General features: G+C 63.9%; 61 protein-coding genes and 1 pseudogene (2 of these 62 running past the window's edge). 50 read left to right on the top strand and 12 right to left on the bottom strand.

The annotated features are described in order from the left end of the window. Both ZAL01S_RS04820 and ZAL01S_RS04815 read right to left on the bottom strand, forming a co-directional pair. Positions 1-61 carry the 5' portion of an Lhr family ATP-dependent helicase gene (locus ZAL01S_RS04820; protein ID WP_066080538.1) on the bottom strand. It extends 4,883 nt beyond the left edge of the window, so 61 of the gene's 4,944 nt are visible here — the first part of the coding sequence; its start codon is at positions 59-61; its stop codon lies off the left edge, out of view. 54 nt (positions 62-115) lie between these two features. Beyond that, positions 116-823, bottom strand: a complete 708-nt coding sequence (locus ZAL01S_RS04815; RefSeq protein ID WP_159421588.1) for an alpha/beta hydrolase — start codon at positions 821-823, stop codon at positions 116-118. A 90-nt stretch (positions 824-913) separates the two neighbouring features. Here ZAL01S_RS04815 and ZAL01S_RS04810 point away from each other — a divergent pair, with 90 nt between their 5' ends. The 3 genes from ZAL01S_RS04810 (at position 914) to ZAL01S_RS04800 (ending at position 3,100) form a co-directional block, all read left to right on the top strand. Continuing rightward, a complete protein-coding gene (locus tag ZAL01S_RS04810) occupies positions 914-1,456 on the top strand; it encodes a DUF4916 domain-containing protein (RefSeq protein WP_066080532.1) in 543 nt (180 codons plus the stop codon). Positions 1,457-1,591: 135 nt separating this feature from the next. Then, positions 1,592-2,530, top strand: a complete 939-nt coding sequence (locus tag ZAL01S_RS04805) for a hypothetical protein (protein ID WP_066080527.1) — start codon at positions 1,592-1,594, stop codon at positions 2,528-2,530. An 18-nt stretch (positions 2,531-2,548) separates the two neighbouring features. Further along, positions 2,549-3,100 (top strand): EVE domain-containing protein, encoded by a 552-nt coding sequence (locus ZAL01S_RS04800; RefSeq protein ID WP_066080524.1) that lies wholly within the window; start codon positions 2,549-2,551, stop codon positions 3,098-3,100. Positions 3,101-3,107: 7 nt separating this feature from the next. Here ZAL01S_RS04800 and ZAL01S_RS04795 read toward each other — a convergent pair whose 3' ends face one another. Continuing rightward, positions 3,108-4,094 (bottom strand): ornithine cyclodeaminase family protein, encoded by a 987-nt coding sequence (locus ZAL01S_RS04795; RefSeq protein ID WP_066080521.1) that lies wholly within the window; start codon positions 4,092-4,094, stop codon positions 3,108-3,110. A gap of 273 nt (positions 4,095-4,367) precedes the next feature. Here ZAL01S_RS04795 and ZAL01S_RS04790 point away from each other — a divergent pair, with 273 nt between their 5' ends. Next, on the top strand, positions 4,368-5,747 hold the full coding sequence (locus tag ZAL01S_RS04790; protein WP_066080518.1) for an L-serine ammonia-lyase: 1,380 nt from the start codon (positions 4,368-4,370) through the stop codon (positions 5,745-5,747). 85 nt (positions 5,748-5,832) lie between these two features. Here the strand turns inward: ZAL01S_RS04790 and ZAL01S_RS04785 are convergent, their stop codons facing one another. From ZAL01S_RS04785 to ZAL01S_RS04775, 3 genes are all read right to left on the bottom strand, one after another. After that, positions 5,833-6,321 carry a SprT-like domain-containing protein gene (locus ZAL01S_RS04785; RefSeq protein WP_066080515.1) on the bottom strand — a complete coding sequence of 163 codons (489 nt, stop codon included), beginning with the start codon at positions 6,319-6,321 and terminating at the stop codon, positions 5,833-5,835. A 2-nt stretch (positions 6,322-6,323) separates the two neighbouring features. Then, a complete protein-coding gene (locus ZAL01S_RS04780) occupies positions 6,324-6,899 on the bottom strand; it encodes a YfgM family protein (RefSeq protein ID WP_083523069.1) in 576 nt (191 codons plus the stop codon). 64 nt (positions 6,900-6,963) lie between these two features. Further along, positions 6,964-7,890 carry a spermidine synthase gene (locus tag ZAL01S_RS04775; RefSeq protein ID WP_066080513.1) on the bottom strand — a complete coding sequence of 309 codons (927 nt, stop codon included), beginning with the start codon at positions 7,888-7,890 and terminating at the stop codon, positions 6,964-6,966. Positions 7,891-7,978: 88 nt separating this feature from the next. Between ZAL01S_RS04775 and ZAL01S_RS10415 the strand changes: the two genes are divergently transcribed. Then, positions 7,979-8,176, top strand: coding sequence for a hypothetical protein (locus ZAL01S_RS10415; RefSeq protein ID WP_169793681.1), 198 nt, complete (start codon positions 7,979-7,981; stop codon positions 8,174-8,176). Beyond that, entirely contained in the window at positions 8,115-9,785 is a 1,671-nt protein-coding gene (locus tag ZAL01S_RS04765) for a catalase (protein ID WP_083523068.1), read from the top strand. Before ZAL01S_RS10415 ends, ZAL01S_RS04765 begins: the two co-directional genes overlap by 62 nt. Before the next feature lie 92 nt (positions 9,786-9,877). On the opposite strand, the gene ZAL01S_RS04760 is transcribed toward ZAL01S_RS04765, so the two are convergent. Together ZAL01S_RS04760 and ZAL01S_RS04755 are read right to left on the bottom strand one after the other, a co-directional pair. Then, on the bottom strand, positions 9,878-11,149 hold the full coding sequence (locus ZAL01S_RS04760; RefSeq protein WP_066080503.1) for a hypothetical protein: 1,272 nt from the start codon (positions 11,147-11,149) through the stop codon (positions 9,878-9,880). A 501-nt stretch (positions 11,150-11,650) separates the two neighbouring features. After that, positions 11,651-12,367: an MBL fold metallo-hydrolase gene (locus tag ZAL01S_RS04755; RefSeq protein WP_066080500.1), complete on the bottom strand. Its 717-nt coding sequence runs from the start codon at positions 12,365-12,367 to the stop codon at positions 11,651-11,653. 603 nt (positions 12,368-12,970) lie between these two features. Here ZAL01S_RS04755 and rpoB point away from each other — a divergent pair. The 43 genes and pseudogenes from rpoB to ZAL01S_RS04540 all read left to right on the top strand — a co-directional run bounded on the left by rpoB (position 12,971) and on the right by ZAL01S_RS04540 (position 49,649). Then, a complete protein-coding gene (gene rpoB / locus ZAL01S_RS04750; RefSeq protein ID WP_066080497.1) occupies positions 12,971-16,459 on the top strand; it encodes a DNA-directed RNA polymerase subunit beta in 3,489 nt (1,162 codons plus the stop codon). A gap of 47 nt (positions 16,460-16,506) precedes the next feature. Continuing rightward, positions 16,507-20,400 (top strand): DNA-directed RNA polymerase subunit beta', encoded by a 3,894-nt coding sequence (gene rpoC / locus ZAL01S_RS04745; protein WP_066080494.1) that lies wholly within the window; start codon positions 16,507-16,509, stop codon positions 20,398-20,400. Positions 20,401-20,544: 144 nt separating this feature from the next. After that, complete coding sequence (locus tag ZAL01S_RS04740; protein WP_066080491.1) at positions 20,545-21,570, top strand: hypothetical protein; 1,026 nt, start codon at positions 20,545-20,547, stop codon at positions 21,568-21,570. A 45-nt stretch (positions 21,571-21,615) separates the two neighbouring features. Next, positions 21,616-22,362, top strand: coding sequence for a hypothetical protein (locus ZAL01S_RS04735; protein WP_066080488.1), 747 nt, complete (start codon positions 21,616-21,618; stop codon positions 22,360-22,362). Between the two features lie 86 nt (positions 22,363-22,448). Next, positions 22,449-23,024, top strand: coding sequence for a hypothetical protein (locus ZAL01S_RS04730; protein WP_066080486.1), 576 nt, complete (start codon positions 22,449-22,451; stop codon positions 23,022-23,024). A gap of 122 nt (positions 23,025-23,146) precedes the next feature. Beyond that, a complete protein-coding gene (locus ZAL01S_RS04725; RefSeq protein ID WP_159421587.1) occupies positions 23,147-24,232 on the top strand; it encodes a hypothetical protein in 1,086 nt (361 codons plus the stop codon). A gap of 59 nt (positions 24,233-24,291) precedes the next feature. Beyond that, a complete protein-coding gene (locus ZAL01S_RS04720; protein ID WP_066080480.1) occupies positions 24,292-25,029 on the top strand; it encodes a hypothetical protein in 738 nt (245 codons plus the stop codon). Next, entirely contained in the window at positions 25,026-25,739 is a 714-nt protein-coding gene (locus tag ZAL01S_RS04715; protein WP_159421586.1) for a hypothetical protein, read from the top strand. Before ZAL01S_RS04720 ends, ZAL01S_RS04715 begins: the two co-directional genes overlap by 4 nt. Positions 25,740-26,044: 305 nt before the next feature. Next, positions 26,045-27,277 (top strand): hypothetical protein, encoded by a 1,233-nt coding sequence (locus tag ZAL01S_RS04710; protein ID WP_159421585.1) that lies wholly within the window; start codon positions 26,045-26,047, stop codon positions 27,275-27,277. Positions 27,278-27,379: 102 nt separating this feature from the next. Beyond that, complete coding sequence (locus ZAL01S_RS04705; protein WP_159421584.1) at positions 27,380-28,069, top strand: hypothetical protein; 690 nt, start codon at positions 27,380-27,382, stop codon at positions 28,067-28,069. After that, positions 28,066-28,809 (top strand): hypothetical protein, encoded by a 744-nt coding sequence (locus ZAL01S_RS04700; RefSeq protein WP_066080467.1) that lies wholly within the window; start codon positions 28,066-28,068, stop codon positions 28,807-28,809. Before ZAL01S_RS04705 ends, ZAL01S_RS04700 begins: the two co-directional genes overlap by 4 nt. A 105-nt stretch (positions 28,810-28,914) precedes the next feature. Beyond that, complete coding sequence (locus ZAL01S_RS04695) at positions 28,915-29,112, top strand: hypothetical protein (RefSeq protein WP_066080465.1); 198 nt, start codon at positions 28,915-28,917, stop codon at positions 29,110-29,112. A gap of 51 nt (positions 29,113-29,163) precedes the next feature. After that, the gene (locus ZAL01S_RS04690; protein WP_066080462.1) at positions 29,164-29,463 is read left to right on the top strand and encodes a hypothetical protein; all 300 of its coding nucleotides are present in this window, start codon (positions 29,164-29,166) and stop codon (positions 29,461-29,463) included. A 498-nt stretch (positions 29,464-29,961) separates the two neighbouring features. Further along, positions 29,962-31,536 (top strand): DUF4199 domain-containing protein, encoded by a 1,575-nt coding sequence (locus tag ZAL01S_RS04685; RefSeq protein ID WP_066080459.1) that lies wholly within the window; start codon positions 29,962-29,964, stop codon positions 31,534-31,536. Beyond that, positions 31,533-32,009 carry a hypothetical protein gene (locus ZAL01S_RS04680; protein WP_159421583.1) on the top strand — a complete coding sequence of 159 codons (477 nt, stop codon included), beginning with the start codon at positions 31,533-31,535 and terminating at the stop codon, positions 32,007-32,009. The genes ZAL01S_RS04685 and ZAL01S_RS04680 overlap by 4 nt, the downstream gene beginning before the upstream one ends. Continuing rightward, entirely contained in the window at positions 32,006-32,515 is a 510-nt protein-coding gene (locus ZAL01S_RS04675; protein ID WP_066080454.1) for a hypothetical protein, read from the top strand. Before ZAL01S_RS04680 ends, ZAL01S_RS04675 begins: the two co-directional genes overlap by 4 nt. A 255-nt stretch (positions 32,516-32,770) precedes the next feature. Further along, the gene (gene rpsL / locus ZAL01S_RS04670) at positions 32,771-33,145 is read left to right on the top strand and encodes a 30S ribosomal protein S12 (protein WP_066080451.1); all 375 of its coding nucleotides are present in this window, start codon (positions 32,771-32,773) and stop codon (positions 33,143-33,145) included. Next, positions 33,145-33,615: a 30S ribosomal protein S7 gene (gene rpsG / locus ZAL01S_RS04665; RefSeq protein WP_066080448.1), complete on the top strand. Its 471-nt coding sequence runs from the start codon at positions 33,145-33,147 to the stop codon at positions 33,613-33,615. The genes rpsL and rpsG overlap by 1 nt, the downstream gene beginning before the upstream one ends. A gap of 86 nt (positions 33,616-33,701) precedes the next feature. Further along, positions 33,702-35,816, top strand: a complete 2,115-nt coding sequence (fusA, locus tag ZAL01S_RS04660; protein WP_066080445.1) for an elongation factor G — start codon at positions 33,702-33,704, stop codon at positions 35,814-35,816. A gap of 144 nt (positions 35,817-35,960) precedes the next feature. Further along, positions 35,961-37,154 (top strand): elongation factor Tu, encoded by a 1,194-nt coding sequence (gene tuf, locus ZAL01S_RS04655; protein WP_066080442.1) that lies wholly within the window; start codon positions 35,961-35,963, stop codon positions 37,152-37,154. A 239-nt stretch (positions 37,155-37,393) separates the two neighbouring features. Then, positions 37,394-37,588 (top strand): antitoxin, encoded by a 195-nt coding sequence (locus ZAL01S_RS04650; protein ID WP_066080440.1) that lies wholly within the window; start codon positions 37,394-37,396, stop codon positions 37,586-37,588. Positions 37,589-38,067: 479 nt separating this feature from the next. Beyond that, entirely contained in the window at positions 38,068-38,376 is a 309-nt protein-coding gene (rpsJ, locus tag ZAL01S_RS04645; protein WP_066080437.1) for a 30S ribosomal protein S10, read from the top strand. An 8-nt stretch (positions 38,377-38,384) separates the two neighbouring features. Then, entirely contained in the window at positions 38,385-39,038 is a 654-nt protein-coding gene (rplC, locus tag ZAL01S_RS04640) for a 50S ribosomal protein L3 (protein ID WP_066080433.1), read from the top strand. 4 nt (positions 39,039-39,042) lie between these two features. Beyond that, complete coding sequence (gene rplD, locus ZAL01S_RS04635) at positions 39,043-39,693, top strand: 50S ribosomal protein L4 (RefSeq protein ID WP_066080431.1); 651 nt, start codon at positions 39,043-39,045, stop codon at positions 39,691-39,693. After that, a complete protein-coding gene (gene rplW / locus ZAL01S_RS04630; protein WP_066080428.1) occupies positions 39,690-39,989 on the top strand; it encodes a 50S ribosomal protein L23 in 300 nt (99 codons plus the stop codon). The genes rplD and rplW overlap by 4 nt, the downstream gene beginning before the upstream one ends. A gap of 23 nt (positions 39,990-40,012) precedes the next feature. Then, complete coding sequence (gene rplB / locus ZAL01S_RS04625; protein WP_066080425.1) at positions 40,013-40,852, top strand: 50S ribosomal protein L2; 840 nt, start codon at positions 40,013-40,015, stop codon at positions 40,850-40,852. A 12-nt stretch (positions 40,853-40,864) separates the two neighbouring features. After that, complete coding sequence (gene rpsS, locus ZAL01S_RS04620; RefSeq protein ID WP_066080422.1) at positions 40,865-41,146, top strand: 30S ribosomal protein S19; 282 nt, start codon at positions 40,865-40,867, stop codon at positions 41,144-41,146. A 25-nt stretch (positions 41,147-41,171) separates the two neighbouring features. After that, entirely contained in the window at positions 41,172-41,549 is a 378-nt protein-coding gene (gene rplV, locus ZAL01S_RS04615; protein WP_066080418.1) for a 50S ribosomal protein L22, read from the top strand. Then, positions 41,549-42,307, top strand: a complete 759-nt coding sequence (gene rpsC, locus ZAL01S_RS04610) for a 30S ribosomal protein S3 (RefSeq protein WP_066080414.1) — start codon at positions 41,549-41,551, stop codon at positions 42,305-42,307. The genes rplV and rpsC overlap by 1 nt, the downstream gene beginning before the upstream one ends. A 2-nt stretch (positions 42,308-42,309) precedes the next feature. Continuing rightward, on the top strand, positions 42,310-42,726 hold the full coding sequence (gene rplP / locus ZAL01S_RS04605; protein WP_066080411.1) for a 50S ribosomal protein L16: 417 nt from the start codon (positions 42,310-42,312) through the stop codon (positions 42,724-42,726). A 2-nt stretch (positions 42,727-42,728) separates the two neighbouring features. Further along, positions 42,729-43,013: a 50S ribosomal protein L29 gene (gene rpmC / locus ZAL01S_RS04600; RefSeq protein ID WP_066080406.1), complete on the top strand. Its 285-nt coding sequence runs from the start codon at positions 42,729-42,731 to the stop codon at positions 43,011-43,013. Then, complete coding sequence (gene rpsQ, locus ZAL01S_RS04595) at positions 43,013-43,321, top strand: 30S ribosomal protein S17 (RefSeq protein WP_066080403.1); 309 nt, start codon at positions 43,013-43,015, stop codon at positions 43,319-43,321. Before rpmC ends, rpsQ begins: the two co-directional genes overlap by 1 nt. 41 nt (positions 43,322-43,362) lie before the next feature. Continuing rightward, entirely contained in the window at positions 43,363-43,731 is a 369-nt protein-coding gene (gene rplN / locus ZAL01S_RS04590) for a 50S ribosomal protein L14 (protein ID WP_066080402.1), read from the top strand. Between the two features lie 3 nt (positions 43,732-43,734). Further along, positions 43,735-44,082, top strand: a pseudogene (gene rplX, locus ZAL01S_RS04585) (50S ribosomal protein L24); the annotation flags it as partial. Positions 44,083-44,169: 87 nt separating this feature from the next. After that, on the top strand, positions 44,170-44,754 hold the full coding sequence (rplE, locus tag ZAL01S_RS04580) for a 50S ribosomal protein L5 (protein ID WP_066080395.1): 585 nt from the start codon (positions 44,170-44,172) through the stop codon (positions 44,752-44,754). Positions 44,755-44,914: 160 nt separating this feature from the next. Continuing rightward, the gene (gene rpsH / locus ZAL01S_RS04575; RefSeq protein ID WP_066080392.1) at positions 44,915-45,313 is read left to right on the top strand and encodes a 30S ribosomal protein S8; all 399 of its coding nucleotides are present in this window, start codon (positions 44,915-44,917) and stop codon (positions 45,311-45,313) included. 6 nt (positions 45,314-45,319) lie between these two features. Further along, positions 45,320-45,856 carry a 50S ribosomal protein L6 gene (rplF, locus tag ZAL01S_RS04570; RefSeq protein ID WP_066080390.1) on the top strand — a complete coding sequence of 179 codons (537 nt, stop codon included), beginning with the start codon at positions 45,320-45,322 and terminating at the stop codon, positions 45,854-45,856. A 2-nt stretch (positions 45,857-45,858) separates the two neighbouring features. Further along, on the top strand, positions 45,859-46,230 hold the full coding sequence (gene rplR / locus ZAL01S_RS04565) for a 50S ribosomal protein L18 (protein WP_066080387.1): 372 nt from the start codon (positions 45,859-45,861) through the stop codon (positions 46,228-46,230). Then, complete coding sequence (gene rpsE, locus ZAL01S_RS04560; RefSeq protein WP_066080384.1) at positions 46,227-46,943, top strand: 30S ribosomal protein S5; 717 nt, start codon at positions 46,227-46,229, stop codon at positions 46,941-46,943. The genes rplR and rpsE overlap by 4 nt, the downstream gene beginning before the upstream one ends. Then, the gene (gene rpmD, locus ZAL01S_RS04555) at positions 46,943-47,131 is read left to right on the top strand and encodes a 50S ribosomal protein L30 (protein WP_066080381.1); all 189 of its coding nucleotides are present in this window, start codon (positions 46,943-46,945) and stop codon (positions 47,129-47,131) included. Before rpsE ends, rpmD begins: the two co-directional genes overlap by 1 nt. After that, complete coding sequence (gene rplO / locus ZAL01S_RS04550; protein WP_066080378.1) at positions 47,128-47,607, top strand: 50S ribosomal protein L15; 480 nt, start codon at positions 47,128-47,130, stop codon at positions 47,605-47,607. The genes rpmD and rplO overlap by 4 nt, the downstream gene beginning before the upstream one ends. Before the next feature lie 75 nt (positions 47,608-47,682). Then, on the top strand, positions 47,683-49,050 hold the full coding sequence (gene secY, locus ZAL01S_RS04545) for a preprotein translocase subunit SecY (RefSeq protein ID WP_066080375.1): 1,368 nt from the start codon (positions 47,683-47,685) through the stop codon (positions 49,048-49,050). Continuing rightward, positions 49,047-49,649 carry an adenylate kinase gene (locus ZAL01S_RS04540; RefSeq protein WP_066080372.1) on the top strand — a complete coding sequence of 201 codons (603 nt, stop codon included), beginning with the start codon at positions 49,047-49,049 and terminating at the stop codon, positions 49,647-49,649. The genes secY and ZAL01S_RS04540 overlap by 4 nt, the downstream gene beginning before the upstream one ends. Before the next feature lie 135 nt (positions 49,650-49,784). Here ZAL01S_RS04540 and ZAL01S_RS04535 read toward each other — a convergent pair whose 3' ends face one another. The 4 genes from ZAL01S_RS04535 to ZAL01S_RS04520 form a co-directional block, all read right to left on the bottom strand. Continuing rightward, positions 49,785-50,282 carry an endonuclease domain-containing protein gene (locus ZAL01S_RS04535; protein ID WP_159421582.1) on the bottom strand — a complete coding sequence of 166 codons (498 nt, stop codon included), beginning with the start codon at positions 50,280-50,282 and terminating at the stop codon, positions 49,785-49,787. 717 nt (positions 50,283-50,999) lie between these two features. After that, a complete protein-coding gene (locus tag ZAL01S_RS04530; RefSeq protein ID WP_244875333.1) occupies positions 51,000-52,160 on the bottom strand; it encodes an acyl-CoA dehydrogenase family protein in 1,161 nt (386 codons plus the stop codon). A gap of 52 nt (positions 52,161-52,212) precedes the next feature. Next, positions 52,213-53,421, bottom strand: a complete 1,209-nt coding sequence (locus ZAL01S_RS04525; RefSeq protein ID WP_066080367.1) for a CaiB/BaiF CoA transferase family protein — start codon at positions 53,419-53,421, stop codon at positions 52,213-52,215. Next, the gene (locus ZAL01S_RS04520) at positions 53,418-54,935 is read right to left on the bottom strand and encodes an APC family permease (RefSeq protein ID WP_083523065.1); all 1,518 of its coding nucleotides are present in this window, start codon (positions 54,933-54,935) and stop codon (positions 53,418-53,420) included. The genes ZAL01S_RS04525 and ZAL01S_RS04520 overlap by 4 nt, the downstream gene beginning before the upstream one ends. 224 nt (positions 54,936-55,159) lie before the next feature. On the opposite strand from ZAL01S_RS04520, the gene ZAL01S_RS04515 reads away from it, so the two are divergent. Beyond that, positions 55,160-55,578 carry the start of an APC family permease gene (locus ZAL01S_RS04515; protein WP_066080364.1) on the top strand. 1,108 nt of this gene lie beyond the right edge of the window, so the window shows 419 of its 1,527 coding nt (coding positions 1-419); it begins with the start codon at positions 55,160-55,162; the stop codon falls past the right edge of the window.

The raw sequence follows: 55,578 nt of genomic DNA, 5'->3' as shown, positions 1-55,578 counted from the left end.
CAAAGGCACCCTCAAACCAGGCCTTGGTGGCCGGTGAGAAGTACTGCAGCGCGTCACTCATGCGTCGAGCCTGTCACCCACCACCGACATTCCGGGAGAATCCCCGGTCAGTGGTCTATTCCTCGCCAAGGTTGAGGTGCTCGCGCAGGTAGGCGGAGAGGGCGCGAAGCCCCTCCACCGAAAACACGTGCCCGACGCCCTCGTCGACGTAGATCTCTGCGTTCGCGCAGGCCTGCATCCATGCTTCCGTCACCGGAATCGCCTCGGCGGGGATGACGGTGTCCGCCGTGCCGCGCCCCCACCACGCGGAGGGTTTCACGCGCGCCACCTCGGCATCCAGGCCGTGCACATCCGGCGCAACGAGCGTCGACTGCACCGCGACCGTGCGGAAGCGCTCCGGCGCACGGCGAACCGCCGCGAGCGACACGATGCCGCCCTGTGAGAAGCCAAGCAGCGAGACGCTCTTCGGGGCCGCGGGCAGTGCGTCAATCCATTCGAGCACGCCCTGCGCTGCGGCATCCGCAGCCTTCGCGAAGGCTGCGAGTCGTTCGGGGGAGCTGGCGTCCAGAAGGGCTCCCTGCGCATCGAAGTGCAGCGGGAACCACTCGTAGCCAAGCGGCGATGCCCCACAGGGCGCGGGCGCCAAGAGTGAGGCGTAGATCGGTTCATTCGGTAGCTGCGGCACGATATTCATGAGGTCGCGCGCATCCGAGCCGTAGCCGTGGAGCAGCACGACGAGGTGGCGTTCCGGCAGCTCCTCAATCGGCGCGCTCCACACGACGCGATGGGGATCCACTACCGAAGAACGATCACTCGAAGCCATGCCCATATTCTCCCTTGACGTTGCGCTCGCCACCCGAGTTTTTCCCGTGCACCCATGTCGGCCAGGGCCTCCACACGCAAGAATGGAGACATGCGAGTGAGTACGCCAGATCCCGAGTCGAACGGTGGATGGCTCAGCGGCGAAGACCTTGAGTACGTGCGCCGCCGGGTGCCGATCCTCTACGTGGAAGCGATTCCCGTGCGCCTCGCGCCGAGCGGCGAACTCGAGCACATCGGCCTGCTTCTGCAGGCGAACGAAGATGGCGTCATGACCCGTGCCTTCGTCTCGGGCCGTGTGAACTATGGCGAATCGCTCCGGGATACCCTGAACCGCCACCTCGAAAAAGACCTTGGCCCGATGGCGCTGCCGCAGCTGCCGGCCTGCTTGACGCCGGTCACCGTCGCCGAATACTCACCAATCCCCGGCGCGCGGCTCGTGGATGAGCGCCAGCATGCGGTCTCACTCGTTTACGTGGTCCCCGTCTCGGGGGAGTGTGACCCGTGCGAAAACGCCCTCGAAGTGTCGTGGTTAACGCCCGGCGAGGCGCTCGACCCGGATCTCTTGGAGGAGCTCGAGGGTGGTCGTGCCCGCATCCTCAAGACGGTCATCGGCCAGCTGAGCGCGTGGCCGTAAGTCGCGCGGTGAACATCCATTTCCTTCGGTGGATGTATCTTTCCGGCGATCGTTCAACTCTGAATTAGAATCGCCGATGAGGCGCTTTGCATGCGCCAGTAGACGCCGACGAGCAGTGCGGCGAGAAGGCAGGACATGACCGAGCACGACGACGCCGCGACATATCCCACGCGCCGGGCAGCCCGCGAAGCCCGAGAAGCTGCAGTGCGTGCGCGCGCAACGGAGCAGGCGACGACGTCCTCGACTGACGCGATTGCGCAGCACGGAGCTCCGCGCATGGAGGCGCCGCAGCCTGCAACACACGGTGCGGAAGCTCCGCAGTCCGTTGACGACAAGCCGGTGGCTGAGCCTGCGCCCGTAGCAGACGCTACGCCCGCCGAGGAGCCTGCAACGGCCGACGCCAAGCCGCGCCGAGCGGGTCTCAGCGCCACGCGACGCGGACTCCTGCGGTGGTTCATGGTTGGCGGTGCCGTTCTGCTCGCTGCGGTGGTCGTCATCGCACTCGCGGTGAGCTTCCTTGGACGTGGCAGCTACGCGCTCGGATCCCGCACGAGCATCGGCTCGCTATCGGCCGTGCCGCCCAAGATGGACGGCTGGAGCACGCCGGCACCGACGCTTGCCGCGATCTCGTCCTCGGACGGCGCCTGCCAGTTCAGCGCAGGTGTGGCCACCGCCCCGGCTGGCCTCAGCGAGCGTCCCGTCGTCATCGAGGTTGGCGACGAACCTCGCGTGCCGCAGAACGATGGTGACGCGACCCGCGCGTACCTGCGCATGACGATCGAAGGCTTCACTGCTGGCTCGCCCGAATGGACGATCGAAGAGCTCGACAGCCAGTGGGTCGAGATGCGCCAGGGGCCGGAAGAGACCGCGAAGACCGACCGCGTTGAGCTCAGCGTCTTCCGCGCGAAGTCCGCGAACTCGGTGCTTTACTACGCTGGCCACACCTTCCTCGGTTCCGGTTCGAGCCTCGCGATGACCACTCGCTGCAATGGCGTTGACCGCATGACTGAAGAAGAAGCCCGCAAGCTCTTCGCTGGCACCACGATCACCTACGCCGAAGCCCCCAAGGCCTAAGGGCCTACCCTCCGAGTCATGGCAATCCGCTACTGGCTCGTCGTGCAGCCCCTCGACCGGGCGCAGCTGATGATGGCGCACGGCTTTGTGCAAGTGCCGTGGGGCCCGCGTGAGCCGCTCGAGCAGCTCAACGAGTCGGATGGCGTCATCCTCTACAGTCCGCGCGAAACAAACCCCGACGGCGAAACCCTTCGCGCTGTCGTCGGTGCGGGCCGTGTGCTGCCGGGGGAGCCGTACCAGGCGGGAGGACGCGGCGTGTCACCGTGGCGGCGCGAGGTGGAGTGGCTCCCGGAGCCGCGTATTGCGCCCATCCGTCCCCTGAAAGACATGCTCGACCTCACCCGCGATAACCGCTACTGGGGCGAACAGTTGCGCGACGGCATCCTCGAAATTACGCCCCGCGATTTCACTGTCTTTGAGGATTCGGTGCGCCGACGTGCGCCAGAACCTGGGACGCTTGGAGCGGTGCTGCGAGGACGCCACACCGCGACCGAACCCGGCGGGCTCCTGCGCGAAACCGGTTGGCCGCTCGGCACATCCAGCGACGCGAAGCTGCTCGACGAGTTCTAGCGGACGCCTAGCGGCGGGCGAGCGCCGTGTCGCCGACCGGGTAGCGCTTCACCGCTTGCGGAACGCGGCGAGCGATCTCGGCAGCGACGATGAGATCCTGCCACCCCTGGCCGACGGACTTGAACACACGCGGACCCGTGCTCTCGAGGCTCACCTCGCCGCGGACGAGTTCATCGAGCGTGACGAGGGAGCCGGCCGTGATCGCGCTCTCCTCGACGGCGAGGGCGATGTCGCCAGCCTCCCGAAGCGCCAGCTCGTGCGTCTCAACGACTACAACACCGGCACGTGCCAGGAGCGCCCCGGGGAGCTCGCGACGGTCCGCGTGGTGCGAGCCGACGGCGATGACGCATGCATCATCTCGGACCCAGGATGCGTCGAAGAGTGGCTCGTCCGCACTCGTCGCGCACACGACGACATCCGCGTGCTGCAGGGCCGCCTTCGCCGCCACCGCGTGACCGGTGCGGGCACGAAGACCCTGCTCGATCGCCCAAGCGGCGAGCGCTTCCTCGCGGGGGCCACTGCGGCCAATGATGATGACCTCACGCATCGTGGGCAGTACGGCGCGAAGCGCAGCGATGTGCGCCTTCGCCTGCGGCCCCGAACCAAAGACGACAAGCTGCTCGCTGCGGGCCGGGGCAAGCTTCGAGGCGGCGAGGGCAGAGACCGCACTCGTGCGCAGCTTGGTGAGCTCAACACCATCCACGAGGCAGCGGGGCGTCAGCGTCTCAGCATCCATGAGCACGAAGAAGCCCTGGATACGCTCGCGACCAAGCTTCGTATTGCCGGGCGCAACCGACAGGAACTTCATGCCCGCGTGACTGCCAGCCTCCGCCGGCATGTACAGGAGTTCGCCGTGTGCGGTGGACGTGCTCGTGCGCAGATGTGAGGCAGCAGGGTCAAGCCCCTCCCTGAGCGCGGTCGAGAGTGCCTTCACCGCATCCATCGGCGTCACATGCTTCGTGATCTGTGCGGCGGTAATCGTGGGCAGCGTCATCGCAATATCCCCGGACTTCTGTGTTCTGCGCGCGCAGTCGGCGGCGGGAAATGGAATCGTGCACGCGAAACGAGATCCGCGAGCGGTTCCCACCAGCATGCACCCCGCTTGGACCCTCCCGCAATGCGTCTCATCTGGTGCCCAGGGGAATTGGTGGATCTCCACAGTGGGTGCTGGGTCAGTGTTCACGCGGGTCGCTCGAGACGGTACCGTGAACGATCTGAGGCTCCGATCACGGAGCATCCCGACTTCGACTCAACGGCGGTTCACTACATGTCACTGAGCGTGCTCGACCTCTTCTCCATCGGAATTGGTCCCTCCTCCTCACACACGGTTGGCCCGATGCGCGCCGCTGCCACCTTCCTGGAGGTGCTCCGCGAGGAGGGACACTTCGACAACGTCGCCCACGTCAAGGTGGCGCTCTTTGGCTCACTCGGACTCACCGGCCGCGGCCACGGCTCGGACCACGCCGCCGTGCTTGGGCTCAGCGGTGAACTTCCCGAGGAGATTGATCCGGATCGTGCGCCCGTCATCGTGGATGAGGTGCGCGAGTGTGGTCGCCTGATTCTTGGCGGTGAACGTGAGATTCCGTTCCGCATGGACCGAGACGTCATCCTCCACATGCGTCGTTCGCTCCCCGGCCACCCGAACGGGATGACCTTCTGTGCGAAGGATGCCGCCGGTGAGCTGCTCCTCGAACGCAGCTACTACTCGGTCGGTGGCGGCTTCGTCGTCGATGCTGAGGCGGGCGCGAAGGCGCCGCTCGTACAGGATGATCGACCGCTCGCGTACCCGTTCAGCACCGGAGCGGAGCTGCTCGAGCGCTGCCAGGAAAGCGGCCTCTCGATCGCGGAGGTCGTGCTCGCGAACGAAGAATCATGGCGTCCCGCGGAGGAGACCCGCGCGCGCCTGCTCGAAATCTGGCACGTGATGGCTGAGTGCATCGAGCGCGGCTGCACGCGCGAAGAGCCGATGCTGCCCGGACGACTCAACGTGCCGCGCCGCGCGCCGGGCCTTCGTAAGGTGCTCCGGGAACAGGCCGAGCTTGAGGCCGGCGACCCGCTGCGCGCCATGGACTGGGTGAACCTGTACGCGCTCGCGGTGAACGAGGAAAACGCCTCCGGCGGCCGCATCGTGACGGCGCCCACAAATGGCGCGGCCGGCATCATCCCTGCGGTCCTCAGCTACGCGGTGGAGTTCCGTGGCGCGGATGACGACCAGATCGTGAACTTCCTGCTTTCGGCGGGAGCCATCGGCATCCTCTTCAAGGAGAACGCCTCGATCTCGGGTGCGGAAGTGGGCTGCCAGGGTGAAGTGGGCTCGGCTTGCTCCATGGCAGCGGCAGGGCTCTGTGCACTGCTTGGCGGCTCGCCCCGACAGGTCGAGAACGCGGCCGAGATCGGCATCGAGCACAACCTCGGTCTCACCTGCGACCCGGTTGCGGGTCTCGTGCAGATTCCCTGCATTGAGCGCAACGCGATCGCATCCGTGAAGGCTGTGAACGCTGCGCGGCTCGCAATGCGGACGGATGGCACGCACAAGGTGACGCTTGACCAGGCCATTCGCACGATGCGCGAAACCGGCAAGGACATGAAGAGCAAGTACAAGGAGACCTCGCGTGGCGGCCTCGCCGTGAACGTCGTTGAGTGCTAGTTCACTCAACTGAGCTGATCGAGATCTCGACACACGCGCCTGCGGCGGGCACTCGACCACCTCAGGAGGCGTGCGATCGAGCACCTCAGTGGAGGCGGGCACGCTCCTCGGCAAGCTCCTCCGGCGAACGCTCGCGCCAGGTGATGAGGAATCGCCGATCAAAACCCCGCGAACACTTCGCACACGAGACCGGCTTCTTGCCCGGCCGACGAAAGCGCGGCACCTCGTGTCCGTTCGGGCACACCCCGATCCAGCGGGCAAACTCCGTTGCGACCGGGTTCGAGTGCGTGCGGCCGCCGACATAGCCGATCTCTCGCGCAATCGCCTGCCACGTCGGTCCGTGCCCGGCCTCATGACCCGCCATCGCGTGCGCGACCTCGTGCAGCAGTGTCTGGTGTACCTCGTCGTCCTCGTGGCGCGCAGCGAGATACCGGGAGACAGTGATCCGCTTCGTCGTGTAGTGGCACGCGCCAGCACGCTGCTTCGCGTGGTCAAACTCGAAGCTCCACGAGGGATCCAGGTACATCCGGATGAGCGCTTCCGCCCACACGCGCACCCGTGCGAGATCAGCCACTCTTAGAGATCGTGGCTCGTGATCGGCTCGTTGAATTCCTCTTCGCCGCGCGAGCCATCAAGCTTTGCGCGCACAGCACGAATCGCGAACTTCGAGGACTCGACCTGGTCGATCGGCGCCTCAATGTCGGTGCGGTACTTGAGCGCGAGTTCGAAGTCCGCAAGAGCCGCGTCGAGTTCACCGCGATCGAAGTGCGTCTTGCCTCGGTGTTGGAGCGCGAAGGCGGCAAGGCTCATCCACTCGTGCGTGCGGGCCTCATCCACGCAGCCGTCGAGCTCGCGCAGCGCCTGGTCGGTCTTGCCCTGGTACTGCTGGACAACGGCGCGGCGGATGCGTGCAGCGAGGGCGTCTTCGCGGGCGCCCGTGAAGCGGGATTGGCGGTACGCAGCCTGAGCTTCGTCGAACGCCGCGTCGAGGTGGCCGAGCATCCGCAGCAGCGCAACTCGCTCATTGAGTGCGGCGAGCGAGCGCAAGTGGCTGATCTGCTCAAGGCGCGCCTCCGCGGCCGCGACATCGATGTGCTCGCGGAGCGTGTCGGGGTCGTAACCGAGGATGATGGGAGCGTCTGGCACGGCCATGAGCGTAACCGGCGAGGCTGGACGAGTCGTCCAGGCGCGCCCGGATCGGGACTTCCTCGGGGAGCTAGTTCCAGCCGCCGGAGCGCCTCGCGGTGAAGATGCCGCGGCCTGGCTTCGGGGACGGTTTCGCCTCTGCGTCGTGCACGGGGGCACGGCCTGCGGCGAGTTGCTCGACGCCGCGGTGGTCGATGAGGGATGCGGGCGGAAACTCGGAGGCGAGGGTGCGGTGGATGCCGTCAAGTCGCTCCCTGAGAGGCGTGCTCGCCTCGTTGCACGGGCGTGCGATCGCCATGAGGTTGCCGAAACGGCGTCCCTTGGCAACGGCAGGGTCGGTGATGACCGAGACCTCCGTGAACACGTCCATGAGGGTGGCGAGCTCGCCGCGCGCGAAGCGGAGCTCGTGCCCGTCCGCGATGTTCACGAGGACGAGTCCATCCGGGGCAAGGAACGGCACGAGGTCCTTGAAGAACTCGACGCTCGTGACGTGCGCCGGCGTCTGTGCACCCGCAAAGATGTCAACGACGAGGAGATCTGCCGCACCGAGGAGCCCCTTCGGGAGCCGCGACAGCTGCTCACGGGCATCCCCGTACCGCACACGAATCGAGGCGTGACGGGGGAGGGGCGCCACCCGGCGCACGAGCTCGACGAGCTCCGGCTCCAGCTCGATAACCTGCTGGCGGGATCCAGGATGCAGCTCCTCAACAAAGCGCGGAATCGACATCGCGCCCGCGCCCAAGTGGAGGGCGGTCAACGGCTCACTGCCCGGCCAAGCATGCTCGATGACGCGACCCATATGGCGGATATAGGCGAAGCGAAGATCCCGCGGATCATCCGGGACGACATTCGACTGCGGTGTCCCATCCACGACGAGGTTCCAGCTCGCCCCCTCGTGCTCCATTGACGCACTCGCGCCGCTCGAGAGCGTCACCGTGAGGGCGTCTGCTGGGGCGGATGCGTCAGAGCGGGAATTGGGGCGAGGGCTTCGAGCCATGACCCCATCCAAGCACGGGCGCTGCGGCGAGCACGGTGAGCCGATCGCCTCCGCTGAAACTCTCAAGAAGATTTGTCATCATTGGCCCATGACGATGACGACGATGCCAGCGCTAGCGGACCTCCTCCGCGTGTGCACGGATCGCGTCCCGAATCCGGTCGTCATCCACCCCGAATCGCTGCGCATGCTGCCCCTACCTGCCGGGGTGCCGTGCAGCCTCAGCCATGCCGGCGCGATGGCGCGTTCGGCAACCGTGCTTCCCATCCATCCCTGCCCCTCCACCTGAACACCGAACCGAAGGATCACTCGTGACGAACGAACAGCTCGGTGGCAGCAGCCACATTGACCCGACGATTCCCTCAACGAATGGATTCGGTACGCCGCAGGCGTCTGACCGCAACTCGCTGAGCGTGGGCCCGAACGGCCCGCTCCTGCTCCACGACGTGCAGCTCGTCGAGACCCTCGCACACTTCAACCGCGAGCGCGTGCCGGAGCGCAACCCGCACGCGAAGGGCTCGGGCGCCTTCGGCGTCTTCGAGACCACCGAGGATGTGTCGAAGTACACGCGCGCGGCCGTCTTCCAGCAGGGCGCGAAGACGCAGATGCTCGCCCGATTCTCGACCGTCGCCGGTGAGCAGGGCTCGCCCGACACCTGGCGTGACGTTCGCGGCTTCTCGCTGAAGTTCTACACGAGCGAGGGCAACCTCGACATCGTCGGCAACAACACCCCGGTGTTCTTCGTCCGCGACCCCATGAAGTTCCCGCACTTCATCCGCTCGCAGAAGCGCCTCCCGGACTCGGGCCTGCGCAACAACACGATGCAGTGGGACTTTTGGACGCAGAACCCGGAGACCGCCCACCAGGTCACCTACCTCATGGGTGACCGCGGTCTCCCGAAGACGTGGCGTCACATGAACGGCTACTCCTCGCACACCTACGCATGGATCAACGCCGAGGGCGAGCGCTTCTGGGTGAAGTACCACTTCCACACCAACCAGGGCGTCGAGAACATGACGAACGACGAGGCGAACAAGATGGCCGGTGAGGATGCCGACTTCCACCGCCGCGACCTCTTCGACGCGATCGCCCGCGCCGACTTCCCGTCGTGGAAGCTCTCGGTGCAGATCATGCCGTACGAGGACGCCAAGACGTACCGCATCAACCCCTTCGACCTGACGAAGGTCTGGCCGAAGTCGGACTACCCGCTCATCCCGGTCGGCACGATGACGCTCAACCGTAACCCGGAGAACTTCTTTGCGCAGATCGAGCAGGCTGCCTTCGCGCCGTCGAACATGGTGCCCGGCACCGGCATCTCGCCCGACAAGATGCTCCTCGGGCGTGTGTTCGCGTACGCGGATGCCCACCGCGCCCGCATCGGCACGAACTTCCACCAGCTCCCGGTGAACCAGCCGATCGTGCCGACGAACTCGTACACCTTCGACGGCAACATGACCTACCACCACTCGGGGAACGCGCCTGTGTACGCCCCGAACTCGTACAACCGTCCGTGGGCTGACGAGCAGGGTCCGGTCGAGAACTCGTGGGAGACCGACGGCGAGCTCGTGCGCCAGGCGTACACGCTGCGCGAGGATGACGACGACTTCTCGCAGGCGAACAAGCTCCTCAACGAGGTCTTCGACGACGCCGCGCGCGACCGTTTCGTCGAGACGGTTGCTGGTGCGCTCGCCACGGTGGAGGAGCCGGTCCTCTCAAACGCCTTCCAGTACTGGAAGAACGTTGACGAGGTGATCGGCGGCCGCATCGAAGCGAAGGTCCGTGCTGACGCGGAAGCAGCCACACCCGATGGTGACGCCGGCGACAAGATCCCCGGCGCTGACCCGCATGAGGAGCGCAAGGCTCCCGTTGCTGGCGGCCATGAGGAGACCACACACTAGTTCTTCGTGACAACAGGGATGGGCCCCGACGCGATGTTCGCGCCGGGGCCCATCCCTGTGTTCGGGCGTGCTGCCCGGGGCATTGCTCGTGCTTAGAAGCGGCCCTTGTTCTGCTTGCCGCCATCGGTGGTGGTGGCGTCGAGTGAGGAGATGTTCTGGTCGTTCGCGGTGCTCTTGTCGTCGTCAAGGCGACCGATCTGCGAGACCGAGATCGAGTTCACGAGGCGACCCTCCGAGGTGTTGCCGTCACCGAAGTTGAAGTTGGCAACGAGCTGGTCTTCGCCAGCCTTGATCGGGTTGGCGAGGGTGACGATGAAGGTGCGGGTCGAGGTCTTCGGGTCGAAGCCGAGGTCCTGCGTGTAGGCGCCGTTGAAGTAACCCGGTGTGATGAGGCGGTCGACGCCCTCAGGGCCGTCCTCAGTCTTCACTTCGACCTTGAACGACACGGCGGGGAAGTCGGCGTAGTAGCGGTCGGTACCCACGTTCTTCACGCGAAGCGCAACAAGGCCTGCGTATCCCTCCGCCTTGCCAGCGGCGACGGTGAAGTGCGGCTCGAGGTCGTGGGCCTGCTGGCCTGCGGGCTCGGTGACTGCCGGCTGCTCAGGGAGCGTGCCGACTTCTTCCTTGACTTCCGGCTGGGTCGGCGTCTGTGCCGGGTCCGACGGGGTGCCGCCGAAGGCGCCGGAAGCGTTGTCGTAGAGGCGCACGCGCACCTCGTTCTTGATGGGAGCGAAGGACGTCCAGGCGGTTGGCGTCGACCAGGTGCCGTTCGACGTGCAGAACTGCTGCGTGCCGCTCATGGTGATGGCACGGAAGCCGTAGGTTGCCTCACCCGTGTGTCCTGCCGGAACGTCGTAAGGGCCAACCTGCTGACCAGCGGTCCACGAGAGGCTGTAGGAAGCCTGAGCGCCGACCATGCTGGCGAGCGAGTAGGCGATGCCTGCCTGGCCGCCGCCGTTCTTGCCGCTCGCGTTGCCGCCGACGTTCACGTCGAGCTTCTCGGTGCGGCTGCCGTTGACCTCAAGGCCAATCTCCTGCGTGCGCGAGGTTTCCTGCGTGAGCGGGATCGTGCCCGTCGTTTCGTTCTTCGTCGAGATCGTGCCGACCGGAAGGAAGTGGTCGGTGACCTTGTAGACGACTGTGCGGTGGTCTTCGAGTGCGTTACACACCGGACGCGGGTTGAGGACGTTGGCCTTCAAGTGGTCCGAACCGTGCGAGGTGTGGATGATCGGCAGCGTCGGGTTGAGCGCCGGGGTCTCCGGGTAGGTGTCCGACGAGGTGGCGGCGAAGGTGGGGTTCGCAGCGAGCGATGCGGTGAGCACCGTGGCGCCAGCGAGCCCGATGAGCGCGCGGGTGAGCTTCATACACGTCTCCAGCTTGATCGATGAATCAGGACTCACGGTGCGAGGGCGAGCGTCCGGCAGGGGCGGAAGCCTTCGTGTTCCGTGTGCATAGATACTATGCATCGCGAGCGAAGTATATGAACGTGCATCATTCTCCAGTATGAGAATTATTGTCATTTATCGTGGGTCACTTGACCAAGTGTTGTGGGAAACCTCCAAATGAGGAGGCCGTCGCTTGAGACGGCGCGAGCCCTGTGTTCCCGTTTTGCGAGAGTTCCCAGCGAAATCAGCCGCCGGTGTGACTGGGCAGTGCCTAAGAGCCGTCATCGAAGCCGAGGTGAGTATCGAGCGGAGGGATCCGCGGATGCGGCACATTGCACGCACTCTGCTGAGCGTGCTTGGTGTGACCCGCCCCTCTGCCCAATGCCTACGGTCCCGGATGAGAGGTCGCGGAATTGCTCGCGGGGATGCTCCGGAGCCCCAAATCACCACCGCTTGGTGACCGTCCCCGGAGTTGCGCGCTTACCAGCCGCGCTCCCGCCACTCGGCGAGGTGAGGACGCTCGGCGCCGATCGTGGTGGGTGCGCCGTGGCCCGGGTACAGCACGGTCGAGTCGGCGAAGCGGTCAAAGATCTTCGTTTCGAGGTCATCCATGAGCCGCTCAAAATCGTTCTTTGAATTCGTCTTGCCGGGGCCGCCCGGGAAGAGCGAGTCGCCCGTGATGATGCGCGTCGATTCACCCTTCACATCGACAACGAGCGCGATCGATCCGGGGGTGTGACCGCGCAGCAGCGCAACTTCAATGGTGGTGTGACCGATGCCGAGCGTCGCGCCGTCGGCGAGGGGACGATCAACAGTGGCGCCGATACCGGCGGCATCCAGCTCGCCCGCGTACGAGGGGACGGCGAGGCGGCGGCGCATCTTCTCGAGGGCCTGCCAGTGGTCGGCATGCTGGTGGGTGGTCACGATGCCGACGACGTGGATGTGCGGGCGCTCGCGGATTTCGAGGGGGAGGGAGTCGTTCTCCTCGTCAACGGCGTCGTTGGCGATCGCGATGAGTTCGCCGAGTCGCATAGGGGCTTCAGCGGCATCCACGAGGAGCGCCTGCCCGGTCGCCCGGTCGGCAATGACGTAGGCAATGTTGTCCATCGGGCTCACGCTGGCTCGCCAGATCTCGACACCGTCGAATCGGTCGACGATCGGGTCAAATGGCTTGAGTGTGGATGGATCGATCGGCATGGTCGTACCGTAACCCGCCCGCATCCCGAGCGCGGGAATGTTGTGCTGACCCGCAGAACTTTCTCGACATCGAACGGATCCGCTTGCACGACATCCCACAGTGTGTCCCGCTCGCGGTGTCCGCGCGGCTCCGGCGTCCCGAGAGGTTCGAACCGCATTTGCCACCGTTTCGGACGTTTGCCACCGGTTATTCGATGGCAAACGTCCGAAACGGTGGCGGGCGCGTGCATGGATGCCGTGGCAGTCGGTGCGGAGCGTGCTGCGTGGGCGTTACTGCGTCGACGGCGTGTGGAGCAGTGCTGCCGGGGTGCGGGTGGCAGCGCGTATTCGATGGAGACCGGCGGAGTGCGCATCAATACTCCTGGGAAGACGCCGGGAGGCTGGACTCTGCGGCGTGTCGCGCATATACTTGACATTTGCGCTTCGTCGTTCCATGCCTTCATATTGCGGTCGGCTTGGGTTGCGCTTCGGTCTCGTAGGGTTTTGCCGTCTGGATGACGGTCGCTCGGCGTTGAGCGAACTGCACCCGGTCGGCGGGGCCCATGCTCAGATGACACTACTGGCATCCCGCACCTGACCGCGGGACCGTGGAGGGAAACATCCTTGGCTGCTGCGCGCAACGCAACTCCTGCCCCCGCGACCGGGCGTAACGCCCGTCGCCTCTCGTTCGCGAAGATTTCGGACACGCTCGACGTTCCCGACCTCCTCGCCCTGCAGACTCAGTCCTTCGACTGGCTCGTCGGCAATGACGCATGGAAGGCCCGCCTCGCAGAGGCCCAGGCCGCCGGTCGCACCGACGTCGCCACGCAGTCGGGTCTCGAGGAAATCTTCGAAGAGATTTCCCCGATTGAAGACCTCGGCGAAACGATGCAGCTGAGCTTCGCAAACCCGTACCTCGAGCCCGAGAAGTACTCGATCGACGAGTGCAAGGAGCGTGGCAAGACCTACGCTGCCCCGCTCTACGTCGAGGCCGAGTTCATGAACCACCAGACGCTCGAGATCAAGACGCAGACCGTCTTCATGGGCGACTTCCCGCTCATGACCGACAAGGGCACGTTCATCATCAACGGCACCGAGCGCGTCGTCGTCTCGCAGCTCGTGCGTTCGCCCGGTGTCTACTTCGAGCGCACCCCCGAGAAGAACTCCGACAAGGACGTCTACTCGGCACGCATCATCCCGAGCCGCGGTGCATGGCTCGAGTTCGAAATCGACAAGCGCGACCAGGTTGCCGTGCGTATTGACCGCAAGCGAAAGCAGTCGGTGACCGTCTTCCTCAAGGCTCTCGGCCTCACCCACGATGAGATCCGCGAAGAGTTCGCTGGCTACGAGTCGATCGAGCTGACCCTCGAGAAGGACGACATCAAGACGAAGGAAGAAGCCCTCAAGGACATCTACCGTAAGCTTCGTCCGGGTGAGCAGGTTGCCACCGAGGCTGCCCGCGCCCTCCTCGACAACTTCTACTTCAATGCGAAGCGCTACGACCTCGCCAAGGTTGGTCGTTACAAGCTCAACCGCAAGCTCGGCATCGATGCCCCGATCACCGACTCGGTGCTCTCGGTCGCCGACGTTGTCGCCACGATCAAGTACCTCGTTGCCCTCCACGCTGGCGACGAGAAGCTCCCGGGCGTCCGCAAGGGCGAGCCGGTCGAGATCTCGCTCGACGTGGACGACATTGACCACTTCGGTAACCGCCGCATCCGCGCCGTCGGTGAGCTCATCCAGAACCAGGTCCGCACGGGTCTCTCGCGCATGGAGCGCGTGGTTCGCGAGCGCATGACGACGCAGGACATTGAGGCCATCACGCCGCAGACGCTCATCAACGTGCGTCCCGTCGTTGCTGCCATCAAGGAGTTCTTCGGAACCTCACAGCTCTCGCAGTTCATGGACCAGAACAACCCGCTCGCGGGTCTCACCCACAAGCGTCGCCTCTCGGCGCTCGGCCCGGGTGGTCTCTCGCGTGAGCGCGCAGGTGTTGAGGTCCGTGACGTCCACCCCTCGCACTACGGCCGCATGTGCCCGATCGAAACCCCTGAAGGCCCGAACATTGGTCTCATCGGTTCGCTCGCATCCTTCGCGCGCATCAACGCCTTCGGCTTCATCGAGACGCCGTACCGCAAGGTCGTGAAGGGCCAGGTCACCGAGCAGATCGACTACCTCACCGCAGCTGAAGAAGACGACTTCGTGGTCGCCCAGGCGAACGCCCCGCTCACCGAGGACCGCCATTTCGCTGACGCCGACGTCCTCGTTCGTCGTAAGGGTGGCGAGGTTGAGCTCGTCCCCGCTGAAGAGGTCGACTACATGGACGTCTCGCCGCGCCAGATGGTGTCAGTCGCAACCTCGCTCATCCCGTTCCTCGAGCACGACGACGCCAACCGTGCTCTCATGGGCGCCAACATGCAGCGTCAGGCTGTGCCGCTGCTCCGTTCGGAGTCACCGCTCGTCGGTACTGGTATGGAGGGCTACGCAGCCATCGACGCCGGTGACGTCATCACGGCCAACAACGCCGGTGTTGTCACCTCGGTGTCGGCTGACACGGTCACCGTGCAGCTCGACGAGGGCGGCTCGGAGCAGTACTTCCTCCGCAAGTTCGACCGCTCGAACCACGGCACCTGCTACAACCACCGCGTTGTGGTGTCGGCCGGTGACCGCGTCGAGGCTGGCATGGTCATCGCGGATGGCCCGGCCACCGAGAACGGTGAGCTCGCCCTCGGTAAGAACCTCCTCGTCGGCTTCATGCCGTGGGAAGGCCACAACTTCGAGGACGCCATCATCCTCAGCCAGAACCTCGTGAAGAACGACACCCTCTCCTCGATCCACATCGAGGAGTACGAGGTGGACGCTCGCGACACGAAGCTCGGTAAGGAAGAAATCACCCGCGATCTCCCGAACGTCTCGCAGGACCTCCTCAAGGACCTCGACGAGCGCGGCATCATCCGCATCGGTGCCGAGGTTCGCCCCGGCGACATCCTCGTCGGTAAGGTCACCCCGAAGGGTGAGACCGAGCTCTCCGCTGAAGAGCGTCTCCTCCGCGCCATCTTCAACGAGAAGTCGCGCGAAGTTCGCGACACCTCGCTCAAGGTGCCGCACGGTGAGCAGGGTACGGTCATCGCCGTCAAGGTCTTCGACGCTGAAGAGGGTGACGACGAGCTCGGCGCCGGCGTGAACCAGCGCGTGATCGTCTTCATCGCCCAGAAGCGCAAGATCACCGAGGGTGACAAGCTCGCTGGCCGCCACGGCAACAAGGGTGTTATTGCGAAGATCCTCCCCGAGGAAGACATGCCGTTCCTCGCGGACGGTACGCCCCTCGACATCATCCTCAACCCGCTCGGTATCCCGAAGCGTATGAACTTCGGTCAGATCCTCGAGACCCACCTTGGCTGGATCGCCAAGCAGGGTTGGAAGATCGAGGGCGAGCCGGAGTGGGCCGTCAACTTCCAGGAGCCCTCGCGCGAGGTTGCTCCCGGCACGAAGCTCGCCACCCCGGTGTTCGACGGTGCTTCGGAGCGCGAGATCGCGGGTCTGCTCGACTCGACGCACCTCACGCGCGACGGTGAGCGTCTCGTTGACAGCACGGGTAAGACCCAGCTGTTCGACGGCCGCTCGGGTGAGCCGTACCCGGACCCGATCTCGGTCGGCTACATGTACATCCTGAAGCTCCACCACCTCGTCGACGACAAGATCCACGCCCGCTCGACTGGTCCGTACTCGATGATCACCCAGCAGCCGCTCGGTGGTAAGGCCCAGTTCGGTGGTCAGCGCTTCGGTGAGATGGAAGTCTGGGCCCTCGAGGCCTACGGCGCCGCGTACACGCTCCAGGAGCTCCTCACGATCAAGTCGGATGACATTGTCGGTCGTGTGAAGGCGTACGAGTCCATCGTTAAGGGCGAGAACATTCAGGAACCCGGTATTCCCGAGTCGTTCAAGGTCCTCATGAAGGAAATGCAGTCGCTGTGCCTGAACGTCGAGGTGCTCTCGGCCGACGGCAGCGTCGTGAGCCTTCGCGACACGGATGACGAGGCCTACCGCGCTGCGGAAGAACTCGGCATCAACATCTCCACCCGCTTCGAGTCCTCGTCGGTTGACGAGATCTAAGCCGGACCCGAACGAGTATCGAAGCTTTTCTTAGGGAGAACAGAGCATTGCTGGACGCAACTACGTTTGACGAACTCCGCATCGGCCTCGCGACGGCCGACGACATTCGTCGCTGGTCTTACGGCGAAGTTAAGAAGCCGGAGACGATTAACTACCGCACCCTCAAGCCCGAGAAGGACGGTCTGTTCGGTGAGCAGATCTTCGGTCCCTCGCGTGACTGGGAGTGTGCCTGTGGCAAGTACAAGCGCGTGCGCTTCAAGGGCATCGTGTGTGAGCGCTGTGGTGTCGAGGTCACGAAGTCCTCGGTCCGCCGTGAGCGCATGGGCCACATTGAGCTCGCCGCACCGGTGACCCACATCTGGTACTTCAAGGGTGTTCCGAGCCGCCTCGGCTACCTCCTTGACATGGCGCCGAAGGACCTCGAGAAGGTCATCTACTTCGCCGCCTACATGATCATCAGCATCGACGAAGAGGGCCGTCGTGACGACCTTCAGGGCCTCGAGAACGAGGTTCGCCTCGAGCTGAAGACACTCAACGACCAGAAGGACGCCGCGATCGCATCGCGCCTCAAGCGCCTCGAGGACGAGCTCGCAACGCTCGAGTCCGAGGGTGCCAAGGCCGACCAGAAGCGCAAGGTCAAGGACGCCGGCGAGAAGGAAATGTCGCAGCTCCGCAAGGGCTTCGACGAGGACATCGCACGCCTCGAGCGCGTGTGGGACTCCTTCCGCAACCTCAAGGTCGGCGAGCTTAAGCCGGAAGACACTGACTTCCACGAGCTCATGGACCGTTACGGCGACTACTTCGAGGCCTACATGGGTGCCGAGGCGATCCAGAAGCGCCTCGAGAGCTTCGACCTCGCGAACGAGGCTGAGCTCCTCCGCCAGCAGATCTCCGAGGGCAAGGGCCAGAAGAAGATCCGCGCCATTAAGCGCCTCAAGGTCGTGAACTCCTTCCTCCAGACGGGCAACAGCCCGGCTGCGATGGTGCTCGATGTCGTCCCGGTCATCCCGCCGGAGCTTCGCCCGATGGTGCAGCTCGACGGTGGCCGCTTCGCGACCTCGGACCTCAACGACCTCTACCGTCGCGTCATCAACCGCAACAACCGTCTTCGTCGCCTCCTCGACCTCGGCGCCCCGGAGATCATTGTCAACAACGAGAAGCGCATGCTTCAGGAAGCTGTTGACGCGCTCTTCGATAACGGCCGCCGTGGCCGCCCGGTGACGGGTACCGGTAACCGTGCGCTGAAGTCGCTCTCGGACATGCTCAAGGGTAAGCAGGGTCGATTCCGTCAGAACCTGCTCGGTAAGCGAGTGGACTACTCGGGCCGTTCGGTCATCGTCGTGGGTCCGCAGCTGCGCATGCACCAGTGTGGTCTGCCGAAGCAGATGGCCCTCGAGCTCTTCAAGCCGTACGTCATCAAGCGCCTCATCGACCTCGGTCACGCCTCGAACATTAAGGCTGCGAAGCGCTCGGTTGAGCGTGCCAAGCCTGAGGTGTGGGACGTCCTCGAAGAGGTCATCCGTGAGCGTCCGGTGCTCCTCAACCGTGCACCGACCCTCCACCGCCTCGGTATTCAGGCGTTCGAGCCGCTCCTCGTTGAAGGTAAGGCCATCCAGCTCCACCCGCTCGTGTGTTCGGCGTTCAACGCTGACTTCGACGGTGATCAGATGGCTGTCCACCTCCCGCTGTCGGTTGAGGCTCAGGCCGAGGCTCGCGTGCTCATGCTCGCCTCGAACAACATCCTCAAGCCCTCGGACGGTCGCCCGGTGACCCTGCCCTCGCAGGACATGGTTGCTGGTCTCTACCACCTCACCTTCAAGCGTGAGGACGTCGTGGGCGCGGGCCGTGCCTTCTCCTCGGTTGCCGAGGCGATCATGGCGCACGACCAGAACACGCTCCACCTCAACGCCCCTGTCCGTATCCGTCTCATCGACCCGGTGTTCGCCGACGGCAAGGCCCCCGAGAACTACGCCGGTGCAGGCCCGGTGCTCGTGGAGACCACGCTCGGTCGCGCGCTCTTCAACGAGCTGCTCCCGGCGACGTACCCGTACGTCGAAGAGACGATGACCAAGGGCCGCCTCTCGGGCGTCGTGAACTACCTCGCTGAGCGTTATAACAAGGACGAGGTTGCCGCCACGCTCGACAAGATCAAGGACGCCGGTTTCTACTGGGCCACGCGTTCGGGTATCTCGCTCGCGCTCTCGGACATCGTCACGCCCGACTCGAAGAAGGCCATCGTTGCCTCCACCGAAGCTGAGGTTGCTGAGCTTCGCGAAGAATGGCAGGTCGTTGGTGCGATCTCCGAGCAGGAATACCGCGCCGAGGTCATCAAGAAGTGGGAAGCCGCAACGGCTCGCGTGGCCGAGGAAATGCAGGCCGAGTTCCCGGAGACCAACTCGATTCACCGCATGGTGACGGCTGGTGCAAACGGTAACTGGCTGCAGGTCCGCCAGGTCGCCGGTATGCGTGGTCTTGTGGCAAACCCGAAGGGTGAAACCATCCCGCGCCCGATCGTCCACTCGTACCGTGAAGGCCTCACCGTGGCCGAGTACTTCATCTCGACGCACGGTGCTCGTAAGGGTCTTGCTGACACGGCTCTCCGTACTGCTGACTCGGGTTACCTCACGCGTCGTCTCGTGGACGTCTCGCAGGACGTCATCATCCGCGAGGAAGACTGTGGCACCAGCCGCGGCCTTGACATGCCGATTGCGGCGGTCGACGAGGCAACCGGCGAGCTCGTCCGCGACGAGAACGTCGAGAACTCGGTCTACGCACGTAACCTCGCGGTTGACGCGAAGGACGCTGACGGCAACGTCATCGCCCCGGCCGGTACCGACGTGGGTGACGTTGTCATCGACCAGCTCATCGCTGCCGGTGTGACGCAGGTCAAGGTCCGCTCGGTCCTCACCTGTGAGTCGGCCGTCGGTGTGTGCGCCATGTGCTACGGCCGTTCGCTTGCTTCGGGCAAGCTCGCCGACATCGGTGAGGCCGTCGGTATCATCGCGGCTCAGTCGATTGGTGAGCCGGGTACGCAGCTCACGATGCGTACCTTCCACTCGGGTGGTGTTTCGAGCGCGGGTGACATTACGCAGGGTCTCCCGCGTGTTCAGGAGCTCTTCGAAGCACGTACCCCGAAGGGTGCTGCTCCGCTCGCTGAGGCTGCCGGTCGCATCTCGATCCAGGAAACCGAGAAGTCGCGCAAGGTGGTCCTCACGCTCGACGAGAAGCCTGCCGACGACAAGGAAGCTGCCGAGAAGATCTACCCGGTCCTCAAGCGCGCAGATCTCCTCGTTGAGGACGACCAGCACGTTGAGCTCGGCCAGCAGCTCCAGGAAGGCCCGCTTGACCCGAAGGACGTGCTCCGCGTTCGCGGTGCTCGCGAGGTGCAGAAGTACCTCGTCGGCGGCGTCCAGGGCGTGTACCGCTCGCAGGGTGTGCCGATTCACGACAAGCACATCGAGGTCATCGTCCGTCAGATGCTCCGCAAGATTACGGTCATCGACCACGGCGAGACCGACATGCTCCCGGGTGAGCTCGTCGACCGTCAGCACTTCGCCGCGGTGAACCGCCAGGCGGTTGCTGAGGGCCGCAAGCCCGCATCGGGCCGCCAGGAAGTCATGGGTATCACCAAGGCTTCGCTCGCGACCGAGTCGTGGCTGTCGGCTGCTTCGTTCCAGGAGACGACTCGCGTGCTCACGCAGGCTGCGATGGAGGGTCGCAAGGACCCGCTCGTTGGCCTCAAGGAGAACGTCATCATCGGTCGCCTCATCACGGCCGGTACCGGTCTCTCGAAGTACCGCGAGATGGCTGTCGAGCCGACCGAAGAGGCACGCGCCGAGCGCTACCCCTACCAGCTCGGCGAGGAGTCGCAGTTCGACGAGAACAGCCTCACCTTCGTCGACTTCGAGTCGTTCTCGACGGACGACTTCAACTTCAGCTAGTCGACGCTGAACTGACAGTGCGCCTCGGCCTTCGGGTCGGGGCGCGCTGTCGTTGTTGAGGAAACATCATGGGGACTCCTGCCCACAGACAAATTCACCTTGGTTCCCTAAACTGCTCGAGGACAGTGCAAGAGGGGGCGCTTCATGCAGATGTACGGTGCAAACACGGATGACCTCCGTGACGTTGCAAGCATGTTTGGAAACACGGGACGTCTTGCTGAAGACGCCCAGGTGATCACCGGCCGCGTCATGGGCGACCTCCTGTGGATCGGCAAGGACGCCGACACGTTCCGCGAGATGTACGCCGAACCCATCCCACGCCACCTCGCCCAGCTCGCGATCGAGCTCGAAGACCGTGGTCGCGACCTCTTCTACCAGGCCAACGAACAGGATGACGCCTCCGCAGCGAAGGGTCTCTCCTCGTTTGGTGCGATTGCGATGGCAGCGCTTGGCGCCAGCTTCGCGACCGGTGTCGAAGGCACCCTTGGTTCCCTCGCGCTCGGGATTGGCGGCCCGCTGGTCGGTCGTGCCGCCATGGAGATGGTGAAGGACAACGCTCGCGAGCGTGCGTTCGAACTCGCGATGGGTGCATTCGCACTCGACGGTTTTGACGGCATCGCCACCCTCGCGAGGATCCTTGGCGCCTACGCGCTGCTCTTTGGTCCGGCATCCCTCATCGGTCGCGGCGCGCTCGCCCTCCTCGCTGCGCTCGCAGATCTCATGCACTCGCCGGAGCCGAACACGGAGCGTCTCGAGAAACCGAAGGCGCCGAAGCATCTTGAGTTCATTGAGCCAGAGAAGTACCCGGACAACTACCCCTTCGAGCCGAAGGAAGAGCGCCAGTCATCCGGCGGCGCGAACAGCGGTGGTGGCGGTGCTGTTCCCTCCGACTGGAAGGGCGGCAGCGCTTCCACGGGCGAAGCGGCGAAGCTGCCGGCCCCCGGCGCTGGTCTCATGACGCAGCTCGCCTCGGGCGGTATGGGCGGCTCGGGCCGTGCACTTGGTGACGGTGTCTCGGCCTTCGGTGGTTCGGTTGCGGGCTCGGGCCAGCAGATGCCGCCGCTGTTGCTTGCCATCGGTGCGCTCGGTCTTGCCGGTGCTGCGGCCGCAACCGGTGTGACGGCTGCGAAGGCATTCAAGCGCAACAAGTCGGCAACCTCGGCTCGGTAGGCTCACGCCGCCGGGCGCGGGACTCCCCGGTGAAGGAGATGCGAGATGACGATGCAGCAGGCCCACGGGGATGCGCCGCAGGGTGAGCAGACGCCCGCGTTCACGCTCGAGCCAGAGCGCAATGCCGCCTTTGTTGGCCTCGGTGGGGGAGAACTCGCCCTGCTCGTGAGCATGGTTGGCACCCCGGCTTCGCGGCGTGTGCTCGAACTGCTCGGGCTGCATGAGCTCGCTGCCGACGCCAGGTGTCAGAGTCTCGCGGCGTCGTCCCTGTGCGCTCGGGGACTTTTGAAGCTCGAAGATGACGGCCGCTACCTGCCGCAGTACGCAGGCCTTGCGGTGGTCTACGTCGTCCGGGATGCCCTCAACTGGCTTGCCGCTTCGATGCTTGATGAAGATGTCGAGCGGAATGGCGTGATCGTCATCGAGTGCGCTGAGGGTGCGCTACTCCTCGAACGCGGCCAGCTCGATTCCTACCAGTTGAGCGTTGTGGATGGCTCAATGCCGATGGTTGAGATGCTCCGCGAGCTCGTCGACACGCACCTCGCGCTCGCCGAGGATGGCATCGTCGCTCTTGAAGCGAAGCGCGTCGATGCTGGCGATGTGCCAACTCGCACGCTCGCCATCCGCTTGGCTGAAGATGTCGAGGACGAGGCCATGGACGCCGAGCTCTACGACCTCGCAGTGGCACAGTTCACTGGCCCGCGCACACCCGAACCGATTCAGCATCACGGCTGCGATGGTGCGATCCTCAACCGCGGCCTCAGCAAGCTCGTGCTGCAGCGCACTTCGTGAGTTGGGGCGAGTGCGTCAAGACGTTGTGTTGAACGCATAGGGTGTGCCTGCATTTCGTCCTCGAGACTCAATGTTGGGAGAGCATCGTGAACCGCCGCTACCCGCCCGCAGGCAATGAAGCTGCTGCACGTGCCTCGGCTGCTCGGCGGAGCACCGTCGGCAAGGCCATCACGCTGCTGGCAGTTGTCTTCCTGCTTGTTGCGCTCGTCCTGGCAGCGCTCCGTGTGGGGCTCGCCTCGTGGGTAACTGGTGCGGCAGGCTTGGTCCTATTGCTCATCGGATTTCCGCTGTGGGTCGTGAGCGGGAATCGTTCCCGTGGGCCGCACCATTACCTCCCCGACGAATACGCGCCGCCGATGCAGCACCGCCCGAAGCAGAACGAGCGAGGCCAGACGATGGCGCACCGCAGCGAGAATCCGCGCGCCCAGCTCGTGGTCGCTCTCGTGACGGCACCGATCATGGTGGCCATCCTGACGTGGCTACTCTTCGTTGCGCTCGGTGCCGGAAACTGGCTGATGGCGGCAACAATGCTGGCCATCGGCGCCTTGCTCATCTTCTTGGTGGTTCAGGCTGGGGTGCGCTGCTCTCGAGCCCTCGAGTGGGACCGTCGTCACGGTCGTCAGGCGGGTGTGCCGGAATGGCGTGACTCTCGCTTGCCATAGGCCAAGATCTAGAACTGTTCCCGAAGTTCCATGGGGAGTTCTCCCCACAGACAAAACCGGTGCCTCTCCGTAGCATTGGCAGTGCTTACAGAGGGTTTGAATCAGCGAGGGGAACGCGCCCAATGGCCACTGGAATGTTCGGAGCGAATCCGGAAGAACTCGACGCCGTCGGCAATGAATTTGGTCTGGCGGGGGGCACGGTCACGGTCGCTGAAACGACCTCGGGCTCAGCAGTTCAGGGTGTGATCTGGTTCGGTATCGACGCGACGATCTTCAAGGCCGATTACCAGGCCACCGTCTGCACCCAGCTCAGCACGCTCACGGGCGTCCTCGAAGAAGTGGACGGCCGACTCCAGCAGCAGGCGCAGGACCAGACCGAAGCGTCGCAGGCCGGTGGCTCGGGTGGCGGTGGCTTCCTGAACAACCTCTTCAACAAGCTCTTCAACGGCGTCGTGAACGCTCTCAAGGGCATCTGGGACGGCTACCGCAACATCTACAAGCCGATCCTTGCCCTCGTGAAGGCACCGCGAACCGCGCTCGAACTCCTCACGATGGCAACCCAGTGGAACAAGCTGGGCCTCGACTGGCTCAACGGCTGGCGTCCGGGTAACGGCGTCAAGTTCTGGGATTGGGCCAAGCACACGGGTGTCGGTGGCCTCGAAGACGCCGCCAAGGCACTCAAGTTCCCCTTCGGCTACACCTACCAGTCGTTCCGTGCGCTCGGCGACACCCTCCAGGGCAACTGGAAGGCCGGCATCCTCAACGTCTTCGGCAACGACGCGCAGATCTTCAAGAGCGCCGTGGACGCGCTTCCGCAGGGTGCACGCGATGTCCTCGCCAAGTTCCCCTCGACCGGTCCCTCGCAGTGGCTTGAGTCTGGCCTGAACAAGGTTGGCATTGGCCAGGATGCCATCGAGAGCTTTACCGGCAAGGCTGGTCGTGGTCTCGGTAAGGGTCTTGGCGTTGTTGACCTCGCCGTGAACGGTGTCGAGACCGTGGGTGCGCTGAACAACGGCGACTACAAGAGCGCTGCCTGGAACGGTGCCCAAACCGTCCTTGCCGCTGGTTCGTTCGTGCCGGGGCCCGTCGGCGTCGTCTGCGCGGCTGGCAGCATCGGTATGACCGTGTACGAGAACCGTGAGGCCATCGGCAACGCAATTTCGACCGGATTCGACAACGTCTCGAAGGGCAAGTGGCCCTGGGGCTAGTTCGAATTTCCCGTTAACCCGGAGCGATACATTGTGCTGAACCGGGAAAGGGAAACGACATGACGACAGTCGCACAGAGCGGAACCCCGCTCGGCGGTCAGAACGAGACCCCGTACATGGGGTTTGGTGCCGCGGAGCTCCTCGCACTTGGCGCACGAGCCGGAGATGCCGAACAGTCTCTCTGGATGGAGGCCTTCGGTTTCATTCCTGAATGGCACACCCAGACTGCTCACCACCTCGGGTTTTCAAGCCTTGCTGCGCGAGAGATGATCGAGCTTGGCGAGGACGCCATGCTCTTGCCAGCGGGCCCGGCTGTGCTCGTGAGTGAAGTGCTCCACAACGTGAAGCATGCGCTCTATGTGGTTCCTGATCCGACGGTGAGTGAATCGTTCGTCGTACTGGTCTCTGAAGAGCACGCGCTGATCATGACTCGTCGCCCCCGCAAGGTCGTGCAGATCGCTCAGCTCGTCGGCGAGAGCATCCCCGAAGCGCTGGCGGAAGCGCTTGATGAGATTCTCAGCGAGAGCGGTGAGCTCCCTGTTCAGGTGACGGTGCAGTCTCTTGGAGCTGAGGAGCTCGGCGTCCTGAACCTCATGAACGATGAATCTGGCGAGGGGTACTACATGCTCCACGCGGATGCCGAAGGTCAGGTTGAAGCATCCCCCCTCACCGCGGATGAGTTTCCTGAACTGCTCGAGGAGATGCTCGAGCTCGGTGCGTTGCAGGCAGCTGAGGCTGACGACGATCAGGGCGATGTCGAATCGGCGGAGGCGGCTGTGAAGCAGGAGGAACAGTGATGGATCTCGCAGAAGTGTTCTCCGGCGGACCGCTTCGTCTCGGCGTGGGTGAGTATGCATGGCTCATCGGCTCGGGCTTGGGCACGTCGCCGCGCACGCTGCAGCTGGCAGGGATCGACGTCACTGAATTTGGCGATGAGGGTTTCGCCTTCGCGATGTCGAACCTCAGTGCTCGTGGCCTGTTGCGTGAGACGGGCCCGCAACCAGAGCGTATTACCGAGGTGTTCGATCACCTCGAGGATGAAGAAACAATGCCGGAGCCTGTCGGGCCGGCAATGGTCACCTTTTACGCCGCCAGCAATGCTCGCGGATGGATTCGCCACATGATTTCGACCAAGGATCGCATGGTGAGCGAAACCTTCATCACGCTCGCGGAAGACTTCTCGCTCGCGGCTATTGCCGGGCCGCTTCGTGAACGCACGATTGCTCCGTGGCCTCGAGGGGCGGAGCTCGCTTCGGTGCTGCAGCAGCTGACGGAATCGTCGCTCGCGCAGGTTCAGGATGCCTCGGTGTCGATCGAGTTCCTCAGCGCGGATGATGCTGCGACGTCAACGTTGTACGTCCGCAGCGCTGGGGAGGGTGAATACCAGCTCGCGACGCAGCACGGCGATGCGGCGCCCGAGATGCTCGCCGGAACCCACTCCAAGGGTGCGGTGGCTGACCGCACAGCCGGAATGCTGGACGAGTTTGAAGCCTCTCTGAACGCGTAGTTTCGGCTGGGTAGCGAGAGACCGCAGTACTTCGCGACACTGCACAGCTGTGTGCAAACGCAATCTGGACGTCATCCCGCCACAACAGTGAAGATTTCGCTCGCGAAATGGTGCCGTCGCGAGTCTGCGCCAGGAAATTCCGGACGCGGTCTCGTAATGCGATTGCGGGGATTGTTGTCGCGACCAGCGCAAACGGTGACTTCCCCGGAATATCGGGGAAGCACATGGGTACTCCTTCCCACTGACATCCGCTCACGGTCGGCCTAACCTGGCAGCAATACCGGGTGAGTGAAGGGTTTCGGGGGATGGCAACTGGCATGTTCGGTGCGAATACCGACGAGCTGCGCGCACTTGCAGGGGACTTTGGTGACGGCTCAGCGACGACGACCGAAGCTAAGGTCACCACGGCGACCGAGGTTGATGGCGTTATCTGGATGGGCATCGACGCAGAACGTTTCAAGATGCACTACGCGACGGCTGTCGCGCCAATGATCAAGAACCTTTCCATCAAGCTCGCACAGCTCGACGCAGACCTTGTCCGTCAAGCCGATGAGCAGGACGAGTGTTCCGATGGTCGCGGTGGTAGCAACAGCAGCAACCAAAACGGCCAGAACGGGCAGAACCAGACTGGCCAGAACGACCAGAATCAGAAGCAGCCCTCCTGGGACGACTACAAGGATTCTTGGCTCTACAAGCTCTACAAGGGTCACAAGGACCTTGTGAAGCTCATTAAGATGCCGCGCACCTTCATCGAGTTCGCTGAAATGCTCAAGGGAGGCCATGGCCTCTGGGGCGGTGGCTGGAAGGCGATGCGCGCCTTTGAAGAGGCCCTTACCGAATCAAGCCGTCTCCACAAGTGGAGCCGGCGGCTGGGTGACCTTCTCCAGCTCAACCCGCCGAAGGGATGGCCGCTGCCGAACCTCTCGCAGAAGTGGTCGAATTTCCTCACCGACAAGTTCGGAATCTCGCAGGGCTTGCAAGAGGGACTCTTCGGGAAGACCAACCGTGCCTTCGGCAAGACGCTCGGCCTTCTTGGTGTTGCGTTCGACGGGTACGACGCATTTAACAAGTTCCGCACCGGAGACAACGCGGGTGGCCTCTACTCGACCCTGAAGGGTGCTCTGGGCATCGGCAGCATGGTCCCCGGGCCAGTCGGCATTGGCTGTGCCACGGCGAGCACTGGCCTGTTCCTGTATGACAACCGCGAATGGATCGCCGAGAAGGCCGGCCAGCTGTGGGAAGGCACGAAGCAGGTTGCTGGCGATGTCTGGGAGGGTACGAAGCAGGTCGCGAGCGATGCTTGGGAGGGTACGAAGCAGGTTGCTGGTGACGTGTGGGAGGGTACGAAGCAGGTCGCGAGCGATACTTGGGAAGGCACCAAGCAAGTCGCCAATGATGTTGCTGAAGGTGCCAAGCAAGTCGCTGGAGACCTCGCTGAGGGAGCGAAGGACGTCGCTGGCGACATCGCCGAGGGTGCACAGAACATCGCCGATGAAGTGTCCAGCTGGGTCCCGCCGCTCCCGAAGATTGGGTGGTAGCGCGCTGCAGTTCACGCACGGGACACCCGTGTGCGGTACAAGCAAGGGGCATCGTCTTGCCCGCGAGGTGAGCGTTGCGGCTCGACATGAAAGATGGTGCCGATGACTGTTTCGACGCAGAACGATTTTGATCGTTTCGGAGCGCCAGAAGTGTTGGCCCTTGCCGTGCCGATCGCCGATGACATTCGTGAGCGGGTGCTGTCAGCCATTGGTATTGCGAGTGAGTTCGACACGCTCCCTATCCGTCAGTACGGCCTTTCCACACTCACTGCGCGTGGCATGGTCGGGACGCAGGGCGAGCACCTCGCTCCCACCGGGGCAGCGCTTGCTGTGAGCCTCCTCCTCGCGGATGCACACCATGGAGTGGTGATCATGCCCGAGGCTGAGTCTGCAGGCCCGGGCTTCATGGTGCTCGCCGGCGACCAGGCGCTTCTCGCGGTGACACGTCATCCCTATGGTTCGTTCGCCTTTGGCGTTGTTGGCACGGGGGATCCTTCGGCCGCACTTGATGAGGTGATTTCGCAGCTGTTTGAGGCAGGCGACGGAAGCCCCATCACGATCGCTAGCGAACGCTTCGCGGACGGGCACGCCCGAGCGTTCCGGCTCGTGAAGACGCCCCAGGGATTCGCGAAGCACGAGCTCGAGTCACACGTGACTGGCAACGAAGTGAACCTCGAGATGACGGCGGCTGAGCCGCTCAACGACGACCAATTCATGGACCTGATCGATGAACTGCTCAGCCGAGATGATGCGGATGCGAATGTCGACGGCAACCAGGAGGACCAGGCATGACCAGTGCATTCGGACCCGCAGCTGACCAGCCGAGCAACGTCTACCCCGGCGACAGCGCTGATCTCGCCGCCCTCTTCAACGGTCCCCAGAGCGATGACGGCTTCGTCGGATTCGGTGTCGCCGAGTTTGCTTGGCTGCTCGCAGCCTGGAGCGACTACGGAGACACGATCGTGCACCGTGCCGGTCTCAACCTCGACGAGGCCAGCGGAGCGCTCCTTTTCTCGGCGCTCGCCGCGCTCGCCGCTCGAGACATGCTCGACATCGATCCCGACCTCGGTGACCTCGAACTCAACGAAGAAGAGATCCCGGAGCCTGCTGGACCCGCACTGGCGGTCGCTCACGCAGCCATGGACGCCCGCTGCATTGTGCGCGTTGCGGCGATTGAAGGTGACCAGGCTGCAGAGGACCACTGTTTCCTGCTTGCGAGTGGCTACACCATCTGGGTGATTGCACTACCGACAGGTGCTCGTATGGTCACCGCCTTCGAGGATGGCGCACGACCGGTTGCAGCGGTCATCGTGCCAGCCGTGAAGCGGATGCTCGATGGAGCGGAGGACACGCGCACCATCGCGCTCGATATCAGCGACCCAAGCGTCGACGTCATCACGCGATCATTCCTTCGCGGCCGCAATGGAGTGCTCCGGATACTCCGTGACGGCGAACAGCAAGCGAGCGAGCTTGCCGACGCGGAACTGCATGACTACATCGTGTCAACGATCAAGCAGGCACGTCGCGTCTGATCTGAACTCCTAGGGCCTGAAAATGCCCCGTGAACAGGGCGCCTTCGGGGCTCGTTCGGCCTGTCCTCCGGGGAACACCCGGTGCTGGCCCCTAGGGTGACGAACATGACCGGCGATCCCCAAAACCGTTTCCCCTTCGACGACGGCCCGCAGGATGCCGATGGAGACGGTGAACGCTGCTACCAAATCGCCGAGTCGAAGCACATCACCGATGATCTCCAGGTCGTTGATGCGGTCTACACAGACGACGACCTCGAGGAGCGCCTCGACGACCTCACGGCACTGGACGACGACGCCGAATGACGCCGCTCGCGAGCAAGCGCTCGGCAGCTCACGAGTGCGGAGGAGGACGAGATGACGCAGCCGTGGCCGACTGAAGACGAGCAAGGCCGTTCGCTCGACAACGACACGCCGCCAGGAACTCTGATCTGGGTATCTGTGGCCATCGGAGTGGCCGCAGTGTTCGTCGGAGGTTACTTCATCGCGCAATCACTCGCGGATGCGGCTGCAGATCCTTGGCAGCCGGTTGTGTACGCAGCGATCACGCTCCTGTTCGTCGTGAATTCGATCCTCGGCGTCCGAACTGGCATTCGTACCAGGCGTTACCTTCGTGCGAGGGGGCTCGATGACCGAGGGCGGCCACTGCCTCGGTAGTGAGAGCCTGGTCTGATGGATCGCGGCACGTCGCTCACCATGGGTACTCCTTCCCGCTGACATCCGCTCACGTTCGGTCCAACCTGGCAGCAATACCGGGTGAGTGAAGGGTTTCGGAGGACGGCCACGGGCATGTTCGGTGCACACACCGACGAACTTCGGGCGATTGCAGAGGAATTCGGCGACGGCTCGTCGACGGCGAGCGAAGCCAAGGTGATCACTGCACGCGAGGTCGACGGCGTCATGTAGATGTGTATCGACGCAGAACGTTTCAAGGCGCACGACGCGATCGCCCGTGCGCTCGAAGCACGCCTCGAGGCGCTGCTCGACGCTGAGCGCCGCAGTGCAGACGTAGGGTGACGAACACTCGACGCAGTCCAAGCCGCAGCTGACGCCCGGCTCCACCCGGCCTGAAAATGCCCCGAGAACAGGGCGCCTTCGGGGCTCGTTCGGCCTGTCCTCCGGGGAACACCCGGCGCTGGCCCTAGGGTGACAAACATGACCGGCGATCCCCAGAACCGTTTCCCCTTCGACGACGGCCCGCAGGATACCGACGTGCCAGCGCCTCGAATCAACGAGCAGCAGGCTCCGGCTCCGATGGCCGACTTCGGCGAACCCACCGCGGAAGCTGCCCCCGCAGCGCCCGAGCGCATGGGCGAGGTACGCGACGCCGATCTCGCGCAGGCGCACGACGCGATGGCAGGTGAGCAGCAGGACGCCGCGCAGGATGACCGCCTCGCACACGCTGTCGCTCGCAGTCGCACGATTGACCCCGACCAGGGCGTGAACTCGACGCGCAGCCTCGACGATGTGCGCGATGCATACGCTGCGGAACAGGGCACACGCGCCGAATCGCTCGACGACATCGACCGCGGCGCGGAAGCGGATGCCTTCGCGATGCCTGCAGCTGCCCCCGCAGCCGAGGCTCACGACGATGCGACTCAGGCCGCGCAGCACGAGCCCGCCGAGCAGGACGACTTTGAGGGCGAGCCCACGGTTGCCATGGACCCGGAACAGCTTGCTGCGCTCCGCGCTGAGCACAGTGGGCGAGACCGCGGGGACGACGAGCTCGACGGCATCGACGACACCGCCGACGCAGCGTACGCTCCGAAGCCCGCCGCCGCGCCTCAGGCCGAGGCGGAAGGCGAGCCGAGCCTTGCTGATGACCTCCGCGCCGAAGCTGTTGCGGAACACGAACAGCAGGATGCTGTCGCAACGGACGAGACCGTCGCGGATGGCAGCCACGCTGGCGTTGTCGCGGGCACCGCAGCCGGAGGCGCCGCAGCCATTGCCGCAGCGGCCGCCGCACACCGCAGTCACGATGGACTCGCCGACGCCGACGCCGACGCCGTCGAAGGACCCGACACCCACGAGGAACACCGCCGCCGCACCGTCGAGATCGACCGCACCCGCAGTGACCGCGCCGCAGCCCACCGCGACGACGGCACAGCCTTCGCGCCGCTCTCGGTGCAGGAGGATGACGAGCCGCTTGAGAAGCCCGCAAAGCGCAGCAACCGTGGCTTCGGCATACTCATTGCATTCTTCTCGACGCTCATCCTCGGTGCCGCTTACACTGCGGTGATCGCGCTCTACCGTCGTCTCTACACTCCGCAGGATGACCTCATGGGCACGGTGATGAGCTTCATCCCGAGCGCCGAGTTCTGGATGCCGGTTGCCGTGTTCTTCCTCTTTGGCATCCTCTGGGCGCTCATCGTGAACCGCGCCGGATGGTGGTCGTACATCATTGGCGGTCTGCTCGCGGGTCTTGCAACGGCCGCGGCCTACCCCTTCGGCTACCTCGTGCAGCAGGGCATCAACACCGGTACGTGGAACTTCGGAGCTTTCCAGGACGCACTCCTGAAGCCTGAGCACCTCGCGCCGATCCTCATCGCCTTCATCCTTGGCCGCGAAATCTTCACCTGGGTTGGTGGCTTCGCAGCCCTCCGCGGCCGCCGCCTCACGAAGAAGCACCGCACCGCCACGAGCGACTACGAGCGCGCCCTCGCAGACCGTGAAGCTGCACGCATCGAGGCGAAGCGCGATGTTGCTGACAGTGAGGTGCAAGCTCGATGAGCACCGCCGCTGCGCGACGACTCAGTATGCCGGGAGAGGAATTCCCCTCGCTGCCGAGCGTGAGCCTCGATGTGCCCGAGGGATGGGAATCCTTCGTGTGGGCAGGCGCCGTCATGGGCGTCAAGCACCGCGTGAGCACCGGCGGTTTTGCACCCAACGTGCTCGTGACCATCGAACGCTGGCCGGGTGAGATCTCTGACGACGACGCCGAGCAGGTGCTTCGGCAGCGAATCCAGGCCGCCCGCGGCAAAGAGCTCGACAGCTCACGCGATGCCGAAGGTCTGAGTCTCGGTGCTGAACAGCGTCATCCGCAGCACGGCACGATGCTCGTGCGCTACCGCCAGCAGATCGTACGTCACCGCGGCATGACGGATGCCATCACGGTCATTGGCACTTTCACGAAGCTGCAGCAGGATGGCGTGGGGGAGGAGATCCGCGGGATCGTTGACTCCCTCCGTGTGAGCGCGTCGTGAGTCCTGCGCCTGGCGAAGCCACCGCTGGCGACCACGACCACGACCGCATGGGCGGCGCGATCGGATGGGCGGCCGGTGCGGCCATGGCTTACCTCGCGCTCGTGTTCACCACGTGGGGCTTCCTCTCGCTCTTCCTCGAGCGGGATGTCGTTCCCGAGGGTCACTCGCGCTTCATGTACCCGATCGCGACAACCGTCGCGATCCTGCTCGTCGCGATCCTTGTCGGTGTCCCGCGTTACACGGGTATCCGCCGAGATCGGGCAGAGCCGTCGCGCCAGTTCGGTGCCGCGATCGCTGGTGCTGGGTTTGTCTGGCTCGTGTTCGGTGCCGTTGTTGGGCTCGTCGCGATGATCGCGCCGGGGCCGGGAGACCTTGGGGGAGCGCTCGGCACTGCGGTCGGTCTCGGCCTCCAAGACTTCGCTCCGGTGATTCCGATTGCCGCCGCACCGATCCTTCTCATCGCCCGCGTCCTCATCGCTCGAGGCCCCGGCGCGTCCCGCGCTTGACCGTGTCGAAGATCCGCGGTTAGGATTCGTCAGTGCGCACTTTTTCGCGCGCCAATTTCCCGAGCGAACACGCCCGAGCGGAAACGCTCCCGGGCAAACGCCGAGGAAGAGTGAGGTCCACCGCACTGCCGGTGCCCACTCCGCCGACCAGCGATACAAGCTTGTAGGTATTGCCGGTGGGTTATGGGAAGCAGAACGTGCTTCCGGGAGCAAGCCTCCCCGAATCCGAGCAATACACAACCAGGAGACTCAACAGTGCCAACTATTCAGCAGCTGGTCCGTAAGGGCCGCAGCCCCAAGGCGACGACGTCGAAGACGCCGGCCCTCAAGGCCAACCCGCAGCAGCGCGGCGTCTGCACGCGCGTCTACACCACGACCCCGAAGAAGCCGAACTCGGCTCTGCGCAAGGTCGCACGTGTGAAGCTGTCGAACGGTACCGAGGTCACCGCCTACATCCCCGGTGAGGGTCACAACCTCCAGGAGCACTCGATGGTGCTCGTTCGTGGCGGCCGTGTGAAGGACCTCCCCGGTGTCCGTTACAGGATCGTCCGCGGCGCGCTCGACACGCAGGCCGTGAAGAACCGTAAGCAGGCTCGCAGCCGTTACGGCGCAAAGATGGAGAAGAAGTAATGCCTCGTAAGGGTCCCGCCCCGAAGCGCCCCGTTGTCGCCGACCCGGTGTACGGCGCGCCTATTGTGAGCCAGCTCGTCAACAAGATCCTCATGGACGGCAAGAAGGGTCTTGCCGAGCGCATCGTCTACGACGCGCTTGAGGGTGTTGCCGCTAAGACCGGCCAGGATGCCGTCGTTGTGCTCAAGAAGGCACTCGACAACGTTCGCCCGACGCTCGAGGTGCGTTCGCGCCGCGTTGGTGGTTCGACCTACCAGGTTCCGGTTGAGGTCAAGCCGCACCGCGCCAACACACTCGCCCTCCGCTGGCTCACCGACTACGCAAAGGCTCGCCGCGAGAAGTCGATGACCGAGCGTCTTCAGAACGAGATCCTCGACGCCTCGAACGGCCTCGGTGCAGCGGTCAAGCGCCGCGAAGACACGCACAAGATGGCTGAGTCGAACAAGGCGTTCGCACACTACCGCTGGTAATTTCCTGCAGGTGCGCGAAGCGACTCGTTCGTTTCGTCGACTAAGCTCCTTTCGCTCCATCCATCCACGATCACCGGAGGAACTCCGTGGCACAGGACGTGCTTACTGACCTGAAGAAGGTCCGCAACATCGGCATCATGGCTCACATTGACGCCGGCAAGACCACCACCACCGAGCGCATCCTGTTCTACACGGGCGTCAACCACAAGATCGGCGAGACCCACGACGGGTCGGCGACGATGGACTGGATGGCCCAGGAACAGGAACGCGGCATCACGATTACCTCGGCTGCGACGACGTGCTTCTGGAACAAGAACCAGATCAACATCATCGACACGCCGGGTCACGTCGACTTCACCGTCGAGGTGGAGCGATCGCTGCGCGTTCTCGACGGTGCCGTTGCTGTCTTCGACGGCAAGGAAGGTGTCGAGCCGCAGTCGGAGACCGTGTGGCGTCAGGCTGACAAGTACAACGTCCCCCGTATCTGCTTCGTCAACAAGATGGACAAGCTCGGTGCGGACTTCTACTTCACCGTTGACACGATCATCAACCGCCTCGGCGCAACGCCGCTCGTGATCCAGCTCCCCATCGGTGCTGAGAACGACTTCATCGGTGTTGTTGACCTCATCGAGATGCAGGCCATCACGTGGCGTGGCGACGACAAGGGCGTTGTGCCGATCGGTGCACAGCCCGCGATCGAAGAGATTCCGGCTGACCTCGTTGAGAAGGCCCAGGAATACCGCGCAAAGCTCATGGAGCAGGTTGCTGAGACCGATGAGGAGCTCCTCGACAAGTACCTCGGTGGTGAAGAGCTCACGATCGCTGAGATCAAGGGCGCTATCCGCAAGCTCGTCATCGACGGCGAAGCCTTCCCGGTGATGTGTGGTTCGGCCTTCAAGAACCGCGGCATCCAGCCGATGCTCGACGCTGTCATCGACTTCCTCCCCTCGCCGGCTGACGTCCCGAACGTTCAGGGTCACCCGCTCGGCGATGAAGAGACGGTCATCGAGCGTCCGACCTCGTTCGACGCTCCGTTTGCCGCTCTCGCGTTCAAGGTTGTTGCGCACCCGTTCTTCGGTCGCCTCACCTACGTCCGCGTGTACTCGGGTCACGTCGAGACCGGCACCCAGGTGCTCAACTCGACCAAGGGCAAGAAGGAGCGCATCGGCAAGCTCTTCCAGATGCACGCCAACAAGGAGAACCCGGTCGACTCGGTTGCCGCTGGTCACATCTACGCGGCCATCGGTCTCAAGGACACGACCACGGGTGACACGCTGTGCGACATCAACGAGCCGATCGTCCTCGAGTCGATGACCTTCCCGGAGCCCGTGATCTCGGTTGCTATCGAGCCGAACACGAAGGCTGACCAGGAGAAGCTCGGCGTCGCCATCCAGAAGCTCGCTGAAGAAGACCCGACGTTCCGCGTCGAACTCAACCAGGAGACCGGTCAGACGACCATCTCGGGTATGGGTGAGCTCCACCTCGACATCCTTGTCGACCGCATGAAGCGCGAGTTCAAGGTTGAGGCGAACATCGGTGCTCCGCAGGTTGCGTACCGCGAGACCATCCGCAAGACGGTCGAGAAGTACGACTACACGCACAAGAAGCAGACCGGTGGTTCGGGTCAGTTCGCAAAGGTTCAGATCAAGCTCGAGCCCATGGAGGTCGAGGGCGACAAGATCTACGAGTTCGAGAACGCCGTGACCGGTGGTCGCGTTCCGCGCGAGTACATCCCTTCGGTTGACGCCGGTATCCAGGACGCCATGCAGGTTGGTGTTCTCGCTGGCTTCCCGATGGTCGGTGTCAAGGCCACGCTTCTCGACGGCCAGTACCACGACGTTGACTCGTCGGAAATGGCCTTCAAGATTGCCGGTTCGATGGCCTTCAAGGAGGCCGCACCTCGCGCCGGCGCCGTGCTCCTCGAGCCGCAGATGGCTGTCGAGGTTCGTACTCCTGAGGAGTACATGGGCGATGTCATCGGTGACCTCAACTCCCGCCGCGGTCAGATCCAGTCGATGGAAGACGCATCGGGTGTCAAGGTCGTCCGCGCACTCGTCCCGCTCTCCGAGATGTTCGGTTACATCGGTGACCTCCGTAGCAAGACGTCGGGTCGTGCGGTCTACTCCATGACCTTCGACTCGTACGCCGAGGTTCCCCGTAACGTCGCCGAAGAGATCATCCAGAAGGCAAAGGGCGCCTAAGCCCTCTGTCTGCTGGTCTGCTTGGGCGGGCTTGCGTGTCCGCCCAAGCAAGCAGGTACTATCGATAACTGCACATTTTCCACCTGACCCCCGTCCGCGCAGCCTGTGCGGCCGGACCCCAAGAACGTCCTGAGGAGGACCACAGTGGCTAAGGCCAAGTTCGAGCGGACCAAGCCGCACGTCAACATCGGAACGATCGGTCACGTCGACCACGGCAAGACCACGCTCACCGCCGCCATCTCGAAGGTGCTTGCTGACAAGTACCCGTCGGATACGAACGTGCAGCGCGACTTCGCGACGATTGACTCGGCTCCCGAGGAGCGTCAGCGCGGTATTACCATCAACATCTCGCACGTTGAGTACGAGACGCCGAAGCGCCACTACGCGCACGTCGACGCCCCTGGTCACGCTGACTACATCAAGAACATGATCACCGGTGCGGCCCAGATGGACGGCGCGATCCTCGTGGTCGCCGCCACCGACGGCCCGATGGCTCAGACGCGTGAGCACGTCCTCCTCGCAAAGCAGGTTGGCGTTCCTTACCTCTGTGTCGCACTCAACAAGTCGGACATGGTTGACGACGAGGAAATCCTTGAGCTCGTTGAGCTCGAGGTGCGCGAGCTCCTCTCGTCGCAGGACTTCCCCGGCGACGACGCTCCTGTGATGCGCGTCTCGGCTCTCAAGGCTATTGAGGGTGACGAGAAGTGGGTCCAGTCGGTCCTCGACCTCATGGAAGCTGTCGACGAGAACATCCCGGACCCGGTCCGCGACAAGGACAAGCCGTTCCTCATGCCGATTGAGGACGTCTTCACGATCACCGGTCGCGGTACGGTCGTCACCGGCCGTGCAGAGCGCGGTACCCTCGCTATCAACTCGGACGTCGAGATCGTCGGTATCCGCCCGACGCAGAAGACCACCGTCACCGGTATCGAGATGTTCCACAAGCAGCTCGACGAGGCATGGGCCGGCGAGAACTGTGGTCTTCTCCTCCGCGGTCTCAAGCGCGAAGAGGTCGAGCGCGGTCAGGTTGTTGCCGCTGTTGGTTCGGTTACCCCGCACACCAACTTTGAAGGCACCGCCTACATCCTCTCGAAGGACGAAGGTGGCCGTCACAACCCGTTCTACACGAACTACCGCCCGCAGTTCTACTTCCGCACCACGGACGTGACCGGTGTCATCACCCTCCCCGAGGGCACCGAGATGGTCATGCCTGGTGACACCACCGACATGTCGGTCGAGCTCATCCAGCCGATCGCTATGGAAGAGGGCCTCGGCTTCGCAATCCGTGAGGGTGGCCGTACGGTCGGCGCCGGCACGGTGACGAAGATCATCAAGTAGTTCACGCGAACTCGCTCAAACGCTGAGCATCAACAAGGGTCGGACCTGCGGGTCCGGCCCTTGTTGCGTTGTAAACACAGCAGAGCTTGAGAGATGCAACGGCGTGCCAGGGTGTTGCACGATTTCACAGCGGATTCACCTCATCTGTGAAGGTCACGATGATGACGTGCCCAGACGTTCACGCGAAACTGACTGCATCGCGCTGATCGCGCGGTGATCATCAACGGAAAGGAGCCCTCATGGGTCTCATGGACAAGGCAAACGAATTCCTCGGCTCGGAGCAGGGGGAGCAGGCATCGGACCAGGCGCTCCAGGGTGCTGCCGACTTCGCGAATGAGCGCACGGGCGGCCAGCACGGCGAGCAGATCCAGCAGGCTCAGCAGTTCCTCGACGACAAGATCGGTCAGCAGGGCCAGCCTGGTCAGCAGCAGTAGCGCGCACCCGAACGCTTTCGAACCCCTCGCCACTGGGTGAGGGGTTCATTGCGTGTCAGCGCGAGAGCACTGTGAAGCTGGGGGAGGGGATGGGAGAGAGTGGATGCGCGACACGCCCGGGTTGCACGAAACCCTGAAACGGGCCTAGACTCAACGAGTTCAGTACTTCGAGCCCTGCGTGGAGACGTAGGCCGAATCACTGCCGTGAATGTGCGTCACCGCCTGCCGAGCGGAGCAGGTGCCGCCGCCGGCAGCAGAGCAACGCTCCGGGAGTCCGGGATGACCATGTCATCCCCGCAGCACCCGCTGCAGGAGTCCCGTACATCGGTCTGAATGCATTTCGGTGCGCTCAGCGGTGGACCTTGACAGAAGAACAGTGGTGCGAATCACCAAGCGACCCCGGGGCTACCCAGGTTTTGCATGCGCCGCCCAGGGCGGCAGGTCAGTGGCAGCGATCGTCACAGGAAAGAGAGACAAGCATGGCGGGACAGAAGATCCGCATTCGGCTGAAGTCGTATGACCACGAGGTCATCGACAGCTCGGCCCGGAAGATCGTCGACACGGTTACTCGTGCAGGCGCCACGGTGATCGGCCCCGTGCCGCTCCCGACGGAGAAGAACGTGGTCGTCGTTATCCGTTCGCCCCACAAGTACAAGGACAGCCGCGAGCACTTCGAGATGCGCACGCACAAGCGTCTCATCGACATCGTCGACCCGACGCCGAAGGCTGTCGACTCTCTTATGCGCCTCGACCTTCCGGCCGACGTCAACATCGAGATCAAGCTCTAGAGGAACTCATGGCAACCGCTACCAAGACGTTTAAGGGTGTGCTGGGCACGAAGCTCGGCATGACCCAGGTCTGGGATGAGAACAAGCGTCTCGTCCCCGTCACGGTCATTCAGGTCACGCCCAACGTCGTGACGCAGATCCTGACCGCAGAGAAGAACGGCTACAGCGCGATTCAGATCGCCGCTGGTGCTATCGACCCCCGCAAGGTGAACCAGCCCAAGGCTGGCTTCTTCAAGAAGATCGATGTGACCCCGCGTCGCCACCTGACCGAGATCCGCACCGCTGACGCTGACTCGTACGAGGTCGGCCAGGAGTTCACGGCTGAGATCTTTGAAGCTGGCGTGAAGGTCGACGTCGTCGGCACCAGCAAGGGTAAGGGCTTCGCCGGCACGATGAAGCGCCACAACTTCGCTGGTGTTTCCGCTTCGCACGGTCAGCACAAGAACCACCGCAAGCCCGGTTCGATCGGTGCTTCGGCCACGCCGAGCCGTGTCTTCAAGGGCACGCGCATGGCTGGCCGCATGGGTGGCGACCGCGTCACCGTCCAGAACCTCACGATCCACGCTGTGGACGCTGAGAAGGGTCTGCTCCTCGTCAAGGGCGCTGTCCCGGGCGCAAAGGGCCGCCTCGTTTTCGTCCGCAACGCAGTGAAGGGTGCATAGCCGAATGACTGCCACCACGATCAACGTCACCGACGCCGCGGGCAAGAAGACCGGTTCGGTCGAGCTCCCCGCCGAACTCTTCGACGTCGAAACCAACATCCCTCTCATCCACCAGGTTGTCGTCGCACAGCGCGCCGCTGCACGTCAGGGCACGCACAAGGCGAAGAACCGCGGTGAAGTTTCCGGTTCCGGCCGCAAGCCCTTCAAGCAGAAGGGCACGGGTAACGCCCGTCAGGGTTCGGTCCGCATGCCGCAGCACCGCGGCGGTGGCACCGTCCACGGCCCGGTGCCGCGCAGCTACGCGCAGCGCACCCCCAAGAAGATGATTGCTGCTGCACTCCTCGGTGCCCTCAGCGATCGCGCCCGCCAGGGTCGCCTCCACGTCGTCGACCAGCTCGTCGCCGGTGAGACGCCCTCGACGAAGGCAGCCGTTGCCGCCATTGCGAAGGTCACCGACCGCCGCAAGGTGCTCCTCGTCCTCGCTCGCGAGGAAGAGATCGCAGTGAAGTCGGTCCGTAACATTGCCGACCTCCACGGCCTCTTCGCCGACCAGCTCAACGCCTACGACGTCCTCGTTGCAGATGACGTCCTCTTCACGAAGGCCGCGTACGACCAGTTCGTCGCGAGCAAGACCAACAAGGAGGACCGCGCGTGAGCGGCTACAACAAGGACCCGCGCGATGTGATCATCGCTCCGGTCATCTCCGAGAAGAGCTACGGCCTCATCGACCAGGGCAAGTACACCTTCGAGGTGGACCCCCGTTCGAACAAGACCGAGATCAAGCTCGCTATCGAGCACATCTTCGGCGTCGAGGTCGCAACCATCAACACCCTCAACCGCCAGGGCAAGACCCGCCGTACCCGCTTCGGCATCGGTAAGCGCAAGAACACCAAGCGCGCCATCGTCACGCTCAAGTCGGGCTCGATCGACATCTTCGAGAACGTCGGCTAGTCGGAAGCGAAGGACGAAGACACATGGCTATTCGTAACTACAAGCCCACGACCCCCGGTCGTCGCGGCGCATCGGTCTCGGAGTTCACCGAGATCACGCGCTCGACCCCGGAGAAGTCGCTCCTGCGCCCGCTCGCCAAGACCGGCGGTCGCAACAACCAGGGCCGCATCACGACCCGTCACATCGGTGGTGGACACAAGCGCCAGTACCGCGTCATCGACTTCCGTCGCAATGACAAGGACGGCGTGAACGCCAAGGTTGCTCACATCGAGTACGACCCGAACCGTACCGCCAACATTGCCCTTCTCCACTTCGTGGACGGCACCAAGCGCTACATCCTCGCTCCGAACAAGCTCAAGCAGGGCGACATCGTCGAGTCGGGTCCGAACGCTGACATCAAGCCGGGCAACAACCTCCCGCTTCGCAACATCCCGACGGGTACCGTGATCCACGCCGTCGAGCTCCGCCCCGGTGGCGGCGCGAAGATGGGGCGTTCGGCCGGTGCAGCCATCCGCCTCGTCGCAAAGGACGGCCCCTACGCGCAGCTCCGCCTGCCGTCGGGTGAAGTTCGCAACGTCGACGCACGCTGCCGCGCCACGATCGGTGAGGTCGGCAACGCTGAGCAGTCGAACATCAACCTCGGTAAGGCCGGCCGCAAGCGCTGGCTCGGTGTTCGCCCGACTGTCCGCGGTGTCGTCATGAACCCGGTCGACCACCCGCACGGTGGTGGTGAAGGCCGCACCTCTGGTGGCCGTCACCCCGTTTCGCCGTGGGGTCAGCCCGAGGGTCGCACGCGTCGCCCCAACAAGGAGAGCGACAAGCTCATCGTCCGTCGCCGTCCGACCGGCAAGAAGCGCAAGTAGGAGAGCCAGAAGATGCCTCGCAGTCTTAAGAAGGGCCCCTTCGTTGACGAGCACCTCCTGCAGAAGGTGCTCAAGCAGAACGAAGCCGGCAGCAAGAACGTCATCAAGACGTGGTCCCGCCGCTCGATGATCGTCCCCGACATGCTCGGTCACACGATCGCCGTGCACGACGGCCGCAAGCACATCCCCGTCTTCGTCACCGAGACGATGGTGGGACACAAGCTCGGCGAATTCGCGCCGACGCGCACCTTCCGTGGTCACGAGAAGGACGACAAGAAGGGTCGCCGCCGCTAACGCGGGGGCGTGAAGGAGGAGAATCATGGTGGAGTCGATCGCCCGCGTGCGACACATCCGCGTCACCCCTCAGAAGGCTCGTCGTGTCGTTGACCTCATCCGCGGCAAGCAGGCCCTCGAGGCGCTTGCAATCCTGAAGTTTGCCCCGCAGGCAGCTTCGGAGCCGATCTACAAGGTCGTCGCCTCGGGTATCGCCAACGCACGAGTTATCGCAGACCGCGACAACGAGTTCCTCGATGAGCGTGACCTCTACGTCAAGACGGCATTCGTTGACGAGGGTGCCACGATGAAGCGGTTCCAGCCGCGTGCCCAGGGCCGCGCGTTCCGCATCAACAAGCGCACCAGCCACATCACGGTCGTGCTCGCCACGCCGGAGACCGACGAGAAGGCGGAGGCCAAGTAATGGGACAGAAGATCAATCCGTACGGCTTCCGTCTCGGCATCACCACCGACCACGTGTCGCGTTGGTACGCCGACTCGACGAAGCCCGGTCAGCGCTACGCCGACTACGTGAACGAAGACATCCGCATCCGTGAGATGCTTCAGACGCAGCTCGACCGTGCCGGCGTTGCCCGCATCGAAATCGAGCGCACGCGTGACCGCGTTCGCGTCGACATCAAGACCGCCCGCCCGGGCATCGTCATCGGCCGCCGCGGCGCCGAGGCAGAGCGCATCCGTGGCGACCTTGAGAAGCTCACCGGCAAGCAGATTCAGCTCAACATCCTCGAGGTCAAGAACCCCGAGGCTGAGGCTCAGCTTGTCGCCCAGGGAATCGCAGAGCAGCTCTCGGCTCGTGTGGCATTCCGCCGCGCGATGCGCAAGGGCCTCCAGGGCGCACAGCGCGCCGGCGCCAAGGGCATCCGTATTCAGGTTTCGGGCCGCCTCGGTGGCGCTGAAATGAGCCGCTCGGAGTTCTACCGCGAGGGCCGCGTGCCCCTGCACACCCTCCGCGCCAACATCGACTACGGCTTCTACGAGGCCAAGACCACCTACGGTCGCATCGGTGTCAAGGTGTGGATCTACAAGGGTGACCTCACGAACAAGGAGCTCGCTCGCGAACAGGCCAACCAGAAGTCGTCGCGTGGCGACCGTGGTGACCGTAACCGCCGTCCGCGTCGCGACGCCGACAAGCAGCCGGCCGCAGCAGGAGTTGAGGCATAACCATGTTGATTCCCCGTCGAGTCAAGCACCGCAAGCAGCACCGTCCGGTTCGTACCGGTCAGGCCAAGGGCGGCACGAAGGTCACCTTCGGTGAGTTCGGTATCCAGGCGCTTTCGCCGGCATATGTCACGAACCGCCAGATTGAGGCCGCTCGTATCGCCATGACCCGTCACATCAAGCGTGGCGGTAAGGTCTGGATCAACATCTACCCGGACCGTCCGCTCACCAAGAAGCCGGCCGAAACCCGAATGGGTTCCGGTAAGGGTTCGCCCGAGTGGTGGGTTGCAAACGTCAAGCCGGGTCGCGTCATCTTTGAGGTGGCCGGCGTCAGCGAGGAGCTCGCCCGTGAGGCGCTCACTCGTGCCATTCACAAGCTGCCGCTCAAGGCACGCATCGTTACGCGCGAGGAAGGCGAATAAACATGGCGATCGGATCCAAGGAGCTCGCCATCGTCGAGCTCGACACCTTCGAAGACGGCCGTCTCATCGACGAGCTGAAGAAGGCCAAGCAAGAGCTGTTCAACCTCCGTTTCCAGGCCGCAACCGGCCAGGGCGAGGAGCGCGGTCGTATCCGCGCCGTCAAGCGCGACATCGCTCGCATCTACACGGTCATCCGTGAGCGCGAGCTCGGCATTCGCGCAACGCCGCAGGCAGCTGAGAAGCCGGCCAAGGCGTCGAAGGCCGCGAAGAACGAGGAGACCAAGTAATGGCTGAGACCACGCAGCAGGACGCCGTCGAGACGACGGCCGCCTCGGACGAGGCCAAGCGTAATTACCGCAAGACGCGTCGCGGTTACGTCACGAGCGACAAGATGGACAAGACCATCGTCGTCCTCGTCGAAGACCGCGTGAAGCACCCCCTCTACGGCAAGGTGCTCCGTCGTTCCACGAAGATCAAGGCGCACGACGAAGAGAACACCGCCGGTATCGGCGACCTCGTGCTCATCGCCGAAACGCGTCCGCTCAGCGCAACCAAGCGCTGGCGCCTCGTCGAAATCCTCGAGAAGGCGAAGTAGGCCCCGGCCTACTCGCTGAGATTTCAGCCTAGGAGACCCATATGATTCAGCAGGAATCCCGACTCCGTGTCGCCGACAACACCGGCGCCAAGGAGCTCCTCACCATCCGCGTGCTTGGAGGCTCGGGTCGTCGCTACGCCGGCCTCGGGGACGTCATCGTCGCAACCGTCAAGGACGCCATCCCCGGCGGCAACGTGAAGAAGGGTGACGTCGTTAAGGCAGTCATTGTTCGCACGGTGAAGCCGACCCGTCGCGTCGACGGTTCGTACATCAAGTTCGACGAGAACGCAGCTGTGATTCTCAAGAACGACGGTGAACCGCGCGGTACGCGTATCTTCGGCCCGGTTGGCCGTGAGCTGCGCGACAAGAAGTTCATGAAGATCGTGTCGCTCGCCCCGGAGGTGATCTAGTCCATGGCCAAGATCCGTAAGGGCGATCTCGTCGAGATCATCTCGGGCCCCAAGATGAAGAACGACAAGCAGTTCCGCGGCGCCCAGGGCATCGTGCTTGAGGTGCTTGTTGACGAACAGCGTGTCATCGTCGAGGGCCTCAACCTCACGACGCGTCACACGCGCGTCGGCCAGACGCAGCGCGGTTCGAAGACCGGTGGCATCGAGCACATCGAGTCGCCGATCCACGTCTCGAACGTCGCACTCGTCGACCCCGCCACGAAGAAGCCGGCTCGCGTCGGCTTCAAGGAGACGACGGTCACCAAGGACGGCGTCACCAAGGTCGTGCGCGAGCGCTACTTCAAGCCCTCGCGTCGCGCGGAGTCGAAGAGCACCGCTAAGACCACCAAGAAGGCATCGGCCAAGACCGAGGCCACGAAGAAGGACGCGGAGTAATCCATGGCTGAAAACGCCCCGGTGGCTGGCAACATCCAGCCCCGTCTCAAGGTCAAGTACCGCAACGAGATCCTCCCGGCCCTCAAGGACGAACTCAAGGTGGAGAACATCCACCAGGTTCCCGGCGTCGTCAAGGTCGTCGTGAACATGGGTGTCGGCGAGGCCGCCCGCGATGGCAAGGTCATCGAGGGTGCAATTGCAGACCTCACCGCGATCACCGGTCAGAAGCCGATGGTCACGAAGGCTCGTAAGTCGATCGCACAGTTCAAGCTCCGTGAGGGCATGCCCATCGGCTGCCACGTCACGATGCGTGGCGACCGCATGTGGGAGTTCCTCGACCGTCTTATCTCCCTCGCGCTTCCGCGTATCCGCGACTTCCGCGGTCTCTCGGACCAGCAGTTCGACGGCAACGGCAACTACACCTTCGGTCTCAACGAGCAGGTTATGTTCCACGAGATCGACCAGGACAAGATTGACCGCGTCCGTGGTATGGACATCACCATCGTGACGACGGCCAAGACGGACGACGAAGGCCGCGCGCTTCTCAAGAAGCTCGGCTTCCCGTTCCACTCGGGCCTCAACGCGTAACACGCAGCATGTGACGGGGGAGTGCGATGAATATCGCACTTCCCCTGCACGCTGTGAGCGGCTAAGCTCGAACTTCGGTGTCGAAAACCTTCGGCACCTTCACCACCACAGGTCGCCGTCCCTGAACCGGGCGGCGAAACCAGGCGAAAGGCACCACATCATGACGATGACAGATCCGGTCGCAGACATGCTGACCAGACTGCGCAATGCGAACTCGGCGCACCACGACACCGTGTCGATGCCGAGCTCGAAGCTCAAGAAGAATATCGCCGACATCCTCAAGCGCGAGGGTTACATCGAAGACTGGAAGGTTGAGGACGCACGCGTCGGTCAGACGCTCACCCTCGAGCTCAAGTTCGGTGCAAACCGTGAGCGTTCGATCGTTGGCATCAAGCGCGTTTCGAAGCCGGGTCTTCGCGTTTACGCGCGCTCGACCGAGCTGCCGAGCGTTCTCGGCGGTCTTGGCATCGCGATCCTGTCCACCTCCTCCGGTCTTCTCACCGACCGCGAGGCCGAGCAGAAGGGCGTGGGTGGGGAAGTCCTCGCCTACGTGTGGTAGCCGAACATGTCGCGAATTGGACGACTTCCTATTCAGGTTCCCGCTGGCGTTGACATCAAGATCGACGGCCAGAACGTGACGGTCAAGGGCCCCAAGGGCGAGCTGGAGCTCGTCGTTGCCAAGCCCATCGAGGTCAAGCTCGAAGACGGTCAGGTGCTCGTGACCCGTCCGGACGACGAGCGTGAGTCGCGCTCGCTCCACGGCCTCACCCGCACCCTCATCAACAACAACATCATCGGCGTGACGCAGGGCTACTCGAAGGCTCTCGAGGTCGTCGGCACCGGTTACCGCGTGCAGGCCAAGGGCCAGAACCTTGAGTTCAACCTCGGCTACTCGCACTCGATTACCGTTGAGCCGCCGGCTGGCATCACCTTCCAGGTTGAGGGCAACAACAAGGTCACGGTCCTTGGCATCGACAAGCAGGCCGTCGGCGAGGTTGCAGCCAACATCCGCAAGCTCCGCAAGCCCGAGCCGTACAAGGGCAAGGGTGTCCGCTACGCAGGCGAGCAGATCCGCCGCAAGGCCGGAAAGGCTGGTAAGTAACCATGGGACTCGGAACCCGAGGCAAGAGCAAGCAGGCTGCCCGTGGCCGCCGCCACGACCGTCTGCGCAAGAAGATCGCTGGCACCGAGTCGCGTCCGCGTCTCGTTGTCACCCGCTCGGCACGTCACGTGTTCGTGCAGGTCGTCGACGACTCGAAGGGTCACACCCTCGCGTCGGCTTCGACCATGGAAGCCGAGCTCCGCTCCTTCGAGGGCGACAAGTCGGCTAAGGCCAAGCGCGTCGGCGAGCTCGTTGCCGAGCGCGCCATGGCCGCCGGCATCGAGTCGGTTGTCTTCGACCGTGGCGGTAACAAGTACGCCGGCCGCGTCGCGGCCATCGCTGATGGAGCACGAGAGGCAGGACTGGCCCTGTGACCGAGAACATCGACAACCAGGCGCCTGAGAGCGTCAACGAGACGCCCGTCGAGACCGCAGCTTCGAGCGAGTCCTCGACCCGTGAGGGCGGCCGTGGCGAGCGCCGCGGTGGCCGTGACCGCAACGAGCGTGGCCGTGGCCGCGGTCGTGGTCGCGACAACGACCAGGACAACCAGTTCCTTGAGCGCGTCGTCACCATCAACCGCGTGTCGAAGGTTGTGAAGGGTGGACGTCGTTTCGCCTTCACTGCCCTCGTCGTCGTCGGTGACGGCAACGGCCTCGTGGGTGTCGGCTACGGCAAGGCCCGCGAAGTTCCGCTCGCCATCTCGAAGGGTGTCGAGGAAGCGAAGAAGAACTTCTTCCGCGTTCCCCGCGTCCTCAAGACCATCCCGCACCCGGTGCAGGGTGAGGCCGCCGCTGGTGTGGTCCTCCTCCGTCCGGCAGCTGCTGGTACCGGTGTTATCGCCGGTGGTCCGGTTCGTGCCGTCCTCGAGTGCGCTGGCATCCACGACGTCCTGAGCAAGTCGCTCGGTTCGTCGAACACCATCAACATCGTTCACGCGACGGTTGAAGCGCTCAAGCAGCTCGAAGAGCCGCGCGCTGTGGCTGCTCGCCGTGGTCTCGACGTCGACGCTGTTGTCCCGGCTCGCATCCTGCGCGCCGAGGAGCAGGCTCGCATCGAGGCTGCAGAAGCTGCAAAGGCTGGTGCCTAATGGCCAAGAACCTCAAGGTCACCCAGATCAAGTCCGTTATCAGTGAGAAGCAGAACCAGCGTGACACGCTGCGTTCGCTGGGCCTCAAGCGCATTGGCGACACCGTCGTCAAGGAGGACACCCCGGTGAACCGCGGTTACGTGAAGACTGTTGCTCACCTCGTCAAGGTCGAGGAGGTCAGCGAATGACCGAGAAGCAGGAGACCTCGCAGGAGGCTCAGCAGGACGCCGTCCTGAAGGTCCACCACCTCCGTCCGGCTGCCGGTTCCAAGAAGGCAAAGACCCGCGTTGGTCGCGGTGAAGGCTCGAAGGGTAAGACGGCTGGCCGCGGTACCAAGGGTACGAAGGCCCGTTACCAGGTCAAGGCTGGCTTCGAGGGTGGCCAGATGCCGCTCCACATGCGTACGCCGAAGCTCCGTGGTTTCAAGAACCCGTTCCGCGTCGAGTACCAGGTTGTGAACCTCTACACGCTCGCAGAGCTGTTCCCAGAGGGTGGCGACGTCACCGTCGAGGCACTCGTTGCCAAGGGCGCTGTTCGCAAGAACGAGCCTGTGAAGGTGCTCGGCACCGGCGAGATTACGGTTAAGCTGAACGTCACGGTTGACAAGGTCTCGAGCTCGGCAGAGCAGAAGATCGTTGCCGCCGGCGGTACCGTCTCGAAGTAAGACACCCGAACGGGGGTCGGCGGTGGCCGGCCCCCGTTCGCTGTTCCGCGACCAAACGAAAGCAGGATACCCAGCGTGTTCAGTGCTATTGCGCGCGTGTTCAAGACGCCGGACCTTCGCACGAAGGTGCTCTTCACGCTCGGCGTGATCGCTATTTACCGTCTCGGCACGTTTATCCCCGCTCCGTACGTCAAGTACACGAACGTGCAGCAGTGCCTCACCGCATCGCAGGCGCCCGGTAGCTCCGGTCTGTTCGACATGGTGAACCTGTTCTCGGGCGGTGCACTCCTTCAGATGTCGATCTTCGCGCTCGGCATCATGCCGTACATTACGGCGTCGATCATCACGCAGCTGCTGCGCGTCGTGATCCCGCACTTCGAGGCACTTCACAAGGAAGGCCAGACGGGTCAGGCCAAGCTCACGCAGTACACGCGATACATCACGATCGCGCTCGCCATCCTGCAGTCGACCACGCTCGTCACCGTCGCAAAGTCGGGTGCCCTCTTTGGTCAGGGTGGCCCCGCCGCCTGCTCGGACATCATCGCGATGCTTCCCGAGACCGCGGGCACGCCGGAGAACATCTGGCTCAACGTCGTCCGCACGCTGCTCATCATCACGCTGCTCACGGCAGGTACCGCGATCATCATGTGGCTCGGCGAGCTCATTACCGAGCGCGGTGTTGGTAACGGTATGTCGCTGCTCATCTTCACCTCGATCGCCGCTGGTTTCCCGGCTGCGTTCATGAGCCTCGCGCAGGGTTCGGCTGGCGTTGGCGCCCTCGTCGGCGTCGTCATCCTCGGCCTGCTCATCATGATGGCGGTCGTGTTCGTTGAGCAGTCGCAGCGTCGCATCCCGGTCCAGTACGCGAAACGCATGGTGGGTCGCCGCACCTACGGTGGCAACACCACCTACATCCCGATCAAGGTGAACCAGGCCGGTGTGATCCCGGTCATCTTCGCCTCGTCGATCCTGTACCTCCCGGCGCTCATTGCGCAGTTCAACCAGCCGGCAGCCGGTCAACAGCCCGCTGAATGGGTGACCTGGATTCAGAACAACTTCACGACGGGTGACCACCCGATTTACATGGCAGCGTTCTTCCTGCTCATCATCGGGTTCACGTACTTCTATGTCGCGATCGCCTTCAATCCTGAAGAGGTCGCCGAGAACATGAAGAAGCACGGTGGCTTCATCCCCGGTATTCGCGCTGGCCGCCCGACGGCCGAGTACCTCAACTATGTGCTCACGCGCATTACCTTCCCGGGCTCGATCTACCTGGGCGTGCTCGCACTCATCCCGCTCATCGCACTCGCCTTCCTCGGCGGTAACGGTCGATTCCCCTTCGGTGGCGCATCGCTGCTCATCATCGTGGGTGTCGGTCTTGAGACGGTGAAGCAGATCGACGCACAGCTCCAGCAGCGCAATTACGAAGGACTTCTCCGATGACCCGCACCCCCGAGAACGCAGTTCGTCTCCTCATCGTCGGACCTCCAGGTGCCGGCAAGGGTACGCAGGCGACGGGTATCGCCGAGCGTTACGGCATCCCCGCGATTTCGACCGGCGACATCTTCCGCAAGAACATCAAGGAAGGTACCGAGCTCGGCAAGCTTGCACAGGAGATCACCTCGCGCGGCGACCTCGTGCCGGACTCGCTCACGAACGACCTCGTTCGCGACCGCCTCGCTGAGGACGACGCCCAGGGCGGCTTCCTTCTCGACGGCTACCCCCGCACCCTCGCACAGGTTGAGGCGCTGACGGCGCTCCTCGGCTCGCAGGGCGTCGACCTCGACGCAGTGATTTCGCTCACCGTGGATGAGGACGTCGTCGTTGAGCGCCTCCTCAAGCGCGCAGAGGAGCAGGGCCGTGTGGACGACAACGAAGAGACGATCCGTCACCGCCAGCACGTGTACCGCGAAGAGACCGAGCCGCTGCTCGCCGTGTACCGCGAGCGTGGCCTCGTGGTTGAGGTCGACGGTATGGGCTCGATCGACGAGGTTGGCGAGGCGATTGCCGCTGCCCTCGCCGCGAAGGGCATCCAGTCCTAACGGTCACGCTGTAGCACGCGCGCTCTGTGCCGTGCACACATGTTTTCTGCCCCAAATGGTTGGTGCGGTGCGAAAATTGGCACCGCACCAACCATTTGGGGCAGTTTTTGCTGAGACGGAAGGCCTGGGGCACGTTTAGCGGAGAGCGAGGTCGGACCGGGACCGGAGGACGCGGCGGAGGTATCCGAGGAAGCGGTCAGCATTCGGATATATGTCGCCAGCGGTTACGCGGATCACGTGCCATCCAGCCTGCTGGAGATCCCTTGTCCGATGGATGTCCCTTTGCCACTGCTGCTTATTGGAGTGAAACTCATAGCCGTCGTACTCGAGGGCAACCCGCCCATCCCTGTAAGCAAGGTCGAGGCGAGCCTCGCGGCCACTCGGACATGTCACCGTGACCGCGATGTCAGGCTCCAGGATACCTGCAGCGACAATCTTGAACCGGAGAACCGATTCCATTGGTGACTCGACGCCTGGTCGTGCCAAGCAGACAGCATCCCGTAGTGCACGTCCTCCTGTGGCGGAGCCGCAGCGTTCGCTGAAGTCTGTCAGTGCTTCGAGCGTGGTCAACGGCCGTTTCACAGAGGCGTCGCTTGGGTAGTTTTCGGCTGCACTGATCGCAGCATCGGTCATGACCACTCGTTCTTCCAAGCTGACGCTGTTGCTCAGGGAGAGCAGCGTGAGACATATCGAAGCAACTGGGACACCAGCACGTGATGCAGTGCTGACGAGGTCGCTGCGGAACTGACGTGCGTTGACGCCGCGGCCACGTGGTTTGTTGCGGGTGTCCGGGACTCCAATCGAGACAGATCCGTCGGTCCCATGCAAGCGGCGAGGCAGGGGCAGGCCCCACAGTTGTGCGGCGGTGGAACCGATGATGAATTGCCCTGGGCGGGGTCGTGTGAAGTACGCGTGGGCCAGTTCAAGTGGTGTTTGGGGCGTTGTGGGCGAGCGAACACCGTGGAACGGGCGGGCGAGGGACTTGCCGCGGAGCCTGGATGGCGAGAGTCCGAAATCGTACGCTTCGGTGACGGACCACGCGCGGTAGGCCAGGGGAGACGGGAGCGGGACTCGAGACACGGGGCGACCGTAGAACGGTCCTCGGTACAGTCCGGCACGCGTCGGACAAAGCTGTGAACGCCCCCGCTGAAGTGGGGCTGTGGATAGATCTGTGTGCCCGTGTGGCACAGCCCGCATCCCGCCCCTCGCCTCCCTCCGAGCAGGACCGTGTGACGAAAAACTGCGCCAAATGGTTGGTGCTGTCGCAAATTTGCGACAGCACCAACCATTTGGCGGAGAAAAGCGAGGGGTGGGGGAATGGATGGGGGTGGCTGGGCCCGCTGATCCGCGTTAGCGGAAGGCCGGAATACCGGTGAGCTTCTGACCCAGGATGAGGGTGTGCACCTCGTCCGTGCCCTCGTAGGTGCGCACCGACTCGAGGTTGTTCGCGTGGCGCAGCGGCGAGTACTCGAGGAGGATGCCGTTGCCGCCGAGCATGGCGCGGGCATCGCGGCAGATCTTGATCGCCTCGCGGCAGTTGTTGAGCTTGCCGACCGAGATCATGTGGTGCTCGAGCTTGCCAGCATCCTTGAGCCGCCCGAGGTGCAGGGCCAGCAGCTGGCCCTTCTGAATCTCGAGGGCCATGTTCACGAGCTTCTCCTGCGTGAGCTGGAACGAGGAGATCGGGCGGTCGAACTGCTTGCGCTCACCGGTGTATCGAGCGGCAACCTCGAAAGCGTCGCGTGCGGCACCCATCGCACCCCACACGATGCCGTAGCGGGCTTCGTTGAGGCACTCGAACGGGGCGCGCAGCGAGGTCGCGCCGGGGAGGCGCTGCTCTTCGGACAGGCGGACATTGTCGAGCGTGATCTCCGTCTGGATCGAGGCCCGCATCGAGAGCTTCGGTTCGAGCGCAACGGCCGAGAACCCCTGCGACTTCGTGGGCACGATGAAGCCGCGCACACCCTCATCCGTTCGCGCCCAAATGATCGCGAGGTCGGCGATCGTGCCGAGGCCGATCCAGCGCTTCTTGCCGTTGAGGACCCACTCGTCGCCCTCGCGCGTCGCGACCGTCTCCATGCCCGAGGGGTCGGAGCCCGCGTTCGGTTCGGTGAGACCGAAGCAGCCGATCATGCGACCGGCCGCCATCTCGGGGAGGTACTTCGCCTTCTGCTCGTCCGAGCCGTGCTTGTTGATCGCGCTCATTGCGAGCGATCCCTGCACCGAAATGAAGGTGCGAAGACCCGAGTCGCCAGCCTCGAGCTCCTGCATGGCGATGCCGTACTCGACCGCCGAACGCCCCGCGCAGCCATTGCCCTTGATGTGCATGCCGAGGAGGCCGAGCTCTGCCATTTCGGGGATGATCTCCGTCGGGAAGACGGCCTTCTCGTACCATTTGGCGATGTTCGGACGGAAGCGGCGGTCGACGAACTCGCGCACGGTCTGGCGCAGCTCGAGCTCCTCGGCAGTGAGCTGACTGTCGATGTTGATGAGGTCAGAGAGATCGGTCACGGTGACTCCTTTGTGCGGGGTGATCAGTGGTGAAGTGTGAAGTCTGGTGGTGCTATGAGGTTGCGGTCGTGGCATTGTCACGCGGTGCGGCAAGCCAGCTGCGGACGTCGTCATTGTCGGCGCCGAGCTGCGGGGGAGCGGCATCCCTGACGGGGAATGCTGGCGTGTAGAGCGCTGGGTGGCGGATGCCCTTGCCGACGACGTCGCCGTGTGCGTCCTTGAGTTCGAGCATCGGTTCGAGCCCGAGCCCCTCCGCATGGGCGATGCCGTCGGCGATCGTGTTCACCCGGCCGACCGGAACGCCGGCGTCGATGAGGCGCGCCTCCCAGCGTTCCGCGCTGTCCTTCGCGAGGGCATCTTCAAGGAGCGGGATGAGCTCCTTGCGGTTCGTGACGCGATCAGGATTCGTCGCGAAGCGGTCATCGTCGGCGAGTTCCGGGACGCCAATCTCCGTCGCGAACGCGCGGAACTGGCCGTCGTTGCCGACCGCGACCGCGAGCGGAGCATCCGCGGTCGCGAGTGCCTGATACGGGACGATCGACGGATGCGCGTTCCCGAGGCGGGACGGCGAGGCATCCGCACCGATCACCGCCTGGATCTGGTTCGTGAGCGCGCTCTGGAGGCTCGAGAGGAGGTTGACCTCGACGTGTCGTCCTTCGCCACTTCGGGCACCGTGTGCGAGGGCCGCGAGGATACCGATCGTGGCATCCTTCGCGGTGAGCACGTCGACGAGTGCGACGCCCACCTTCATCGGGTCGCCGTCCGGTTCGCCCGTGATGTGCATGAGGCCACCGAGGGCCTGCACGATGAAGTCGTATCCGGGAAGTTCCGCGCCGCCCGCGGAGCCGAACCCCGTGATGGAGCAGTAGACGACGCTCGGGTTCTCGGTGCTGACCTGTTCGTAGCCGAGGCCGTACCTGGCGAGTCCGCCGGTCTTGAAGTTCTCGACAACGACATCCGCTCGGTGGGCGAGCTCCCGCGCGAGCGCGAGGTCGTCCGCATCGCGAAGATCCAGCGTCACGGAACGCTTGTTACGGTTCACCGACTCGAAATAGGTGGCACCGGTCTTGGAATACGGCGGCCCCCACGAGCGGGTGTCGTCGCCTGCGCCGGGGCGCTCAACCTTGATGACCTCTGCGCCGAGATCCGCGAGCGTCATCGTGACGAGTGGGCCCGCGAGCACCCGCGAGAAATCGGCGACAACCAAGCCGTCAAGCGGGCCACGGGAGGTGCCATCGTGGGGAATGTGCTCAGTCGTCATCGGGTCTCCTGAAGGGGTTGTGCGGGGTGGGATGCGTGCGTGCGCTGTTTCGCAGCTGCGCGGCCGTGAACGTGGGCAACGAGTTGTTCTTCTGCCTGCGGGCCAGGGGCGACCTTCGGGGTGAGGAAGAAGGGGATGACACCGATGAGCCACCACAGGCCGAACATCGCCCACGCAGGTGGGGAAATCGTCGCGGGCATGAACGGCAGATACAGCGAGACGAGGAAGGCGCACACGAGGATTGAGAGGACACCGATCACGACACCGCCGTTGCCTCGCCCACCGATGCGGAGGGGACGATCCATGTCCGGTTCTCGCTTGCGAAGCAGCACAAAGGAGATGGACACGAGCAGGTAGCCGATCACGATTGAGGGCGAACCCGAATCCACAATCCAGCCCAGCATCGCCTCGCCAAAGAACGGTGCGGCAGCGGCGAGCGCCCCAATGAAGATGAGCGCGTTGCTGGGCGTACCGAACTTGGGGTGCAGCTGCGCAAAGATCGGCGGCAGCATGCCTGTGCGGGCAAGCGAGTACATGAGTCGCGAGGCGCCCATTTGCAGGGAGTTCCACGAGGTGATGATGCCCGCGATGCCCGCCGCAATGAGGATCTTGCCGAAGAAGTCAGTCCCGAACAATTGCGTCATTGCGTCGGCCGTCGCCAGGTCACTCTCGGCGAGGGCAGCGGCATTCAAGCCGGACGACGTGGTGAGGATCGTCATGACGTACCACCCGGTTGCCACGATGACCGCGACAACAGCGAGTTTGCCGATGAGCCTCGGCGCGAGTTTGATCTCTTCAGCGGTCTGTGGGATGACATCGAAGCCGACAAACATGAAGGGAACGACGACGAGCACCGCAAGGAATCCGCTCATGCCATCCACGAAGAGCGGCTCCATGTTCGCGGGCTCACCGCCGCCGAAGGAACCGGCCACCAGGAGCGCGCCGATCGCGAAGAGGAACACCACGACAAAGGTTTGGACGGTGCCCGCGACTTTCACGCCAATGACGTTGACGGTCGTGATGATGACCGATGCAATCGAGCCGACGAGCGCCCAGGTGAGGAATACATCTTCGCCGGCCACCGACCAGAGCTTCACCTGATTGAGCTCAGGAAAGAGGTAGAGCGCAGTGCGGGGGAGCGCGACCGCCTCGAACGCGACGACGGAGACGTATCCGCCCGTGATCGCCCATGAACCGATGAACGACCACTTCGAGCCCATCGCTCGCAGGATGTAGTTGTGCTCGCCGCCTGCTTTCGGCATCGCGGCAACGAGTTCTGAGTATACGAGCGCAACGATCGCCATCATGATGCCGCCGACCACCATCGCGAGCGAGGCGCCGAGCGCACCAGCATCCGTGATCCACGTCCCCGTGAGCACGACCCAGCCGAAACCGATCATGGCGCCGACACCAACGGCCACGACATCCCATGTGCCGAGCGTGCGGCGGAACGTGCCCTGGGACGTGTCGCTGCCTGGAGCGGTGAAGTGCTTCGCTTTTGAAGTGCGAGTCATTCGAGGTCTCCCTTGTTCTGCGGTCGACATTGACCGTGATTCGGGGTTCCCCACCGACCGTACTGGGTCTGCCTGAACGTCTCGTTCGGGCGGTTGCACCACGGGCATGTGCCCTGTCACAACTGAAGAAGCTTGTGCCCGTGCGTTCGTGTCCCGTACCGTCGAGTCACCCCATGAGGGGCACGGCAATGGGGCCGGGCCCGCTTGGACGCAAAGGAGCGACCATGACCTCAACTGCTCGCGCGGCTGCGCGCACCGACCACCATGACGAGGACTCTGCACATCTCGCCACCCTCGGCTATGACTACGATCAACAGTTCACACGCGACATGGGTTTCTGGGGCAACATCGCGCTCGGTTTCACGTACCTGTCCCCGGTGGTAGGTGTCTACACGACCCTCGCCCCTGCGATGGGGATCGCCGGCCCCGGCGTCGTGTGGTGGCTGCTCATCGCGGCGCTTGGTCAACTCATGGTGGCGCTTGTCTTTGGTGAAGTCGTCTCGACCTACCCAGTTGCTGGAGGCGTGTATCCGTGGTCGCGGCGCCTCTGGGGGCCGAAATGGGGGTGGCTGAACGGCTGGGTGTACTCGCTCGCGATCTGTGTGACGATCGCCTCAGTCGCTTATGGTGCTGGGCCTTTCCT

The organism is [Zimmermannella] alba NBRC 15616 (assembly GCF_001570905.1).
GTDB lineage: Bacteria > Actinomycetota > Actinomycetes > Actinomycetales > Microbacteriaceae > Pseudoclavibacter > Pseudoclavibacter albus.
Note: the sequence above shows the minus strand (reverse complement) of the source record. Positions and strands in the feature narration are given on the sequence as shown.

What these genes read in the sequence shown, in the direction of transcription:
- rplF (WP_066080390.1), top strand. Translation starts at nt 45,320, where the DNA reads ATGTCGCGAATTGGACGACTTCCTATTCAGGTTCCCGCTGGCGTTGAC.
- ZAL01S_RS04720 (WP_066080480.1), top strand. Translation starts at nt 24,292, where the DNA reads ATGACGACAGTCGCACAGAGCGGAACCCCGCTCGGCGGTCAGAACGAG.
- rpsC (WP_066080414.1), top strand. Translation starts at nt 41,549, where the DNA reads ATGGGACAGAAGATCAATCCGTACGGCTTCCGTCTCGGCATCACCACC.
- ZAL01S_RS04650 (WP_066080440.1), top strand. Translation starts at nt 37,394, where the DNA reads ATGGGTCTCATGGACAAGGCAAACGAATTCCTCGGCTCGGAGCAGGGG.
- rplE (WP_066080395.1), top strand. Translation starts at nt 44,170, where the DNA reads ATGGCTGAAAACGCCCCGGTGGCTGGCAACATCCAGCCCCGTCTCAAG.
- ZAL01S_RS04765 (WP_083523068.1), top strand. Translation starts at nt 8,115, where the DNA reads ATGCCGGCGCGATGGCGCGTTCGGCAACCGTGCTTCCCATCCATCCCT.
- ZAL01S_RS04695 (WP_066080465.1), top strand. Translation starts at nt 28,915, where the DNA reads ATGACCGGCGATCCCCAAAACCGTTTCCCCTTCGACGACGGCCCGCAG.
- rplO (WP_066080378.1), top strand. Translation starts at nt 47,128, where the DNA reads ATGACCGAGAAGCAGGAGACCTCGCAGGAGGCTCAGCAGGACGCCGTC.
- ZAL01S_RS04795 (WP_066080521.1), bottom strand. Translation starts at nt 4,094, where the DNA reads ATGACGCTGCCCACGATTACCGCCGCACAGATCACGAAGCATGTGACG.
- ZAL01S_RS04520 (WP_083523065.1), bottom strand. Translation starts at nt 54,935, where the DNA reads ATGACTCGCACTTCAAAAGCGAAGCACTTCACCGCTCCAGGCAGCGAC.
- ZAL01S_RS04540 (WP_066080372.1), top strand. Translation starts at nt 49,047, where the DNA reads ATGACCCGCACCCCCGAGAACGCAGTTCGTCTCCTCATCGTCGGACCT.
- ZAL01S_RS04690 (WP_066080462.1), top strand. Translation starts at nt 29,164, where the DNA reads ATGACGCAGCCGTGGCCGACTGAAGACGAGCAAGGCCGTTCGCTCGAC.
- rpsJ (WP_066080437.1), top strand. Translation starts at nt 38,068, where the DNA reads ATGGCGGGACAGAAGATCCGCATTCGGCTGAAGTCGTATGACCACGAG.
- ZAL01S_RS04780 (WP_083523069.1), bottom strand. Translation starts at nt 6,899, where the DNA reads ATGGCCGTGCCAGACGCTCCCATCATCCTCGGTTACGACCCCGACACG.
- ZAL01S_RS04525 (WP_066080367.1), bottom strand. Translation starts at nt 53,421, where the DNA reads ATGACGACTGAGCACATTCCCCACGATGGCACCTCCCGTGGCCCGCTT.
- rpmC (WP_066080406.1), top strand. Translation starts at nt 42,729, where the DNA reads ATGGCGATCGGATCCAAGGAGCTCGCCATCGTCGAGCTCGACACCTTC.
- ZAL01S_RS04800 (WP_066080524.1), top strand. Translation starts at nt 2,549, where the DNA reads ATGGCAATCCGCTACTGGCTCGTCGTGCAGCCCCTCGACCGGGCGCAG.
- ZAL01S_RS04805 (WP_066080527.1), top strand. Translation starts at nt 1,592, where the DNA reads ATGACCGAGCACGACGACGCCGCGACATATCCCACGCGCCGGGCAGCC.
- rplD (WP_066080431.1), top strand. Translation starts at nt 39,043, where the DNA reads ATGACTGCCACCACGATCAACGTCACCGACGCCGCGGGCAAGAAGACC.
- rpsS (WP_066080422.1), top strand. Translation starts at nt 40,865, where the DNA reads ATGCCTCGCAGTCTTAAGAAGGGCCCCTTCGTTGACGAGCACCTCCTG.
- rpsH (WP_066080392.1), top strand. Translation starts at nt 44,915, where the DNA reads ATGACGATGACAGATCCGGTCGCAGACATGCTGACCAGACTGCGCAAT.
- ZAL01S_RS04790 (WP_066080518.1), top strand. Translation starts at nt 4,368, where the DNA reads ATGTCACTGAGCGTGCTCGACCTCTTCTCCATCGGAATTGGTCCCTCC.
- ZAL01S_RS04815 (WP_159421588.1), bottom strand. Translation starts at nt 823, where the DNA reads ATGGCTTCGAGTGATCGTTCTTCGGTAGTGGATCCCCATCGCGTCGTG.
- rplC (WP_066080433.1), top strand. Translation starts at nt 38,385, where the DNA reads ATGGCAACCGCTACCAAGACGTTTAAGGGTGTGCTGGGCACGAAGCTC.
- ZAL01S_RS04710 (WP_159421585.1), top strand. Translation starts at nt 26,045, where the DNA reads ATGGCAACTGGCATGTTCGGTGCGAATACCGACGAGCTGCGCGCACTT.
- ZAL01S_RS04760 (WP_066080503.1), bottom strand. Translation starts at nt 11,149, where the DNA reads ATGAAGCTCACCCGCGCGCTCATCGGGCTCGCTGGCGCCACGGTGCTC.
- ZAL01S_RS04535 (WP_159421582.1), bottom strand. Translation starts at nt 50,282, where the DNA reads ATGACCGATGCTGCGATCAGTGCAGCCGAAAACTACCCAAGCGACGCC.
- rplP (WP_066080411.1), top strand. Translation starts at nt 42,310, where the DNA reads ATGTTGATTCCCCGTCGAGTCAAGCACCGCAAGCAGCACCGTCCGGTT.
- rplN (WP_066080402.1), top strand. Translation starts at nt 43,363, where the DNA reads ATGATTCAGCAGGAATCCCGACTCCGTGTCGCCGACAACACCGGCGCC.
- ZAL01S_RS04680 (WP_159421583.1), top strand. Translation starts at nt 31,533, where the DNA reads ATGAGCACCGCCGCTGCGCGACGACTCAGTATGCCGGGAGAGGAATTC.
- rpsG (WP_066080448.1), top strand. Translation starts at nt 33,145, where the DNA reads ATGCCTCGTAAGGGTCCCGCCCCGAAGCGCCCCGTTGTCGCCGACCCG.
- ZAL01S_RS04775 (WP_066080513.1), bottom strand. Translation starts at nt 7,890, where the DNA reads ATGGCTCGAAGCCCTCGCCCCAATTCCCGCTCTGACGCATCCGCCCCA.
- rplB (WP_066080425.1), top strand. Translation starts at nt 40,013, where the DNA reads ATGGCTATTCGTAACTACAAGCCCACGACCCCCGGTCGTCGCGGCGCA.
- rplV (WP_066080418.1), top strand. Translation starts at nt 41,172, where the DNA reads ATGGTGGAGTCGATCGCCCGCGTGCGACACATCCGCGTCACCCCTCAG.
- ZAL01S_RS04700 (WP_066080467.1), top strand. Translation starts at nt 28,066, where the DNA reads ATGACCAGTGCATTCGGACCCGCAGCTGACCAGCCGAGCAACGTCTAC.
- ZAL01S_RS04735 (WP_066080488.1), top strand. Translation starts at nt 21,616, where the DNA reads ATGACGATGCAGCAGGCCCACGGGGATGCGCCGCAGGGTGAGCAGACG.
- ZAL01S_RS04740 (WP_066080491.1), top strand. Translation starts at nt 20,545, where the DNA reads ATGCAGATGTACGGTGCAAACACGGATGACCTCCGTGACGTTGCAAGC.
- ZAL01S_RS10415 (WP_169793681.1), top strand. Translation starts at nt 7,979, where the DNA reads ATGACGATGACGACGATGCCAGCGCTAGCGGACCTCCTCCGCGTGTGC.
- ZAL01S_RS04755 (WP_066080500.1), bottom strand. Translation starts at nt 12,367, where the DNA reads ATGCCGATCGATCCATCCACACTCAAGCCATTTGACCCGATCGTCGAC.
- ZAL01S_RS04810 (WP_066080532.1), top strand. Translation starts at nt 914, where the DNA reads ATGCGAGTGAGTACGCCAGATCCCGAGTCGAACGGTGGATGGCTCAGC.
- rplR (WP_066080387.1), top strand. Translation starts at nt 45,859, where the DNA reads ATGGGACTCGGAACCCGAGGCAAGAGCAAGCAGGCTGCCCGTGGCCGC.
- ZAL01S_RS04685 (WP_066080459.1), top strand. Translation starts at nt 29,962, where the DNA reads ATGACCGGCGATCCCCAGAACCGTTTCCCCTTCGACGACGGCCCGCAG.
- ZAL01S_RS04705 (WP_159421584.1), top strand. Translation starts at nt 27,380, where the DNA reads ATGACTGTTTCGACGCAGAACGATTTTGATCGTTTCGGAGCGCCAGAA.
- rpsQ (WP_066080403.1), top strand. Translation starts at nt 43,013, where the DNA reads ATGGCTGAGACCACGCAGCAGGACGCCGTCGAGACGACGGCCGCCTCG.
- ZAL01S_RS04725 (WP_159421587.1), top strand. Translation starts at nt 23,147, where the DNA reads ATGGCCACTGGAATGTTCGGAGCGAATCCGGAAGAACTCGACGCCGTC.
- rpmD (WP_066080381.1), top strand. Translation starts at nt 46,943, where the DNA reads ATGGCCAAGAACCTCAAGGTCACCCAGATCAAGTCCGTTATCAGTGAG.